The organism is Streptomyces polygonati (assembly GCF_042650325.1).
Taxonomy (GTDB): Bacteria; Actinomycetota; Actinomycetes; order Streptomycetales; family Streptomycetaceae; genus Actinacidiphila; species Actinacidiphila polygonati.
The window spans coordinates 139,813-194,714 of sequence record NZ_JBHSBB010000014.1 but is presented as its reverse complement, the minus strand read 5'-3'; the positions used below and the strand labels follow the sequence as shown (position 1 = coordinate 194,714).

Here is a 54,902-nt window from a genome sequence, read left to right as displayed (position 1 = left end):
CCTGGCCCTGACCAGCGGTTCGCTCGCCGCGCTGCACATCGCGGCCCGACACCCCGCGCACAGCACCGAGTTGGCCGTGCTGGTGGCCGCCAATCTCGCCGCGACCGTGCTGCGCTTCCTGCTCTTCCGGGCCTGGCTCTTCCCCGAGCGGACCGCTGCCGCCCACGACCGGACCGACCCCGACGACGTCAGGAGTGCGCGATGACCGCGCCGAGCGACACGCCCCCACCGCGCTACGCCCCGGCCGGGGTCGTCCGCACCCCGGTCCCCGGCGCCGCGCCCCCGCCGGGCGCCCCGCGCCCGAGCCGTCACGCGAGCCGGGATACGAGCCGTTATCCGAGCCCGCGCGCGAGCCTGGCCCGGCTGCGGCGCGGCCGTCCGGAGGACCCCGCCTGGGCCCGCCCGGCCCTGCTCGCGCTGCTGTTGGGCACCCTGGTGCTCTACCTGTACGACCTCGGCGCCTCCGGGTACGCCAACTCCTTCTACTCGGCCGCGGTGCAGGCCGGCAGCGAGAGCTGGAAGGCCTTCTTCTTCGGCTCCTCCGACGCAGGCAACGCGATCACCGTCGACAAGCCGCCCGCCGCGCTGTGGCCGATGGCGCTGTCGGTGCGGATGTTCGGCCTCGGGTCCTGGCAGATCCTGGTGCCCGAGGCGCTGATGGGCGTCGCCGCTGTCGGGGTGCTCCACGCGGCGGTACGGCGTACGTTCGGCGCGGGCGCGGGTCTGCTGGCCGGCGCGGTGCTCGCGCTGACCCCGGTGGCCGCGCTGATGTTCCGCTTCAACAACCCGGACGCGCTGCTGGCGCTGCTCATGGTGACCGCTGTGTCCTGCGTGCTGCGCGCCCTGGAGGACGCCCGCACCAAGTGGCTGCTGTGGGCCGGCGCGGTGTTCGGCCTGGCCTTCCTCACCAAGACCCTCCAGGCGTGGCTGATCCTGCCCCCGCTCGCCCTGGTCTACGGGGTCTGCGCGCCCACCTCCCTCGGCCGGCGCCTGCGCCAGCTCCTCTACGGCGGGGGCGCGATGCTGCTGGCCGGCGGCTGGTGGGTGGCGATCGTCCAGCTGTGGCCGAAGTCGTCCCGCCCGTACATCGGCGGCTCGCAGGACAACAGCTTCCTGGGGCTGACCTTCGGCTACAACGGTTTCGGCCGGATCACCGGCGACGAGAGCGGCAGTGTGGGCGGCGGCGCCCCGGGCAGCGGCGGGCGATGGGGCACCACCGGCGTCGGGCGGCTGTTCGGCAGCGACATGGGCGGTCAGATCGCCTGGCTGCTGCCCGCGGCGTTCCTCTTCCTGCTGGCGGGGCTGTGGATCACCCGCCGGGCCCGGCGCGACGATCCGGGGCGGGCCGCCTTCCTGGTGTGGGGCGGCGCGCTGCTGATCACCTTCGCGACCTTCAGCTTCATGTCCGGGATCTTCCACCAGTACTACAACATCGCTCTCGCGCCCTACATCGCGGCGCTGGTGGGGATGGGCGCGGCGCTGCTGTGGCGCGGCCGTACCCGTATCGCGGCGGCGGCGACGCTGGCCGCCGCCGTACTCGGCACGGCGGTCTGGGCGTGGGTGCTGCTGGACCGCTCGCCGGGCTGGCACCCGTGGGTGCGGGTGGCGGTGGTGGCGGCCGGGGTGGTCGCCGCGGCCGGGCTGCTGGTGGCGGCCGTGCCGGGCCTGACGCCGGCCGGGCGGGCGGGGACGCGCTTCGGTGCGCGGACCGGTGCCCGGGTCGGCGCCGTCGCGGCGGTGGTCGGCCTGGGCGCGGCGCTCGGCGGACCGCTCGCGTACACCCTCGACACGGTGACGACACCGCACGCCGGCTCCATCGTGACGGCGGGGCCGGCGGTCCAGGCCGGCTTCGGCGGGCCGGGCGGACCGGGCGGCGGTGGCGGCCGGATGTTCGGCGGCCGGGGCGGGGCGCCCGCCGGGGGCTTCCCGGGCGGGCGGGGCCAGGGGCCGGGTCAGGGTACCGGCGGGTTCGGGGGGTTCGGCGGACCCGGTGGCACGGCGGGTGGCACCGGCGGCAGCTCACCCCGGTTCGTCCGCCCGGGCCAGGGCGGCGGCGCCCCCGGCGGCGGTGGCGGCGGCATGAGCGGCCTGCTCAACGGCACGGCGGTCAGCCCCGCGATGAAGTCCCTGCTCAGCGCCGACGCCGGGCGGTACACCTGGGTGGCGGCGGCCATCGGCTCGCAGAACCAGGCCAGCTACCAGCTCGCCACCGGCAAGCCCGTGATGTCCATCGGCGGCTTCAACGGCAGCGACCCGTCGCCGACCCTCGCCCAGTTCCAGGGCTACGTGTCCGCCGGCCGGATCCACTACTTCCTCGGTGGCGGCACGGGTCGCGGCGCGGGCGGTGGCGCCGCTGGCGGGACGGGCGGCAGCGACACCGCCGCGCAGATCACCAGCTGGGTCGAAGCGCATTTCACCGCGAAGACGGTCGGCACCACCACCGTCTACGACCTGACGGCGCCCGCGTCCTCGCCGTCCACCACGTCCGGGACCGCCACCGCCACCGCGAGCTGACCGCGACCTGACGGCGCAAGGGTCCCGGGCCGAACACCGGCCCGGGACCCCGCTTCGTAAGACCCCTGAACACCTAGGCGAGCCGCGCAGGGAAACCGCCGGTGGCCACCGGCCCCCACCGCTCGGGGGTGATCCGGATCAGCGACTTGCCCTGGCGGACCATCGCCTCGCGGTACTCCGCCCAGTCCGGGTGCTCGCCGGAGATGTTGCGGAAGTACTCGACCAGCGGTTCGACCGACTCGGGGGAGTCGATCACCTCGGCGGAGCCGTCGACCTGGACCCAGGGGCCGCCGAAGTCGTCGGACAGGATGATGACGCTGACCCGGGGGTCGCGCTTGGCGTTGCGGGTTTTGGCCCGCTCGGGATAGGTGGACACGACGATGCGTCCGGAGTCGTCCACCCCGCAGGTGAGCGGGGAGCCCTGGGGGCGGCCGTCCGCGCGGGTGGTGAGCAGGATCGCGTGGTGCCGCGGCCGGACGAAGTCCAGCAGCTCTTCCAGCGTGACATCGGTGTTCGTGGCGATGTTGGGAGCCATGCGGGCACTGTACGACGCGCGGGTGGTCCTACCGACGAGCAGGTGGGCCCGGTCGCCAGGCGCGTCGGAACCGCACGTCGCGGGGTCACGGCGAGCCGGGGTCACGGAGAGCCGGCCGTAGACGCGGGAGCCCGCCCGCTTCCGGTCGAAGGATGCGGGCGGGCTTCCTGCGCACCGCTCAGGCGGAAGCCGCGGTGAGGGCCGCGATCTCCTCGGGGGTCAGCTTCAGCTCGGCCGCCGCGAGCAGCGCTGGCACCTGCTCCACCGTACGGGCGCTGGCGATCGGCGCGACCACGGTCGGCTGGGCGCCGAGCCAGGCCAGCGCGACCGAGGCGAGCTCGGCGTCGTGCGCGGCGGCCACCTCGTCCAGGGCGGTGAGCACCTTCGGGCCGCGCTCCTGGGTGAGATAGACGCCGGCGCGTGCGGACCTGACGCTCTCCACGGCCGGGCCGCCCGGGCGGTACTTACCGGTGAGGAAGCCGAGCGCCAGCCCGAAGTACGGCGCCGCCGACAGGCCGCGGGCGGCGGCCAGGTCCGCCAGCGGGCCTTCGTACTGCTCCCGCTCGACCAGGTTGTAGTGCGGCTGGATGATCTCGTAGCGGGCCAGGCCCTCGCGCTCGGAGAAGTCCAGCGAAGCGGCCAGCCGCTCGGGGGAGATGTTGGACGCCCCGATGGTGCGGACCTTGCCCTGCTTCACCAGGGCGTCCAGCGCCGTGATGATCTCCTCGACCGGGACCTCGGGGTCGTCGAAGTGCGTGTAGTAAAGGTCGATGTGGTCCGCGCCGAGGCGGCGCAGGGACGCTTCCGCGCCCTTGGTGATGGTCTCGGCCTTCAGCCCCTTGAAGTCGGCGTGCCCGCCGACCTTGGTGGCCACCACGATGTCGTCGCGCCGGCCGCGGCTGTCGAGCCACTTGCCGATGATCGTCTCGGACCCGCCGCCGTTCCCGTAGAGGTCGGCGGAGTCCACGAAATCGCCGCCCCCTGCCGCGTACGCGTCAAGCACCGCGAACGACTGCGCCTCGTCGGCGGACATGCCGAAGACGTTGCCGCCCAGGGAGAGAGGGAAGACATCCAGTTCGGAGTTGCCAATACGTGCCATGACCACTCGCAACCGGTGGGGGGTGCACGGTATTCCGCCGACACGCTAGGGTCAGGCCCCATGTCGAATCCCACGCCGCAGCCGGACAACAACTACGACCCCGCGGGCAACACCCAGATGTTCCGCGCCTTCGTCGACGAGCAGCCGCCGCCCGCCCAGATTCAGCAGGCCCAGACCCGCAGCCGGGCCGGGCTGATCATCGGTGTGGTCATCGCCCTGGTGGTGATTGTCGGAGTGGTCGCTCTCGCGATGAAGTAACGCGGCCGGATCGGGCCGGCGACCACTCCCCTCACGTCCTCAGGCTTCGGCGGTCAGGCCGTCCCGCAGCTGGGCCAGGGTGCGGGTCAGCAACCGGGAGACGTGCATCTGCGAGATGCCGACCTCCTCGCCGATCTGCGACTGCGTCATGTTCGCGAAGAAGCGCAGCATGATGATCTGGCGCTCGCGCGGCGGCAGTTGGGCCAGCAGCGGCTTGAGCGACTCGCGGTACTCGACGCCCTCCAGGGCGGTGTCCTCATAGCCGAGGCGATCCGCGAGGGTGCCTTCGCTGCCGTCGTCCTCCGGGGGCGGGGAGTCCAGCGAGCTGGCGGTGTACGCGTTGCCGACCGCCAGGCCGTCGACCACGTCCTCCTCGGACACCCCGAGGCAGGTGGCCAGTTCGGCCACGGTCGGGGAGCGGTCGAGCCGCTGCGACAGCTCGTCGCTGGCCTTGGTCAGCGCCAGCCGCAGCTCCTGGAGCCGGCGGGGAACGCGCACCGACCACGAGGTGTCCCGGAAGAATCGCTTCACCTCACCGACGATGGTGGGCATCGCGAAGGTCGGGAACTCCACCCCGCGCTCGCAGTCGAACCGGTCGATCGCCTTGATCAGGCCGATGGTGCCGACCTGGACGATGTCCTCCATCGGCTCGTTGCGACTGCGGAAACGAGCTGCCGCGTACCGCACCAGCGGCAGATTCAGCTCGATCAGCGTGTCACGTACGTAGGTGCGTTCCGGGCTGTCCATCGGCAGTTCCGCGAGGCGCAGGAACAGCGAACGGGACAGCGTACGGGTGTCGATGGCCTCGGTGTGAAGAGACTCGTGCGGTGCGTCTGCGTCATGACGTTCGTGACGGAGCACCTTGGGACTGCCCACCTGTACGGACATGCCACCCCCTTGAGGTCGCGGACGGGTGTCGCGAGCGACGGTTGTTTCCTCCACTGGAATACCGGAGGCTCGCTCGCGACAAACGCGGTATCCGCAGAATGTCACATGTCGGCAACACGCTGTAGCGCCAAGTCGACATATCTGTGCAGGTGGCTTAATCCTCAAAGGTTACGCTTCGAGCTGGTTTGCGGACCGCAGCCGGGCGAAGCTGCGGGAAAGCAGCCGGGAGACGTGCATCTGGGAAACTCCCAGCTCAGCGCTGATCTGCGACTGGGTGAGGTTGCCGAAGTAGCGCAGCAGCAGAATGCGCCGCTCCCGCTCGGGAAGTTGGACCAGCAAGTGGCGTACCAGGTCCCGGTGTTCGACTCCGTTGAGAGCCGGATCCTCGTAGCCGAGCCGGTCGAGCAGGCCGGGAGCCCCGTCGCCCTCCTGGGCCGCTTCCAGGCTGGTGGCGTGATAGGCCCGGCCCGCCTCCAGGCAGGCCAGCACCTCGTCCTCGGAGAGCCTGAGCCGCTCGGCGATCTCGGCGGTGGTCGGGGAGCGGCCGTGCAGCACCGTCAGGTCCTCGATGGCGCCGCTGACCTGGACCCACAGCTCGTGCAGCCGGCGCGGTACGTGGACGGTGCGCACATTGTCCCTGAAGTAACGTTTGATCTCCCCCACCACGGTCGGCATCGCGAACGTGGGGAACTGCACCCCGCGCTCCGGGTCGAACCGGTCGATCGCGTTGATCAGGCCGATGGTGCCGACCTGGACCACGTCCTCCATCGGCTCGTTGCGGCTGCGGAAGCGCGCCGCGGCGTACCGCACCAGCGGCAGATTCACCTCGATCAGCGCGGCCCGTACCCGGGTGTGCTCGGGGGTTCCGGCCTCCAGCTTGCTGAACTGCTCGAACAGCACCTGGGTGAGCGCCCGGGCGTCCGCCGCGTTGGTGCTGGGCGTTCGCGTCCGGCCGCGGGGATACGTTGTTGACGCCGTACGGGCCGACATCGGCACTCCACACCCCTTATCGGTCCACACATCCGTCAAAAGCGGTCATAGCATCACAATTCATGTGCGCTTTGCGCAAGCACCGCATATTGCCGTGTTGTAGGACCCAGGGGCGCCGGGACCGCCCGCCCGGCCATGACGAAGCCCTCCGGCGGGGTGCGCGGAGGGCGGTGGGGGCGGCTGGGAGCGGGACCGGGGTGGGCGTGGCGTGGGTGTGGTGCGGGTGTGGCGTGGCGGGGCCGAGGAGGGCTGTGGGGCCGCTGTACGCGGTCCCGCGTCAGATCTCGTAGTCCGCGATCACCCAGGTGGCGAACTCGGTCCAGGGGGCCACCGCGGCCTGATGCGCCGGGTGCTCCACATAGCGCCGCAGGGCGTCCGTGTCCTCGACCGAGGAGTTGATGGCGAAGTCGTAGGCGATCGGCCGGTCGGAGACATTCCAGCCGCACTCCCAGGAGACGACCTCCGGTACCAGCGCCCCGAGTTCGGCGAACGCCTTGCCGCCGGCCACCACCCGCGGTTCGTCCCGGGCCACGCCCTCGTTGAGCTTGAACAGCACCAGATGCCGGATCATGGAACCCTCGACTCTTCCGTGCCGCTCAGTGGTTGGCCAGGTCGTGCATGAACTTCCCGACACTCTTGGCGGCGTTCGATATGCCTTCGAACCCTACCTGGACAAGATCCGCGGCCCGGGCCGGCTGGTCGATGATCGTGTAGAGCACGAAGATCACCAATATGTACATGGTGATCTTCTTCGCCTGCGCCATGCTCCTTGCCCTCCCCAGCCGCGGGTCCGCACCGGTCACAAGTGTGCAATCCATGGAGTCTATCCACCGATCGGCGTACGCAGACGGGCGCCACCCACATCATCGTTCAATACGACGAGCTGCCTTCGCAGGTGGGGACCACGTGCGCGGACCCCACGCGAAAGGCGCCCGCCTCCTCACCTGGAGGAGACGGGCGCCTTGCTGTTCGGAGCGGTAGCGGTGGGATTTGAACCCACGGAGGAGTTGCCCCCTCACACGCTTTCGAGGCGTGCTCCTTAGGCCGCTCGGACACGCTACCGAGAGGAATCCTAGCCCACCCGGAGGCGTGCTCAGAAATCGTTTGGCCGGAAGAATCCGCTGAGCAGGGTGGAGGCGGGGGCCGGGAGGACTCCGCAGATCACCTCGGGGCGGTGGTTGAGGCGGCGGTCGCGGACCAGGTCCCACAGGGAGCCGGCCGCGCCCGCCTTGGGGTCGGGGGCCGCGTAGACGACGCGGTCCAGGCGGGACAGCACGATCGCGCCCGCGCACATCGTGCAGGGTTCGAGGGTCACCGCGAGCGTGCAGCCGGTCAGTCGCCACCGGCCGAGCCGGTCGGCGGCGCGGCGGATGGCGAGCACCTCCGCGTGGGCGGTGGGGTCACCGGTGGCCTCGCGCTCGTTGTGCGCGCGGGCCAGCACCGAGCCGTCGGGGCCCAGCACGACCGCGCCCACCGGGACGTCACCGGTGAGCGGGGCGTGCTCGGCCTCCGCGAGGGCGAGCCGCATCGCGGGCACCCAGCGGTCGCGTACGGGGTCCGGGGTGTCGGCTGGGGTCAGCGGACCGCCTCCAGTACGTCACCGCAGCCCAGCGAGTCGGCGATCTCACCGAGTGCCTCGCCGGTCAGGGCCCCGTCGCCGCTGAGCGCCAGCAGCTCCTTGCCGTTCATTCCCAGGTCGGCCAGCAGCTCGGTGTCACCGAGGGGGCCGACCGGTACGTGGTCTTCGGAGTGGTCGGCGACCGAGGCGTCGTCATCGTCGCCGTCCTCGGTGCCGTCGAGATCGACCAGATCGTCGAGGTCCTCCGGGTCGCGGCCGAGCACCTCGTCGGTGAGCAGGATCTCCCCGTACGAGCTGCGGGCGGCAGCCGCCGCGTCGGACACATAGATTCTGGGGTCCTCTTCACCGTCGATCCGGATGACGCCGAACCAGGCGTCCTCCTGCTCGATGAAGACCAGAACCGTTTCCTCCTCGTCGCCGGCCGCGCGGGCCAGATCGCTCAGATCGGCGAGGGTTTCCACATCGTCGAGATCAGGTTCGCTCGCTTGCCAACCGTCCTCGGTGCGCGCGAGCAGTGCGGCGAAGTACACCGTGACTCTCCCACAGGTCTCAGGCCGTCCGGACCGGGTAGGACCGCTCGGCCGTTCTTGATGGCCTCTTCATGGTCCCACCCACTCGGCATCGTGGCAGAAACCGGGGCGTCAGGAGAGGTCTTCCGCACCGCGACGTGCCAGGTCTTCGTCAGATCCAGGTAAATCCTGGATCGAGACGGGCCGTTGTGGCACCGGAATGATCGTCCACCGTCACCAGCGGAAGGTCCGCATCCGCATCTGTTGGCGCATGCGGGCCGCCCGGGCGCGTCGCGGCTGCACCCGCTCCCGCAGCGCCTTGGCCTCGTTCAGTTCGCGCAGGAAGACGGCCCGTCTGCGGCGCCGCTCCAGGTTTCGCTCGTCCTCGCGCTGAACCTCTTCGCTTTCGGGCATGTCCGGCATACACCTCACCGTCCTGGCCGTTCGGGTCGCCCGGGAGGCGCACCCGGACGTGCCGGTCCACTTCCCCCCAACGGGCGGTTTATCCGGCGCCGGGCGCAGAAGGGCGCTGGGTCGAACACCTGGACGCTCCGGCGCGGGCGCCGGATACAGTCGTGCCCATGCGTCTCCACGTTGTCGACCACCCGCTGGTCGCGCACAAGCTCACCACCCTGCGCGACGAGCGCACCGACTCCCCGACCTTCCGCCGGCTGGCCGACGAGCTGGTCACCCTGCTCGCCTACGAGGCCACCCGGGACGTGCGGACCGAGCGGGTCGACATCCGTACGCCGGTCGCGCCGACCGCCGGGGTGCGGCTGTCCTATCCGCGCCCGCTGGTGGTGCCGATCCTGCGGGCCGGGCTCGGCATGCTCGACGGCATGGTGCGGCTGCTGCCGACCGCCGAGGTCGGCTTCCTGGGCATGGTGCGCGACGAGCAGACCCTGGAGGCGAAGACGTATGCCACCCGCATGCCGGACGACCTGTCCGGGCGGCAGGTGTACGTGGTGGATCCGATGCTGGCCACCGGCGGCACCCTGGTGACGGCGATCAAGCTGCTGATCGAGCGCGGCGCCGACGACGTGACCGCGCTGTGCCTGCTGGCCGCCCCGGAAGGTGTGCAGGTCATGGAGCGGGAGCTGACGGGACAGCCGGTCACCGTGGTCACCGCGGCGGTGGACGAGCGGCTCAATGAGCACGGCTTCATCGTTCCGGGCCTCGGGGACGCGGGCGACCGGCTGTACGGGACGGTCGGATAGCCGGGACGGTCGGACAGCGCGTTACGCGGCTTTACGTACGGCCGTACGGCCGGTCAGTGGACCGGCTTGACCGCGGTCTTGCCGGTGTTCTTGTCGGTGGCCTTGCCCTCGCCCTTGATCTCGCCCTTGCTCTTGCCGTCGGAGGTCGCCGCGGCCGGTGCGCACACCGGCTTCGGCGGCGGCGGATTGGCCGCGACCACCCGTGCCTTGGCGGCGTCAGCCGGGGTGGCCAGCGCCGAGAAGCCGTCGCCGATCAGCAGATCGACCGTCTTGTCCTTACGGGCCGGGTCGATCTTGATCGTCGAGCCCGCCACCTGCGTGCCGGCCTCGCGGGCCGCCGCCTCGCCCGCCGGGCCCGCGACCAGCAGCGCGGTCTGGGTGACCCGCTGGTCGTAGCCGGTGGGCGCGTTGCCGAACTTGGCCACCTTGAAGCCGCGGCCGGCCAGTTGGTCGGCGGTGGTCTTGGCCAGGCCGCCACGTGAGGTGGCGTTGAGGACGTTCAAGGTGATCGCGGTCGGCTGCGGCATCGGCGCGAGCTTGCCGGTGTGCGTCGGTACGGGAGCCGGTTTGCAGCTCGGCCGGTTCAGTGGCGCGGCCTGCGCCTGAGTGCTGCCGTTCTCGCCATGGAAGACATGGAAGAGCTGCAGCGCCCCCCAGCCGAACAGGCCGAGGACGACCACCGAGGCGACCACCGCCGCCACGATACGGCCGCGACGTCTGGGCCGGCGCATCCTCGGATACGCGTTACCGGTGACCCGGTACTTCCCACCCATCCCGGAGGGGGTCAGCATGCTCATGAGCGCAGCGTAAGCGGATTGTCAGTCCATCTCCAGGACCCGGGCATGCAGCACCTGCCGCTGCTGGAGCGCGGCACGAACCGCGCGGTGCAGACCGTCCTCCAGGTAGAGGTCGCCCTGCCATTTGACGACGTGGGCGAAGAGATCCCCGTAGAAGGTGGAATCCTCGGCCAGCAGGGTTTCCAGGTCGAGCTGCCCTTTGGTGGTCACCAACTGGTCGAGCCGCACGGGACGCGGGGCGACGTCCGCCCACTCGCGCGTGCTGACCCGGCCGTGGTCCGGGTACGGCCGCCCGTTTCCGATGCGCTTGAAGATCACACGGAAAGCCTACCGGCCAAGGTTGTCCGGGCGCAGCAGTAGGGCGGCTTGTGCCGCAACGTGCCCGGCTTTCCCTCCCGCACCACTCGCCCGCACCACTCGCGTGACCGCGCCCGCACCCACCTCCGTAGGGCGGCTGCCGGTCCGGGCCCGGGGCGCCGCCGGGGCACCCCCTCGCCCCTCCTGAATCGCCGATCCGCCGCCCTGCCCCCACTGTGGAAGCTACGGACAGCCGAAGAGGTACGGCCAGCGGAAGCCGGCAGCGCGAGGAGGAGGGAGACCGATGCCGCCCATCGACCCTCCGCCGGGTCCGGCCGGCGGTCCGCCGTTCGGCGGCTGGCTGTGGGAGGCGCTGCTGCACGGCACCCAGGCCGGGGTCGCCGTCCTCGACCCGGACCTGCGCTACCGGTATGTCAACCCGGCCCTGGCCAGGATCAACGGTGTCCCGGCCGAGGAGCACATCGGCCGGACGATCGCCGAGGTCGTACCCGGTGTGGAGGCCCGGGAAGAGGTCCTCCGGGAAGTGCTGGCCGACGGGGTGCCCAGGGAAGTGGTCTCCACCGGGCAGACCCGGGCCGACTCGCCGCACTCGCAGCGCTACTGGCAGGGCAGCTACCACCGGCTGGTGGACGCGGAAGGCACGGTGGTGGGCATCGGCGCGCTGGTCCTGGAGGTCAGCGCCGACCGCGAGATCCAGCGCGAGCTGGAGCGGACCCGGGAGCGGCTGCTGCTGCTGGACGCCGCCGCGGTCCGGATCGGCTCGACCCTGGAGATGGACCGGACCTGCCAGGAGCTGGCGGATCTGCTGGTCGAGGTGATGGCCGACGCGATCGGCGTGGACGTCCTCGCCTCGGGCCTGGGGGAGGGCCAGTCGTCGCCGCCGCCCGGGACCCTGCGGCTGCGCCGGACCGCGCTGGCCGGCCGGCCCGAGCTGTGGGCGTACGCGGATGCCTTCATGCAGCCGGGCGAGTATGTCGACTACCGGCTCGGCTCGCCGGTGCCGCGCTGCCTGGAGACGGGACTGCCGGTGGTGCTGAACCTGCTGCCGGACGAGGAGCTGAGCCAGACCACGCCGAAGGCGGAGCAGGTCGCCTCCTATCGGGCCGCCCACATCCACTCGGGGCTGATCGTGCCGCTGTCCGCCCGGGGCGATCAGCTCGGCACGGTCACGCTGATCAGGGCCGGGAGCTCGCCGGGCTTCGACGACGAGGATGTGGCGGTCGCCCGCGCGCTCGCCGACCGGGCCGCGATCAGCCTGGACAACGCCCGCCGCTACAGCCGCGAGCACGGCATAGCCGTCGAGCTCCAGCGCGCGCTGCTGGCCGCGCCCGGCGACCCGCACCCGCGGATCGACGTGGCCACCCGCTATCTGCCGGCCGGCGAGACGGACCTGGTGGGCGGCGACTGGTTCGACGTGCTGGCGCTGCCGGGCGGGATGACCCTGCTGGCCATGGGCGATGTGATGGGGCACGGGGTGGAGGCCGCGGTCGAGATGAGCCACTTCCGCTCGATGCTGCGGGTGGTCTCGGGGATGGCCGACCGGCCCGGCGACATGCTGCGGCGGATGGACGAGGTGCTGTCCGCGGCCGGCACCGACCGGCCCGGGACCTGCCTGCTGGGCCTGGCCGACCCGCGGCGCGGCGGCGCCTGGTTCGCCAGCGCCGGGCACCTGCCGCCGGCCGTCATCGAGCCGTCCGGCCACATCAGGCTGCTGGACGTGCCCCCGGGACCGCCGCTGGGGGCGGACCTGAACGGCGAGTACGAGACGGTGTACGTGCCCTGGCGCCCCGCCGACATCCTGCTGCTGTACACCGACGGCCTGGTGGAGCGCCGCACCGAGGACATCGACACCTCGCTGTCCCGGCTGGCCGGCCTGAGCATGGCGCACGCGACGGGTCCGCTGGACGCGCTGCTGGCCCGGATCGTGCACCGCCTCGCGCCGGCCGCGGCCGAGGACGACGTGGCGCTGCTGGCGGCCAGGGCCCGGTCGTAGTCCTCGGGGACGGACTCACGATTCCGGTCGGCGGGCGCGGCTTGTAGCCTCGAAGACGGCGTCGCCGGTCCACCGAGCCGAGGAGTGCGAGATGACCGAACGCAAGCCGCCCGGTATCCCCTTCGAGTCCTGGGTGGACAAGCAGATCCGCGAGGCGGAGGCGCGCGGCGAGTTCGCCGAGCTGCCGGGCCGGGGCAGGCCGCTGCCGTCGCTGGACACGCCGTACGACGAGCTGTGGTGGATCAAGGGCAAGATGCAGCGGGAAGGCCTCTCGGTGCTGCCGCCGACGCTGGTCCTGCGCAAGGAGGCGGAGGACGCGCTGGCCGAGGTCGCCGCCGCCGGCTCCGAGCGGCAGGTGCGCGTCATCCTCACCCGGGTCAACGAGAAGATCGAGGCCGCGATCAGGCGCCCCCCGCAGGGGCCGCCGCTCAATCTGCGGCCCTTCGACATCGAGCGGGCGGTCGCGGAGTGGCGGGAAGCGCGGCGCGCGGCGGAGCGGGACGGGCCGCGTGACGGGCACCCCGACGGCGGGCGGGAAGAGGACCGGGGCGTGAAGCGGCTCGGGAAGCGGGACGGGAAGCGTCTCGGGAGGTGGCTCCGGAAGCAGCATGGGCGGGACGGGAGGCGGAGCGATCGTGCGGTTTGAGGCGGTGCCGATGCCGCCCGCCGTGGAGGCCCGGCCGCGCGATTCCCGCGGTTATCCGGTGCCGGCCATCACCCCCTGGGAGGGGGGGCAGCCGCAGTTCGCGCTGACCGACTACGCCCGCAGCGCCGACTGCGCCCGGGAGCGGCGGTGTTCGGTGTGCGACGTGCTGATGCCGCGCGGTCCGGTGTGGCGGGTGGTGGGCGCGGCGGAGAGCGCGCAGATCGGCGCGGCGCGGGCGGCGGGGCGGCCGTACCGCAATATGGCGCCGACCCTGGAGGGCCCGGGGCACCGGGCGTGCATGCTCTACGCCTCGATGGTCTGCCCGTATCTGGCCCGGCCCAACGCCCGGCGCGGCCTGGGCGCCGCCGCCCCGGACGACCTGACGGCGCATGTGGTCCGGGGCGCGGCGCGCGGTGCTTCGGGGGCGGTGGTCGGATACGCGGACTACGAGTTCGCGGTCACCGCCACCCAGGTGCTGTTCCGTTTCCTGGACGTGGTGGAGTTCCTGCCGCACGACACCGGCGACGCCCATCTGGAGGAGCTGCGGGCGGAGTTGGCCGCGCGCTGAGGCCCCCGCGCTGAGGCCCCGGCGCGGGCTCAGGACGCGCGGTAGGCGGGCAGGCCCTGGTAGCCGGACACCTTGACCGGCGCGTGCGAGCCGTCGGCCGGGAGCGTCACGATGCCGGCCGGGGTGCGGGCGGCGATCGTCGTGCCGTTCGGCGACCAGGCGGGCTCGGTGTAGTCGGTGGCGGCGCCGGGGGTGAGGTCCTTGACGACCGGGCCGCTCTGGGTGTCGCGCTCCAGGAAGAGGTGGTCGTGGCCGCCGACCGAGCGGACGAAGACGATGCCGTCCCCGGCCGGGTCGGCCGCGGGCTCGGAGCCGGCCGCGATGGCGCTGCCCTGCTGCCGCACGTTGTCGTCGCGGATGTAGACCTGTCCGTCGGCCGTGTTGGCGTACACCGCGTCGCCGTACTTCCCGCCGCCGCTCGGCCATACGTTGCCGGTCTGCGGCAGCGGCCCGATGCCCGGACCGCCCTCGGCGTTCAGGCGGAGCACCCGCGGGGTGCCGTGCACGGAGCCGGAGGGGATGCCGTACAGCTTGGAGACACCCGCCGCGGTGCGGACGGCGAAGAGGAGATTGCTGAGCGCGGGCATCTGGTACTCGGCGTCGTAGGGCCGCACCTGCCAGGCCGGGTGCGACCAGTTCTGATCGCCCGGGTTCTCGGCGACGACGACCCGGCCGCCGCCGTCGGGGCCGGCCGTCACGAGGTCGCCGTCGCCGTCGATGAAGGCGGCCTTCTTGCCGTCGGGGGACCAGGCCAGGTCGCGGACGGGGGTGCCGAAGTCGACGCGGGTGCCGTTCATCACCACGAAGCGGGTGCCGTCGCTGATGGTCAGGCCGTTGGCGGAGGTGCCGTTGAGCACCGGGGCCGAGGAGGCGGCGGGGCGGGCGTCGGCGGCTGTCGTGGAGCCGCCGGTCTTCGAGCCGCCGGTCTTCGAGCCGCCGGTCTTCGAGCTGTCGCCCTTGCCCGGGCCGCCGGAGCCGGTGGCCGGCGCCGAACCGGGCTTCGCCGTACCGCTGTCGACGGCCGAGGGGCCGGCGGAGCCGTCGGCCGCCGGGGTGTTGGGGTCGCAGGCGGACAGCAGCAGGCAGGCGCCCGCGGTGAGACCCGCGGTCAGCGCGATCGCGATGGCCGTACTGCGGCGGTTACGGAAGCGGCGGCTTCGCTCGGGCATGACATATCCCCCTGGAACGGTGACGTCGGCGTTCGCGCCGACCGTGTTGGGACGAGGGTGCCAAGCCAACGTCGCCAGCCGGTGCGGGCGTTGTCACGGCCGCGCAACAAGGGCGAGTACGTGCTTCCCGGGCGCTACAGCACCCCGCCGACGACCGCGCCCGCCGCCTGCGCGAGGGACCGGCGGGCGCCGGCTCCGTCCAGATAGCCGCCGACCATCGCGCCGTCGCGCAGCAGGAAAAGGGCCCCGGCGGCGGCCTCCGGGTCGGAGTGGCCGCAGCCCGCGGCCAGTTCCAGCAGGGCGGCGCGGAACCACGCGCGGTGTCCGTCGATCAGCGCCCGTACCGGGTGGGCGGCGTCCGGATACTCGGCGGCGGCGTTGATGAACGGGCAACCGCGGAAGCCCGGGCCGCAGACCTCCTCGGCCAGGCCGTCCAGCAGCAGGCCGAGGGTCTTGCGGGGGTCGTCGGCGACGGAGGTGGCGGCGGTGGCCAGCCGGCCGCGGACGGCCTCGTCGCGGCCGCGCAGATAGGCGACGACCAGGTCGTCCTTGGTGGGGAAATGGCGGTAGAAGGTGGCCTTGGTGACGTGGGCCTCGGCGATCAGCCGGTCCACGCCGATCGAGCGGATGCCCTCGGCGTAGAAGAGAACCGAGGCCGTTTCCAGTAGCCGCTCGCGCGGCTGCGGCCTACGGTTCTCGTGGTGCTGCGCCGTCGGGTCGACGGCTGTCTCTCCGCTCATAACTCAAACGTAACAGGACGTTCTGTCTCCCTGATTGACACCCAGGTTTTCGGCCCGCATTCTTGGGACAGAACGGTCTGTCTGCTAGCGGTCGGACCGCGCCAACAAGGAGAACCACATGTCAGAGCAACCGACTGAGCAACCGACTGAACAGCCGACCGGGCAACCGACGGTGCCGCCGGCGACCATCGTCCTCATCCACGGCCTGTGGATGTCCCCGCACAGCTGGCAGCCGTGGATCGACCGCTTCACCGCCGAGGGGCACACCGTGCACGCCCCGGCCTGGCCGGGTGTCTCCGAGCTGGACCAGCCGCTGGACCACGACCGGGCCCCGGCCGACATCGGCGTCACCGAACTGGTCGACCACTACGACGCCTTCATCCGGTCGCTGCCCGAGTCCCCGGTCGTCATCGGGCACTCCTTCGGCGGGCTGATCACGCAGCTGCTGCTCGACCGCGGCCTGTGCACCGTCGGCGTCGCGCTGCACCCCGCCCCGCCGCGCGGTGTGCTGCGGCTGCCGCTGGCCACGCTGCGGTCCTCCTTCCCGGTGCTGAGCAACCCGGCGAACCGCAAGCGGGCCGTCGCACTCAACGACAGCCAGTTCCACTACTCCTTCGCCAACACCGTCTCCGCCGAGCAGGCCGCGCAGGAGCGGGCCCGCTTCGCCGTCCCCGGCCCCGGCCGCCCCCTGTTCGAGGCCGCGCTGGCGAACTTCACGCCGAAGGGCCGCTCCTCCACCGAGGTCGAGTACGACAACGCCGACCGCGCGCCGCTGTTGCTGATCTCCGGCACCGAGGACCATGTCGTCCCGGCAGCGGTCGTGCACGAGAACTTCACCCGGTTCGGCAAGTCGAAGGCGCTGACCGAGTACAAGGCGTATCTGGGCCGCGACCACGGCACCGCCTTCCACCAGGGCTGGGAGGACGTCGCCGACTACGCGCTGTCGTGGGCGCTGGCCCACCGGGCTCCGGCGGAGCCGGTCGTCGCCGAGGAGCCGGTCGTCCCGGCGGGACCGGCGGCACCGGTGGACCCGGTCGGTGCGGCCGACCCGGAGGTTCCCGCCGCTCCGGAGACCGCTCCGGAGGCCGCCCCGAAGAGTGCCCCCGAGGCCGCCGCGGAGCCGGAGGGCCCGGCCGACCCGCCCGCTCCGCCCGCGCCTCCCGCTCCGGCCGGTGAGTGACGCGTCCGCGCGCCCTCACCCGCCCCGAGCCCTGCCCTGACATCCGCCCCGACCTCCCTGAGCGGGTGAACGCGGCCGGCGAAGGGTGACGGATGAGGGCCGGGAGCGTGCCCTCGGCGGGGTCGGTGACGTTGTATCGAGCATGAATATTCGCCGTATCCTCACCACCGCCGCGGCCGGCTCCTTCCTGGTGGCCGCCGCCGGGTCCGCCGCACAGGCCGCCGACCTCGGCTCCACCCTGGCCAGCACCGCGCTGACCGCCCAGACCGCCGGCCAGCAGGCCGGCACGGCCACTGCCGGGGTGATGAACCAGACCGGTGTCGCCAAGAAGGTCAGCGCCGTCAAGGACGCCGTACAGGCCGGCGCGGACGCGGTGAGCGCGGGCAATCAGCTGGTCAACGGCTGATCACCGACCGGTCGCCGGCTGATCACCGACCGGTCGCCGACCGGCGTCCGTGCCCGTACGCCGAAAGGGGCGCCCCCGGCGGGAGCGCCCCTTTCCGTATGCCGTGCTCAGCCCCGCAGGCTGCTGACCGGGACGAGGAAGTGGGCCGCGCTGCCCAGCACTTCCGGGTCACCGGCGAAGTCCCGCAGCGTCTGCTCGCCGACCACGGTGCCGGGGGCCGCCTCCGGCCAGGGGCGGCTGGCGAGGATGACGTACACCGCCTTGCGCGCGCGGGCCGCCGCGGTCCACTGGTCCGGCACCGGGCAGGCCGCGTGCAGATACGGCATGGTCAGCACCGCCTTGCCGCCTTCGACGAGGACGGTCACGGCGGCCTTCGAGGCGCGGGACACATCGAGGATCGCGCCGCCGACCGGCAGCCCGATCTCCTCGGCGGCGGCCAGCACCGCTTCCTCCCCGGCGACCGGCCCGTCCACGCCGTCGCCGAGCGAATAGGCCATCAGAAACGGCATGTCGGCGCCGTCCTCACTGTATTCACCGGCCCATGGGATCACCGCGAGGGTGCCCAGGCGGCTCTGGAGGGAGGACTTGGCGGACGCGGCAGCGGTATTGGTCTGGCTCATGCGCCGGACCCTAACGGGCGACCGGGCCCGGCAGCCGCGGATATCACCTCAGCGGAGGACCGCGGCGCACCGGATTCCCCCGTTCGTGGGGTTCTTGCCGCAGCCGCGTTTCCCAACGGCGCGGTGGTGCAGGGCGGTCGGCGCCCGTCACCCCCTCGGCTGATTCTGACGCGCTGTCACTGATTCAGCTCAACTTGCGTGACTATTGCTGATCCCGGTCCGTTGCGCAGAGCGTCAAAAGCCGCAGGTAGTGCGGCTGGTTTTTCGTCTCAAGGAGATCTTGATGTCGCGTATCGCGAAGGCTGCGGCTGTCACCGCTGCCGCGGGTGCCGTTCTTGCCACCGGTGCTGGAATCGCCTCGGCGGATGCCGGTGCCGCGGGTGCCGCTGTCGGTTCTCCGGGTGTGCTGTCCGGCAATCTCATCCAGGTGCCCGTGCACATCCCGGTGAACCTCTGCGGGAACACCATCGACGTGATCGGCCTGCTGAACCCGGCGTTCGGCAACACCTGCGAGAACATCTCCGCCCACCTCGGCGCCCCGGCCGCCTGGTAGTCCGCGTCAGCGAGCGGCCTCCCGCCCCGCCGGGGTGCGGGGGCCGTCTCGCCCGCAGGGCCGGTTTCCCTGCTTCGCACCGGTTGCCCTAGTTCTCCTCGTAGAGATAGAACGGCCGGTGGTCGAAGACCGCCGACGGGTGCAGGCTCCACGGTGGCATCGGCTCTTCGGCGCTGATCACCCGTCCGTGCTCGGGGTCCTTCGCGCCCAGCGGCCGGTCCGGGAGGTAGGAGGACTTCGGGTGCATCCGCTGCCAGCGCGTCCAGATCAGGTCGATGAAGGCGTGATGCAGCCAGAAGACCGGGTCATTGGGGGATGAGGCACCGGTCATGTGCCCGCCCACCCATTGGTGCACCCGGTTGTGCAGATAGCCGCCCGCGGAGTCGCTGACCGTCCAGCCCTCGATCTTGTTGCGGAACCCCTGAGTCTTCGGCGCGGAGTTCCACGGCGCGGTGTCGTACTGCGCCATGGACAGCGCCCCCTGCAGTTCCTCCTTGGTGGGCAGCTTGATCGGCCGGTCGGGCCGGCCCATGTTCCGGGTGAGGTATTTCTCCTTGGTGACGCCGTAGGTGATCGGCCAGTCGCCGTTGCCGTACGCGAACGGGCCGGTCATCACCTGGCCGTCGCTGTCGCGCCCGTCGCCGCCCATGAAGTCGGCGGCCCACAGCGCCGCCGACTTCGAGTTGTCGCGGGTCCAGTCCCAGTACGGAATGGTGACGGTGGGGTCGATCGTCCGCAGTTCCTGTTCGAAGGTGATGAGGAACTGCCGGTGCCAGGGGAAGAAGGTCGGCGCCATGTGCGCGACCCGCAGACCGCTCTCACCGTCCGCCGCGAAATACTTGCTGTGCAGCTTCACATATTTGTCGTAGCCGCCATTCCGCTTGACCTCGATGACGGCCTGGACGAATCGCGCACGCTGGACGCTGGTCAGATTTCGCTGATTCCTGCGGATGTACACGGGTGCGGACCCCTCGGCGTCGTCAGTGGTGGTGGCCTGAGTTCATGGCGGAGTCGTCCGCCATCGCGTCGTCCAGGGACAGCTCGGCCCGCCCGATGGCGTCGACGGCTCCCCGGGCGGTGGCGATCGGGGTCAGGAACGGCTGGAAGTGGTTGGCGACGCTGATCCAGCTGCCGTCCACCCGCCGCATCAGCCGCAGCGGCCGGCCGTCGATGAAGAGGTCGAGGCCGATCTCCGCGTCGGAGGCGAAGCCCTGGATACGGCGGTCGCGGTACACCTCGTCGAACAGCGGGGCACCGCCGCCCTCGTCGTCCTGCCGGGACGGGTCCGGCAGGACGGATGCGCCGGTCACCGTGCCGTGGCCGCCGGCCGCGAGCATCGGCCGCAGCGCCGCGGCGGTCCCCGACACGGCGGCCGCGGAGATCAGGCCGGTCCTGAGCACTCTTCTGCGCGTCACCATGGCCCGGCTCCTTTCACCCGCTTGTGTTGACCGATCAGCGTTTACCGCGCAACGCGGCACATCATGCCGCCGCAGCGGCGGGAGACAGCGGAATGCCGGTACGACCGGTGGTAAATTCATCCGCCCGAGTGATATCGCGGACGTCTGCACCGCCCTTTGGCGGGTGGTCGGAAAGCTGCGGCAAGCTGGCTGGGCACATAATCAGCCGGAATCCTTATCGGACGACACGCATACGGTCCCATCAATGCGCGTGTCAATTCGGCGTACGTTATGACTGGCCGTCAGAAGGCGCGCAGGCGCGCCACCGCTCGCGAGTGAGGAGTGACATGGGGGACCGACGCCACTGGTTGACGAGGACGGGCTTCGCGGCGGCGGTGGGCGCGCTGGTGCTCGCGGGTCTGACGACGTCCGCGCTGGGCGAGGAAGTGCTTCCGGCGGGGATGCCGGCCCGGTCCGGCGCCCCGACCGCGGGAGCCTCCGCGTCCCCCGCGCCTTCCGCCGGCCTGCCCGGTACGTCCCCGGACCCGTCGGCGCCGACGGCCGTGCCGGACGGTGCCCGCCTGTCCGTACCGCCCCTGATGGGCGCCTTCACCGACTCCGGCCCGGACGGCATCCACAGCCTCGCCGCGCTGGAGACCTGGCTCGGCGGCACCGAGCTGCGCGTCGGCCACACCTATCTGCCGGGCGACCACTGGGACGCCATCGAGGGCGACGGTCCGCTGCTCCAGCCGTGGGCGGACTGGAAGCGGGCCGGCCGCGACCGGCTGTTCGTGCTCAATGTGCCGATGCAGGAGGACAACGAGGCGCATGTGTCCGACCGCGAGGTGCGCGACCGGATCAGGGCCGGGGCGAGCGGCGCGTACGACGCGCACTTCACCGCGCTGGCCCGGCGGCTGGTCCGGCTCGGGGTGCCCGACACGGTCCTCGTCCTCGGCTGGGAGATGAACGGCACCACCTACACCCACCGCTGCGCGCCCGATCCGGCCGGCTGGAAGACGTACTGGAACCGTATCGTCACCGCCATGCGCGCCGTCCCCGGCCAGCACTTCCGGTTCGACTTCGCGCCCAACCGCGGGCAGGACGCGATCGGCTGGACCGCGTGCTACCCCGGGGACAAGACGGTGGACATCATCGGCATGGACTCCTACGACCAGCCGTCCGGTGAGTCCTTCTACGACCAGGTGATCGAGCCGTTCGGCCTCCAGGCGCAGGTGACCTTCGCGGCCGAGCACCACAAGCCGATCTCCTACCCGGAGTGGGGGCTGTTCCGGCGGGGTGACGACCCCGACTGGATGAGCCTGATGGTCGCCTGGATGGCCGAGCACCAGCCGCTCTACGAGACGATCACCGACTACTGCCCGCACGGCGTGTGGCAGTGCGCGGACAACCCCAAGTCCTCGGCGGTGTACCGGGCGCTGATGTTCGCCCGGACGGCGGTCGCGGACCCGGTGCCGGCTCAGCCGGCCGGGCCCACCGCGCCCACCGCGCCCGGCACCGCCACCCCGGCGCCGACGGACCTGCCCACGGCCGTACCGGTGCCGCCGGTGCCGACGACCGAGCCGCAGCAGTCCGGGGCGGTCGGCTCCCCGGCCGAGACCTGTGTGCCGATGCCGCTGAGCGAGGCGCTGCGGCAGAGCTACGACAGCGGTCAGGTCTGCCTCCGCCTCCAGCCGAAGAAGAAGGAGAAGTCCCCCTGACCCGGCCCGCCGGGCGGCGCGGGCCGGGTCAGGGGGAGACCGGTCCCCGGCGCGGGCGGGCGGCCGGGAGGCGGTCGCGCCAGCTCCGCACGGAGCGCAAGCGGTCCCGCCAGTCGCGCAGCCGCGGGGAGGCACCCGCCGCCGTCCGGCCCCGCGCCAGGCCGTAGCGGAGCAGCAGCAGCGGCGCCGCCGGGCCGCCCGCCAGCAGCAGCCGCTGATTGGCGCGCGGGTCGGGGCGCCAGTGGGACTTGTACGGCTCCGCGCCGCGCAGCAGACTCAGCGCGGTGCGCCCGCCGCCGGCTGCCTGCCGTACGCCGTGCCGCATCAGCAGCGTGGTGAGATCCAGTTTGGTCCGGCGCAGACCCGGCTCGGCGCCGTACAGATAGCCGCCGGCCAGGCCCGGTCCGAGCACGGTCAGATTGGCGGCGACGACCTCGCCGTCCAGGCCGAACTCGGTGATCACCGCGTCGCCCGAGGCCACCATCAGCTGCGTCGCCCGGGTCAGGTGCTCGGCGAAGCGCGGGCGTTCGTGCTCCGGGTTCACTCCCCGGTCGCGCCACTGGAGAAGGTGCAGCCGCAGCATGTTCGCCACCGCGGCCGGCGCCTCGGCGGCCGGTACGTCGCGTTCCACCACCCCGGCCGCCTCCAGCTTCCGCAGCGAGGAGCGGATGCGCTGCCCGCGCGAGCTGCCGACCCGGGCGATCAGGCCGTCCATCGGCAGTCCGGGCAACTCCAGGCACATCGAGTCCGGCAAGCGCCGCTTGGGGCCGCGCCAGCGGTCGTACAGCGCTTCGGCGGCGGCCCCCGCCCGTACCTCGCGCAGATCGACCACCGCGCCGCGGGCCGCCCGGCGCACCCCGGCCGCGAGCGCGGCGGTCACCTCGCCGCCGGCGTCCGCCAGGGCGTCGACCAGGACATCGGTGTAGTCGGTGATCGTCCCGCCGAGCGGCAGCAGCACCGGATACGGCCGGTGGGCCAGCGTGAGCGGCGCCGCCCCGGCCAACTCGGGGCCGCGCCAGACCAGGACCAGCCGCAGGCGGCCGGGGACGCCGTAGGAACGCCACCAGGAGTACAGCCAGGCGTGCGTCTGGAAGGGCGTGGCCGCCGGGCAGCGGTGGTGCAGCCGGGTCCAGACGGGGCCGAGGGCGGCGAACGTGCCGGGGTCGCGGCAGACGCTGGTCAGCAGGGCCGCGTCACCGACGGCCGGGGGTTCGCCGGCCGGGCCGGGTCTCGGGGCGGTGGCCGGCGGGGCCGTCACACCGCCGCCCGGGCCTGCTCGTTGTGCTGCTCGCGCCGGTCGTCGTGGGCGGGAGCGGGGACGGCGGGCGCCGGGCGGTCGCGCTCGTCGCGCGGGCGGACCAGCAGGACGAGGGCGCCGAGCAGGCCGCCCGCGCTCGCGCCGACCGCGGCGGCGAGCGCTACGGAGGGCGAGGAGGGAGCGGAGGGGGCGACCGCCGGGGAGAAGACCAGCAGGCGCACACCGGTGGCGGCGGCGTTGCGGTCGGCGGTGCCGGTCAGCGAGGTGGCCACCGCGTTGGCGATCGCGGCGGCGGCCGGGCCGTGGTCGGCGGTGCCGGTGACGGAGATCATCGGGGCGTCCGGTGAGGTGGCGGCCCGCACGTGTTTCCGCAGTTCGGCCTCGCCGGTCCCGGCCGCCGTCCGCGCTCCGGCCAGTACGGCGGAACCGGTGACGATCCGGCCGTAGGCCTGCGCGAAACCGAGGGCGGTCGCGGAGTCCCCGGCATGCTGCGGTACGACCATGACATAGCTGGTGGCCGCGTACTGCGGTGTGGCCGCCAGGCCGTACCCGAGCCCGCCGACCAGCCCGATCCCCACCCCCAGCGGCAGCGCCACCCACTGCGGCACCCCCCACCGCCGACTCGGACGCCCGGGGCGCTGCGGCTCGCGATTGTCGTCCATGCGGTCTCTCATTTCTCGGCGGGACGGGGCAGGGCCTCGGCGCGGGCGGCCTGGGGGGCCGGCGCGGCGCCGGCGGTGTGCGCGGGCGCGCCGGGTTCGGCGGTCGGGGCGCCCGGCAGCGGTAGCGCCCCGGCCGCCGCGGTGGCCTGGCCCGGTACGGCCGCCGCGCCGCCGGACTGGGCCGTCGCCGTGATGTCCCTGTACAGGGACATGACCTGCTCGGCGGTGCGGGAGATGTGGTAGCGGTCGACGGCCGGGGGCACCGGCAGGCGGCGCGGGCCGGTGGACAGTTCCTCGGTCAGCGTGGTCCGGAGGTCGGACAGCCTGATCCGGCGGGCACCGGGCGCGTCGGCGGGCGGCAGGTCCTCCACGGCCGGACAGGACACATACCGCGCGGGCAGTCCGGCGGCCAGCGCCTCGATCACGGCCAGGCCGAAGGTCTCCTCGGCGCTGAGCGAGACGAAGAGGTCCATCGCGGCGAGCAGGCCGGCGAGTTCGGCCCCGGTGTCCGCCCGGTCGGCCAGCCGGACGCGGTCGGCGACGCCGAGATCCTGGATGAGCCGGAGCAGCGGGACGCGTTCGGGGCCGTCCCCGACCAGCAGCAGGTGGGCGCCGGGCAGGGCCGCCACCGTGCGGACGAGGACGTCGAAGTTCTTGCCCCGGACCTGCCGCCCGACGCCGCCGACGACATACGCGTCCTCGGGGAGATTGAGGCGGGCGCGGGTGGCGGCGCGGGCTTCGGGGCGGTGGCGGAAGGCGGCCGGGTCGATGCCGTTGGGGGCGAGGCGGATACGCGCGGCGGGCACGCCCCAGTTGCCCAGGCGGCGTTCGACCGTGGCGGACACGGCCAGCGTGCCGGCGCCGAGGCGTTCGGTGGACCGGTAGAGGGCGCGGGTGCCGAAGGACAGCGGCCGGCCCTCGATCTGGGTGGCGCCCAGCGAGTGCTCGGTGGCGACCACGGCCCGGACACCGGCCAGCCGGGCGGCGATCCTGCCGTAGACGCACGCCCGGTAGAGATGGGTGTGCACCACGTCGAAGCCGCGCGAGCGGATGAACGAGGTCAGCCGGGGCAGCACGGACAGGTCGCGGTTGCCGGACATGCCCAGGTGGGTGACCGGGACGCCGTCCTCCATCAGCCCGACGGCGACCGGGCCCGGGTGGGTGAGGGTCACCACCTCGCTGTGCACCGGGAGCTGGCGCAGCAGCAGGCGCAACTGCTGCTCGGCGCCGCCGATGCCGAGCCCGGTGATGACGTGCAGAACTTTCATGGGTGCCCTCCGGGGCGTTCGGTCAGCGGATCGGACCGGTCCTCGGCCGGCCGGTCGGGTCGTTTCCCGTGTTCGGCCGGCTCCGGGTCCAGCGGGTGCGGTCCGTACGGCCGTGGTTCGTCGTCCCGCCATGCCTCCAGGTCCGGCCCGCTCGCGGGCCGCCGGTCGGGCCGCGGCTCCCCCGCCGGCCGCCGCCGGTCCGGCCGCGGCGGCCTGTCCTCCGGTCGCCGGCGGCCGTCCCGCGGTCTCGCGTGGCCTTCGGGCGGGCGCCCGGCCGCGGCGAGCGCGGCGGCCTCGGCCTCCCGCAGATCGGTGAGGCGGCGGCTGCGCACCCCGTGCAGCAGACGCTTGGCGTGCAGGCGGGGGGCCGTTTCGCGGTTGCCGATGTGGGTGCGGGGAAGGGCGAGGACGGAGGTGAGCGGGCCGGGCGTGATCGCGCAGCCGTAGATGTAGCCGGCCCGGCGGACGGCCGCCACCGAGCGGGCGTCCAGCACGCCGTACGGATAGCAGAAGCCGATCGGCGGGGCACCGGTGATCTCGGCCAGCAGGCTGCGGCTCTCGGTGACTTCGGTGGCCAGGGTGGCGTCGTCCACTGCGGTCAGGTCGCGGTGCATCAGGCCGTGCGAGCCGATCTCCATCCCGGCGCCGATCGCCTCGCGGATGCCGTCCGCGTCGAGCAGCGGTTTGCGCGGGCCTTCCGGGTCCCAGTCGTTGCCGCCGCCGAGCCGGCCGGGCAGCACGAACACCGTCGCCGTATGGCCGTGTTGGCGCAGGGCGGGGACGGCGAGCTGGAGGAAGTCGGCGTAACCGTCGTCGAAGGTCAGCCCGACGAGGCCGTGGTCGCGCCCGGCCGCGCGGGCGGCGAGGAGTTCGCGCATGCTGACGCCGGTCAGGCCGTGCCGGTTGAGCCAGCGCAGCTGCGCCGCGAGCCGGTCGGGGCCGACGGTGATCAGATAGGGGTCGTCCCGGGTGTCGCCGACGGAGTGGTACATCAGCGCCCAGGGAGCGCGCCGAGTGGCGCGGCGGTTACGGGGAGCGAGCAGATCAGCGGTCATCGGCGAGCCTTCCGTGTCACGGTGGCGAGCAGATACGGCAGTTCCGGTACGCGTACGGCGACGGCCGCGGCGGTGAACGCGGCTGGTACGACCACGCCGCAGACAACGGCCGCGGACAACGCACCCGGCATCCGGGTGGCCGTCAGCCAGCCTGACACGGTCGCGACAAGCGCGGAGAGCAAAGTACGAGTCAGGCCAGGGACGATCGCGCGGGCGCGGACCGCGATGCTGTGGGCGCCCAGCCCGCGCAGCAGCAGCCAGGCCGTGACGGTGATCCCGGCCGCGTTGCCCGCCGCGATCCCGTACGCGCCCCACCGGCCGACCGCGAGGGCGTCGGCGACCGCCGTGACCAGCAGCCCGACCGCCATCGACGCGGCCGGATACCAAGTGGGCCTGGCTGTCGAGAAGTACGGCCGCACCAGCGCGCCGACCAGGCTCTGGCCCAGCAGTCCGAGCGCGTACACCCGCATCACGGCGGCGGTGGCGGCGGTGTCGGAGGACGTGAACTCGCCACGCTGGAAGAGGACTTCGATGATCTGCGGGGCGCACGCGATCACGTAGGCGGTGCCGATGAGCACCACGACGCAGGCGAGGGTGAGATCGCGTTCGACGCGCCGCCGGGCCCTGTCCCGGTCGCCCTCGGCGAGGGCACGCGAGACCGCGGGGAAGGTCACCGTACAGATGACGACGGACAGCGTCATCGGCAACTGCGCCACTTTCTGTGCGTAGTTGAGATGGGAGATGGCTCCGGCGGGGAGCGGAGCGGCGAAGTGGCGTTCGACCAGCACCTGGGCCTGACGGCTGACGGTGAAGAGGACGACCGGCGCGAGCAGGGCCAGTCCGAGAGCGCGACGCGGGGCGTGGGGAGCGTCGCGCGGCTTCTTGAGGCTGCCCATCTCGCGCAGCGCCGCCGGGAGTTGGACCACGACCATCAGGCAGCCGCCGACCGCGACACCGGCCGCGGCGGACTCGACGCCGTAGCGGGTGTGCAGGGCGGAGAAGGTGGCGATGATGCCGAGGTTGTAGGCCAGGTAGATGGCGGCCGGCGGGACGAAGCGGCGGTGCGCCCGCAGGGCGGCGGACAAGTAGCCCGCGAGGCCGAAGGTGAAGACGGTCACCGCGGTCAGCCGCGTACACGCCACCGCGGCGGACGGGTCGGCGAGTCCGGGCGCGAGCGCCGCCACGACCCAGGGGGCTCCTGCCATCAGCGCGGCCGTGAGCGCGGCCAGCAGCGCCAGCAGACGTGGCAGCGTGCCCCTGACCAGCCCGGACACCCCGCCACCGCGAGCCAGCGCGCCGCTGAAGGCCGGCACCATCAGCAGCGCCATCGCGTCCTCGATCAGCACGGTCGCCGCCACCTCCGGCACCGTCCACGCCACCAGGAACGCGTCCGACTCCGGCCCCGCGCCGAAGAGATGGGCGATGCCCTGATCCCTGACCAGCCCGAACACCGACCCGGCCACACTCAGCCCGACGGTGACCCCGGCGGCCCGGGCGAACCCGTGGGAGGCCTGGCCGGTGTCGGGCGCGGGAGCGGGGGGAGGCGCGGTCGCCGGACCGGGGGCGTTCGGCGGAGCAGGCAGAGCAAGCGGAGCAGGCAGGGCAGGCGGACCTGGCAGCCCCAGCCCGCTCGGCGGGTCCGGCGCGGGGACCGCGGGCCGCGTCTTCGGGTCGGTCATCGCGCCGCGCCGTTCGAGGGGTTGAGGGCCCACCAGGCGGCCAGGCCCAGCAAGGTGGCGGTCAGGACCGTGCAGGGGCCGCCGATGTCGGCGTAGAGGAAGTCCACGCAGGTCCACAGGAGAAGGCCGATGGCGGCCAGACCGGTGGCCGAAGGGCCGCCGCGCAGCAGGCGGGCGGTGCCGGTGCCGAGCAGGGCGGCCCAGGAGCCGGTGAGCAGGGCGCAGCCGAGCAGGCCCTGTTCGCTGAGGGCCAGCAGATACATGTTGTGCGGGGAGAGCAGCGGCTCGCGCCGGAAGGCCTGCCCCGCGCCCGCCGTGTCGCTGGCCGAGGACAGCGCGAGGGAGGCGTGGCCGTCCCGCTCGTCGGGGAAGCGTTTCAGGCCGACCCCGGTGACCGGACGCTCGCGCCACATGGACAGCGCGGCGGCCCAGAGCGTGTAGCGGTCGGTGACGGACGGGTCCGGCGCGTCGGTGACCCGGGTGATGCTGGCGAGTCGCTGGCCGATCAGCTGCGAACCGGTCCCGACCCCGCCGACCAGCAGCACCGCGCACGCCGCCAGCACCCCGAGGATCCGCACCGCCTGCCGCCGCCCCGCCAGCACCGTCATCGCCGCGCAGGCCACCGCCGTCGCGATCCACGTCCCCCGGCTGAAGGACACCGCGAGCGGTACGGCCAGCGCGCCCGCGCAGGCCAGCGCGGCCAGCCGCAGCCGGGGCGGGCCCGGCGCCAGCGCGCGCCCGACCGCGATCACCAGCCCGTACGCCACCACCGTCGCCATCCCCATGACGTCGGAGGGCCCGAAGGTGCCGACCGCCCGGATGTCCTCACCCATGTACGAGGCGCCGGTCGCGGTCGCGTACTGCCACACCCCGACCGCTCCCTGCACCAGCGCGAGCGCGACGATGCTGCCGGCCACCACCGCGAAGTCCCGCCGGTCGCGCAGCAGCAGCACGATCGAGGCGGGCACCAGGACGAACACCTGGGCGTAGCGCACGAATCCGGTCAGCCCGGCGCCCGGGTCGAGCGACGTCGCGGCGGACAGCGCGAATCCCAGCACCGGCGCGCCGAGCACGATCGCCGCCACCGGGCTCAACACCCGCCGCCGGGAGCGGACCAGCCGTACCGCGCAGGTCAGTACGAGCACGGCGGAGGCGGCGTCGGCCGGTGTGACCTTCCCCGACCTGCTGACATCACCATTGGTGACCGGCACGGCCAGCAGCAGCACGGTGGCCAGGGCGGGCAACAGCGGTGCCAGCCAGCGCAACTGACGGAGAGTCAGCTGGTCACCGGGCCGCGTCCTCCCGAAGAGTCTCCCGGCCGAGGTCAGGGTCATCAGCTGCCGCCGAACCGGAACACCGAGAAGGCGGTGCGCAGCAGCAGCGCCACGTCCGACCACAGTGACCAGCTGTCGATGTAGTGGTTGTCGAAGCGGGCCCGGTCGGCGATCGAGGTGTCACCGCGCAGCCCGTGCACCTGGGCCAGCCCGGTGATACCGGCCGGCATCCGGTGCCGGTCGCGGTAGCCGGGGTGCTCGGTGCCGAACCGCTCGACGAAATGCGGCCGTTCGGGCCGGGGACCGACCAGGCTCATATCGCCGCGCAGTACGTTCCACAGCTGCGGCAGCTCGTCGAGCGAGGTCCGCCGCAGCAGCCGGCCGACCCGGGTCATCTGCCCGTCGTGGGCGATGTTCCAGCGGGTCGCGGACTCGTGCTCCCCGCTGGGCCGCAGGGTGCGGAACTTCAGGATGGTGAACGGCCGTCCGCCCAGGCCGATCCGCTGCTGCCGGAAGATCACCCCGGGCCCGTCGCCGAGCCGTACGGCGAGGGCGCAGCCGGCCAGCACGGGTGACAGGCAGAGCAGCGCGGTGCCGGACACCGCGGCGTCCAGCGCGCGCTTGGCCCACCGGCCCGGCAGCCCCGGCATCCGCTCCGGGTCCGAGTCCACCGGATGGGCGGCGAATCCCCACAGATGGCCGGACGGCACGGGGCCGCGTGCGGGGCCCAGCTGCCAGACCTGGCAGCCGTGCGCGGCCAGCAGCCGCAGGGCCGCGGTGGTGGGCGGGTCCGACGGGATCGGGGCGGCCACGACCGCGTGCCGCACCGAGTTCTGGATCAGGGCGCGGGTGATCTCGCCCTGCCCGGCGAGCACCGGCAGGGGCGGCTCGGGCAGCGGGGCGGCCGGGTCGCGGACCGGCGGGGCGACCGGCTCGGCCGCCGGGCCGGGGGCGATGACACCGACCGGGCGCAGGCCGTACTCCGGGTGGGCGCGCAAGGTGGCGGCGATCCGTGCCGAGGCGGTGTCGACGCCGACGACCAGGGTGGACCGGGGGTGCCGGCGGGCGTCGGCCCGGCGCCGGCGGTAGGTCAGGGCGCGCAGTCCGCAGGCGACCGCCACGGTCGCCGCGACCGCGCCCACCAGCGCGTCCCGGCTCGTCCCCGCGCCCAGCAGCGCGACGGCGAATCCCCAGGCGAGCATCGCCCGCGCGCCGATCGAGGGCACCTCCAGCAGGGCCCGGGGGTCGAAACCGGGCCGGTACAGGCCCGCCTGGCGGCACGCGACCAGCAGCACCCCGAGGGCGAGCGCCCCGCAGCGCACGGCTCCGGCCCCCGACCCCGCTCCCGCCCCCGCGACGCCCGTCCCGGCCAGTACGGCCACGCAGTCCGCGGCGACGAGGGACCGGGTGGTGCGCCGGGGCGAGTCGGGGCGGGCGGGGCGCTGCCGGGGCGCGGCGGTGGGCGCGCCGGGCTCGGCGGGGGCACCGCGCTGCGGCGGAGTGGTGGCGGGGGCGTCGGGGGTGCCGGTGCCGGGCTGCGGGACCTGGCGGGTCGTGGCGCCGGTCGTGGCGCCGGTCATATCGTCGTCGAGGTCCTGATCGAGGCCCTGATCGAGGCCATGGCCGGAGCCGTGCGCGTAGCCAGGGCCGTAGTCATGGCCCTGCCCTGGTCCGGACTCGGCGGGGGCCCCGGCCGCTTCGGCGTCCGGAAGCGGTTCCGAGGCCGGCGGCTGCGGGCCCGGGCCGGTGGCGCGGCGGGTGGAGCGCGTCATCGCACCGCCCTCTCCGCGGGGCGCGGGCGGGGGAGGGCGAGCAGGTCGCGGTAGAGGACGGCGATGTCGGCGGTGGTCCTGCGCACCTCGTGCCGGGCGCGGACATGGCCGAGGGCGCGGGACGCGACGGCGCCGCGCAGCCCCGGGTCGGTGAGCAGCCGCAGCAGCGCGTCCGCCAGTGCCCGAGGGTCCTCGACGGGGACGACGCATTGCTCCGTGTCGCCGGGCGGCAGGCTCTCGCGGGCCCCGGCCACATCGGTGAGGACCACCGCCCTGCCGCAGGCCATCGCCTCCAGCGGGGCGAGCGCCATGCCCTCCCAGCGGGACGGCTGGACCACCAGGTCCGCCGCCTGATACCAGGGGCGCGGGTCGGCGGCGGCGCCGGCCAGGATGACGCCGGGAGGCGCGTCGAGGAGCAGGCGGCGACGGTCGGGGCCCTCGCCGACCAGGGCGAGTCGCGCGCCGGGCAGCCGCGCGGTCACCCGCGGCCAGGCCCGCAGCAGCAGATCCTGGCCTTTCTGCGGGCAGAGCCGCCCGACGCACACCACCAGCGGGGCGCCGGGCAGGAGGAGGCTCAGCGCCGGCAGCGTCGCCCGGACCGATGCGCGGTCGGCGGCGGGGCCGAAGCGGTCGGTGTCCACACCGTTGGGCACCACCGCCCAGCGCCCCGGGACGCGCTGGCGCTCCCCGCAGGCACGTTCCGCCTCGCTGACGCACAGCACCCGGTCCGCCCAGCGGGCGGCGTACCGCTCCCAGCGCACCGCGGTCGCGGCCAGCGGGCCGGTCGCGGCCTCGAAGGACCAGGCGTGCGGCTGGAAGACGGTGGGCACGCGGCCCCGGGCGGCGAGCCGGCCGGCCAGTCCGGCCTTGGCGCTGTGCAGATGGAGCAGGTCGGGGCGGGTGGCGCGCAGGACGCGGGCGGCGTCGGCGACCTCGCGGGCCAGACCGGGGCCGGGGGAGCGGCGCGCTGGCCACCGTACGGCCTCGGCGCCCGCCTCGGTGACCGCGCGGGCGAGCGGGACGGGGGCGCCGGGACGGCCGGCCGGGCCCGGTGGGGAGGCGACCACCACCCGGGCGCCGGCGCGCACCTGGGCACGGACCAGGTCCAGGACGACGCGGGCGACGCCGCCGTCGACCGGCTGCGTCATATGGAGCACCGTCAGCCCGGCCAGTTCGTACTGGTGTTGCGGCATCGCGCGCCGTTCTCTCTCTCGGCCACCCGGAGAAGCCGAAGTCCGGTCAAGTCCCGCTGCCGCGCGATCGGGCGGCGATCGGCGGCTGCGTGCGGTCAACGAATCCCATGCCGATCAGGTAATCGCCACGGCTCAGGAATGCACGCTGGCAGACCGGACGGCGGGAATCACGGAAGGCGCGCGGGCCGTTGACCAGGCCGAATTCTTATGACGATCACAAGTTCGAGGATGACCGGACGTCAACACGCGTACGCGCGTCTCACCCTTTCCCCCGCGTCAGCCACACGCCGCGCCGCCCGTCTCCATTCGGGTGAACGATCATTACCAACCGGCTTTCGCGCTGTTGGGCAGGGCGCCCCTGGTACCGGGGGCAGCCTCTCGTCAAAGGACCAACCGTGATCAAGAAGATCCTCGCCACGGCCGCGGTCGCGGCCTCCCTCGCGGGCGTCTCCGCGGCCGTCGCCCCGCAGGCGATGGCCATCGGTGACTCCGCCGGGACCACCACCGCCAATGGCAACGGCTCGGAGCAGGCCTACGGCAACACCTACACCGGCGGCTACATGAGCCCGTCGTTCGCGCTGATCCAGGGCTCGCTCAACAAGCCGTGCATCGCGCTGCCGGCCAAGGCCAACCTCGGCTCGCTCATCGGCCTGATCCCGATCAGCGTCCAGGACATCAATGTGCTGTCCTCGCCGCAGAACCAGCAGTGCACGGAGAACTCCACCCAGGCCAAGGGTGACGAGGCGCTGTCGCACCTGCTGGACAACATCCCGATCCTGTCCGGCAACGGCACCGCGAACCGCTGACGCGGACGGTCTTCGGCCGGTCCGGATGATCCGGCCGGTCCGGCCTCACCGCGGCGCGGTCCTTCGCGGCCCCGGACACCGGCAGTTCGCGGGTGGACCGGGGCCGTGGCTTTTTCCGGCACCGAATTCGGGCGGAGCGCCCGTTCTTTTTCCGGCGGCCGATTTTCCTCCCGCTCGGTTCGGGTTCATCCGGGTCCATTCGGGTGGATAGTACGTATCCGGCCGGGCCGGGGAGTTGCTTCCGGTGACCGGTGGTCGTTAGCCGGTCGTAACCGCGTTCAGGGCACGGAAATACGTGTCCGACCACCGCGATGGCCGTGGTGGTGCCAGACGTCGCTTACGGAAAAGGAGCCAACCGTGAAGTTCTCGAAGGTCGCGGCCGCCGCCGCCGGCACGCTGCTCGCGATGGGCGTGGCCGCTCCCGCGTTCGCCGACTCGGGCGCCGGCGGTGTCGCCGCCGGCTCCCCGGGCGTGGTGTCCGGCAACGTCATCCAGGTGCCGGTACACGTGCCGGTCAACCTGTGCGGCAACACGATCGACATCATCGCCCTGCTCAACCCGGCGTTCGGCAACGCGTGCGTGAACGCCAGCTCGTGACATCCGCCTGTCAGGCCGTGAGGTCCTGAACAGGTACCGCCCCGGAGCGCCGACCGCGCCCGGGGCGGTGCGTCTCCATGGCCGCGGAGCCACCGCGCGCCGCGGAAATGACGCGAACGACTGCGAAAGATGCGGAGAAGAAGAGTCGATGCGACAGATCCTGAGCCGGAGCCTGCTCACCGTCGCTGCCGCGGGCAGCGTCCTCGCCGCGGCGGGGGGTTACGCGAGCGCGGACGCCGGCGCGGAGGGCGCCGCGTCCGGCTCGCCCGGCGTGCTGTCCGGCAACAACGTCCAGGTGCCCGTACACGTACCGGTGAACGCCTGCGGCAACACCGTGGACGTGGTGGGCGTGGCCAACCCCGCCTTCGGCAACCACTGCGCCAATGAATCGCACAGTGCCGGTTCCGGCACAGGGTCCGGCGTCGCCGGCGCGGGTGCGGCCGGAGTGGCCAAGGGGTCGCCCGGCGTGCTCTCGGGGAATTCGGTGGCCGTTCCGGTGCAGGCGCCGGTGAACGCGTGCGGAAACACCGTGGACGCGGTGGGCGTGCTGAATCCGGCGATGGGGAATTCCTGCGCCAACGACGACCGGACCTCCTCGGTCGCGACTCCGCGCACGCCCGTCGCTCCGCCGCCCCCGCGGCACGCCACGCCGCCGCCCCACACCGGGACGCCCCGGATCCCGGCCCAGGCCGGGCCGAGGACACCGCGTATGGCCGACACCGGCGTCGGCGGCCGGGAGCTCGGTACGGCCGGCGCTGCCAGCGCGGCCCTGCTGCTGGGCGGCGCGATGCTCTACCGCCGGAGCAGGCGCCCGGCATACGTGGGGCGTACGCGGTAAGCGGGTCCGAAACCCGGCAGCGATATCCGGCGATGAACGGCGAGGAGCGGGCGGGACATGCGGTCTTCAGAAAATCATTCCGCGAATCGCAGCCACGCTTCCTCACTTTCGGGTGATTGTCCCCCGGGCGGTTTACTCGTCGTTTCCGTTGCTCTCCGTGGTCGTTGTGCATGCGAAAGACCGCCGAGGCACTTCGGCGTCAGCTACTGAAAGGGTGGCCAGTGAAGTACTCGAAGGTTGCAGCGGCCGTGACCGGTTCCGTGATGGCGGTCGGCGTGGCCTCCCCCGCGTTCGCCGCCAGCTCCCCCGCCCCCAGCTCCCTCGCCGACAACATGACGACGATGCCCACGAGCATCAACGGCGGTGTCGACCAGGCCCTGGCCCAGCAGCCGCTGCAGAAGGCCGTGGACGACGGCAAGGTGGGCGACCTGCTGGGCAGCGTCACCGGCGCCGCCCAGAAGCTGCGTGGGCAGACCTCGGCGGACTCCCTGCTCGGTCAGACGACCGGCGCCGCCCAGGCCGGCCTGCTGTCGACGCTGACCGGTGCCGTGCCCGGCGCGTCGCTGCTCGGCGGCCTCCCGCTCGGCGCCCTCGGCGGCTTGGGCCACTGAGCCACCCGGCTCCGGCCACTCGTCGGAGTGAAAGGCCGGAACCAAACCTCGCGTGAGCGGTTGATCAGATCGCTCCAGACCTTCCGAAAACCGTGCATCCAAGCACCAAGCACCATAAAAAAGGACAACCATGATCAAGAAGATGCTCGCCGGTGCTGCGCTCGCCGCCTCCGTCGCCGCGATCGGTGCCACCGCCGCCCCGCAGGCGATGGCCCTCGGCAACGACAGGGACACCACCACGGTGAACGGCAACGGCTCCGAGCAGGCCTACGGCAACACCCGCACCGGTGGCGTCCAGAGCCCGCAGATCGGCCTGGTCCAGGGCACCCTGAACAAGCCCTGCATCGGTCTGCCGCTCAAGGCGAACGTCGGCTCGCTGATCGGCCTCATCCCGATCACCGTCCAGGACGTCAATGTGCTGGCCAACCCGCAGAACCAGCAGTGCGCCGAGAACTCCACCCAGGCCAAGGGCGACGAGCCGCTGTCCCACATCCTCAGCAACATCCCGGTCCTGTCCGGCAACGGTGCGGCCAACGGCTGATCCCAGCCCTGACCCCCGCCTCATCGCGGGCCGCCGGCCTTCCCCCCCGCCGGCGGCCCGTTCGGCGTATCCGGCCCCGGACCGGCCGGGTGCGCCGTTACGCTGCCGCGATGGCCAAGACGACATATTTCACGGCGACGAGTATCGACGGCTTCATCGCGGACGAGCGGAACTCACTGGACTGGCTCCTCGCCGCCGACGAAGGCGGCGAAGGCGGCGACCGCTTCGGCCCCTTCTTCGCCGGGGTGGGGGCGTTCGCGATGGGGGCGACCACCTATGAGTGGGTGCTGGCGCACGACAGCATGCTGGAGCACCCGGAGAAGTGGCACGGCTACTACGGACAGACGCCCTGCTGGGTCTTCACCCACCGCGATCTCCCCGCCATCCCGGGCGCCGATCTCACCTTTGTCCGCGGCGAGGTGCGCCCCGTGCACGAGGCGATGGCCGCGGCGGCGGGCGACCGGGCGATCTGGCTGGTCGGCGGCGGCGAACTCGTCGGCGCCTTCGCCGACGAGGGACTGCTGGACGAACTCGTGCTCGGCGTCGCCCCGGTGAGCCTCGGCGCCGGAGCCCCGCTCCTCCCCCGCCGGCTGGCCGCGGACCCGGCCCCGGACGGCGCCCTCCCGGACAGCCCCGTCCCGGACAGCCCCGCGTCGGACGCCCCCGCTCCGGATCGACCCGCCTCGGACCGGCTGGAATTGACCGATGTCGAGCGGGTCGGGGGCTTCGCCTATCTCACCTACACGGTGCGCCGCCGCTGAGCGGAACCAGGACTGACCTGCGGCTGCCCGCCCAGCCCTCCGGGCAGGTATGTTGCCTAGGGCAAGCAAAGACCCTGGAGGAAGAGTCCCCATGAGCGCCCAAGCAGATGCCGCCTCGACCGGCACCGCGGCACCACCGGCGGCGTACTCGCACCGGCAGATAATGGTCATCCTGTCGGGGCTGCTGCTGGGCATGTTCCTGGCCGCGCTGGACCAGACGGTGGTCTCGACGGCCATCTACAAGATCGGCGAGAGTCTCAACGGCCTCACCGCGCAGGCCTGGGTGACGACCTCGTTCCTGATCACCTCGACCATCGCGACCCCGCTGTACGGCAAGCTCTCCGACCAGTACGGCCGCAAGCCGTTCTTCCTCTTCGCGATCGCGGTCTTCATCGTCGGCTCGGCGCTGTGCATGCTGTCGACGTCGATGTACATGCTGGCCGGGTTCCGCGCCTTCCAGGGCATAGGCGCGGGCGGTCTGTTCTCGCTGGCCTTCGCGATCGTCGGCGACATCATTCCGCCCCGGGAGAGAGCCAAGTACCAGGGCTACTTCATGGCGGTCTTCGCCACCTCCAGCGTGCTCGGACCGGTGGTCGGCGGCGCGCTGGCCGGCCAGGACCAGCTGCTGGGCATCGACGGCTGGCGCTGGATCTTCCTGATCAACGTACCGATCGGCGTCGTCGCCCTGATCGTGGTCGGCCGGGTGCTGCATGTGAAGCACGACGCCCGCAAGCACCGGGTCGACTACGCGGGCGCCGTCGCGCTCATCGTCGCGCTGGTGCCGCTGCTGATCATCGCCGAGCAGGGCCGCGAGTGGGGCTGGGCGAGCGGGACCGCATTCGGCTGCTACATCCTCGGCGCGATCGGCATCGTGAGCTTCCTGTTCGCCGAGCGCCGGGCCGGTGACGAGGCGCTGCTGCCGATGCGGCTGTTCCGCAACGGGGTGTTCGCCCTCGGCTCCGCCCAGTCGGCGATCATCGGTATCGGCATGTTCGGCGGCATCACGCTGCTGCCGCTCTACCTCCAGCTGGTCAAGGGCAATTCGCCGACCAAGGCCGGTCTGCTGACGCTGCCGCTGGTGCTCGGCATCATGATCCTGTCGATGGTCTCCGGCCAGATAACCTCCAGGACCGGCCGCTACAAGATCTTCCCGATCATCGGCTCGGTCCTGCTGGTGGTCGGCATGCTCATGCTGTGGCAGATGACCGCGGACAGCGGCCTGGTCTACGTCGACGCCGCCATGTTCGTGGTCGGCGCCGGCCTCGGCTTCAATATGCAGACCATCGTGCTGGCCATGCAGAACGCGGTGCCGCCCCGGGACATCGGCGTGGCCACCTCCTCGACCACCTTCTTCCGGCAGATGGGCGGCACGCTCGGGGTCGCGGTCTTCCTGGCCATCGTCTACTCGCTGGTCGGCGGCAAGATCGGCTCGGCCTTCGCCGCCGCCCGCGGCACCGCGGCCTTCCAGGCGGCGGCCAAGGCGCACCCGGACCAGCTGAAGACGCTCACCTCGGCGTCCTCGGGCGGCACCGGGACGCTCAACGACACGTCCTTCCTCAACCACATCGACCCGGTGCTCGGCCACCCGTTCAAGGTCGGCTTCACCGAGGCCATCAACGTCGCCTTCCTGGTCGGCGCGGCCGTCCTGGTGATCGCCTGTGTGCTGGCCTGCCTGATCAAGGAGGTGCCGCTGCGCACCACCGCCGCGGCCTTCGCCGAGAAGCCGGGCGGCCAGCCGGGCCCCGCGGCGGACGACACCACCGCCCCGGCCTCGTAGCCGATCCGTCGCCGAGCGGGCAGAGCAGCAGAGAAGCGGCGGAGCGGTGGGTTTCGACCCGATCCCGGGCGACGGCGGCCGGGTGGTCGTGGCGGGCGTGGACGGCTCCGACTCGTCCTGGCGCGCCACCGCCTACGCGGTGGGCCTCGCCCGGCGTCAGGACGCGCTGCTCGTCCTGGTCCACGTCCTGCCCGCGCACCCGACGGCGGCGCTGGCGGGTGTGGCGTGGATGCTCGCCGACGGCGATCTGGCGGTGGCCGACCAGCTCCGCCGCCGTATCGCGGCCGGCCTGGCCGCCAGTACCGAGGTCAGCTCGCTGCGCTGGCAGTTCCATGTCCTACGCGCCCCTGACGTGGTGGCCGGCCTCGCCCGTACGGCCGACGAACTGCGCGCCGACTCGGTCGTCATCGGCGCCTCGCGGGGCCTGCGCCACCGGCTGTTCGGCTCGGCCGGCGTCCGGCTGGTCAAGGGTGGGCGATGGCCGGTGATCGTGGTGCCGTGAGCCGGGCCGGCGGTGGCGAGCCGTTTCCGCGGGTACGTCACCGCGGGCCCCGGTCAGGACGGCTGCTGGACGAAGTCCTTGGTGCGGATGGTGGCGAAGGAGACCACGCCCGCCGCGAGGGCGATGATCCCGCCCACCAGCAGGATCTCGTTCAGGCCCGAGGTGAAGGCGGAGGCGGTCAGTTCCTTCACGGGGGCGCGGACCTTCGCCGGCAGGCTGCCGAGGGTCCGGGTGACCGTGCCGGACTGGATGGCGGTGGAGATCTGCGGACCCCGGTGGCTGAGACCGGGGATCGAGCCGATGTGGTCGGTCACAAAGGACTTGATCTTGCTGGAGAAGAGCGTGCCCAGCAGGGCGATACCGGTGGCGATGCCGATCTGGCGGAAGGTGGAGTTGATGCCGGACGCCATGCCCGCGTGGGCCGGCTGGACGACGCCGACCGCGGTCGAGGCGAGGGGCGGGTTGACCAGGCCCAGCCCGGCGCCGGACATGATCATGCCGGGGATGAGATGGGTCCAGTGGCTCGACGCGTCCAGGCCCCGCATCCACAGCAGTCCGCCGCCGACCAGCAGCAGTCCCGGCCCGATCAGGAACCGCACCGGCATCCTGGACGAGAGCCGGCCGGAGACGGTGGACATCACCAGGATCCCGGCGGAGATCACCAGCAGCCGCACGCCGGTGCCCAGCGCGCTGAAACCCAGCACGTCCTGGAGGTAGAGCACCAGATAGAGCAGCAGCGACAGCAGTGACGCGCTGAGGCCGAAGGCCGCGACCAGGCCGCCGGTGAAGGTGGGTTTGCGGAAGAGGGACAGGTCGAACATCGGCTGCCGACCGCGCGCCTCCACCACCACGAAGGCCGCGATGAGCACCGCGGACGCGGTGAGGCAGCCGATGACGACGCCGCTGTCGAAGGACTTCTGGCTGGACTCGATCAGCGCGAAGACGAGGGCGGACAGCCCGGCGGTGAACAGCACGAAGCCGGGCCAGTCGGGCCGCCGCGCCTGCGGATGGCGGGTTTCGGCGACCTTGAGCAGGGTGATCACGACGGCGACCACCCCGATGGGCAGATTGACGAAGAAGATCCACCGCCAGGACAGACCGGTGGTGAGGACACCGCCGAGCAGGGGTCCGATGGAGACCGCGAGCCCGATGATCGTGCCCCAGACGGCGAAGGCCGTGCCCCGGTCCTTGCCGCGGAAGGCTTCCGCGAGCAGTGCCAGCGACACCGAGAACATCACGGAGCCGCCGATTCCCTGCAGCCCCCGGGACAGTTGCAGCATCAGGATGTCCTCCGACAGCCCGCAGAGCAGCGAGGCCACCGTGAAGATCACCAGACCGATCACATAGAGCAGCCTGCGGCCGTACATGTCGGCGAGGCTGCCGGCGGTGAGCAGCAGGGCGGCCAGCGTCAGCGCGTAGGCGTCCACGACCCACTGGAGGTCGGAGAAGCTCGCGTTGAGCACGTCCTGGATGTCGGGCAGCGCCACATTGACGATGGTGATGTCGAGCAGCAGCATGAACGTCCCGAGGCAGACCGCGGTCAGCGTCCACCACTTGTTCGCCTCGGGCGGGGCATGCCCGGTGCGGTGCCGGCCTGCCGGGGCGGGCGGCGGGTCCGCCGGGTGGGAGCCGTGCGGTACGGGCGCGTCGGGCTCGCGGTCGGACATCTGGACGACTCCTATTTCTCGGCCCGACAGCGGAGGCGGGACGGCCGGATTCCTGAGGGAACCGGACCGGATTCCGCGCGCCGAGCGTTTTTCGCGTCAACGCGGCGGACCGAAGCGCGTGGCTTCCGCATCCGTCCTGCCGACTATCTCCTGCCGGAACTCCGGACGGTCCGATCCCGCACGGCGCAGTCGGGGGAAACCTGGCGGGATGGGGGCGGAGGCATAAGGTGTGCGCGGTATTGCGTGACGTTGCTCGGTGGAAAACCGGAGGGTGTCCGTGGCGGCTGGCACGAGGGACGACGAGCGGGTCGGTGATCCGGCCGCGGAACTGGCCGGGGAGCTGCGGCGGGCCGGCCTGGGCGAGGTGGAGACGGGCGTCCGGCGGCGGGCCGAGTACGGGGCCGACGCGTCGAACTACCGGGTGGTCCCGCAAGTGGTGGTCTTTCCGCGCGAGACAGCCGAGGTGCTGGCCGCACTGGACGTCTGCCGGCGCCGCGGGGTGCCGCTCACCGCGCGGGGCGCGGGGACCTCGATCGCCGGCAACGCGGTGGGCGAAGGGGTGGTGCTGGACTTCTCCCGGCACATGAACCGGGTGCTGGGCGTCGACCCCGAGGCGCGGACGGCGGTCGCGCAGCCCGGGGCCGTGCTGGACACGATCACGGCGGCCGCCGCGCCCTACGGCCTGCGGTTCGGGCCCGATCCCTCGACCCACGCGCGGGCCACCCTCGGCGGCTCGCTGGGGAACAACGCCTGCGGGGCGCGGGCGTTGGCGTACGGCCGCAGTTCGGACAACACGGTGGAGCTGGACGTGGTGACCGGCAGCGGGGTGCGGTTCACCGCCCGGCGGCTGGGCCGGGCGGGGCTGCTGGGCGGCGGGGCGGGGCCGGAGCGCGAGCTGCTGGCCGGCCTCGGCGCGGTGGTGAGCGACCGACTGGCCCTGATCCGGACCGAGTTCGGCCGCTTCACCCGTCAGGTCTCCGGCTACTCCATGGAGCACCTGCTGCCGGAAAACGGCGCCGACCTGGCGAAATTCCTGGTCGGCAGCGAAGGCACCCTCGCGCTGCTGCTCCAGGCGACCGTACGGCTGGTCGAGGCGCCCCGGCACACCGCGACCGCCGTGCTGGGCTACCCCGACATGGCCGCCGGGGCCGACGCCGTGCCCGCGCTGCTGCCGCACCGGCCCATCGCGCTGGAGGGCATGAACTCCCGGCTGGTGGACGTCCTGCGGCGGCGCCGTGGCGAAGGGGCCGTGCCGGCCGGGCTGCCCCGGGGCGACGGCTGGATCTTCGCCGAGACGGCCGGCGGCAGCGAGGCCGAAGCGGTCGCTGCGGCCCGGCTGCTGGCCGCCGACGCGGGCTGCCTGGACGCCGCGGTGGTCACCGGCGACGCGGCCCGCGCGCTGTGGCGGATCCGCGAGGACGGCGCCGGGCTCGGCGGCCGCACCCCGGCCGGCGAACCGGCCTGGCCCGGCTGGGAGGACTCCGCGGTGCCGCCCGGGCAGCTGGGCCCCTACATGCGCGAACTCGGCTCGCTGATGCGGGACTTCGGTCTCGACGGGCTGATGTACGGCCATTTCGGCGACGGTTGCCTGCATATGCGGATCGACTTCCCGCTGGCCGAACGCCCCGCCGTCTTCCGGGACTTCGTGCGGGACGCGGCTGTGCTGGCCGGCCGCTACGGCGGCTCGGTGTCCGGCGAGCACGGCGACGGGCGGGCCCGCGGCGCCCTGCTCGGCCATATGTACTCCCCCCAGGCGCTGGAGACGCTCGCCGCCGTCAAGCACGTCTTCGACCCCGGGGACGTCCTCAACCCCGGAGTCATCGTGCGGCCCCGCCCGGTGGAGGCCGACCTGCGGCTGCCCGCCGCGAAGGCCTCCCTGGGCCCGCTCGCCTTCGCCTACCCGCACGACCGGGGCGACTTCGCCACCGCCGTGCACCGCTGTGTCGGCGTCGGCAAGTGCCGCGCGGACGGGACGGGTTCGGGGACGGTGATGTGCCCGTCGTTCCTGGCGACACGGGACGAGAAGGACTCCACCCGGGGACGGGCCCGGGCGCTTCAGGAGTTGGCCAACGGCACGCTGATGACCGGTGGTTGGAGCTCGCCGGAGATCGCCGAGTCACTGGACCTGTGCCTGTCCTGCAAGGGCTGCGCGAGCGACTGCCCGGCCGGGGTGGACATGGCCACCTACAAGGCGGAGGCGCTGCACCAGCGTTACCGCCGGCGGCTCCGGCCCGCCGCGCACTACGCGCTGGGCTGGCTGCCGCGCTGGGCCCGGCTGGTCGCGCGGACCCCCCGGCTCGTCAACACGCTGCTGGCGATCCGCCCGCTGGCGGCGCTGGCCAAGCGGGGCGGCGGCCTCGACGCCCGCCGGCCGCTGCCGCGTTTCGCCGCGCGGACCTTCCGGCAGTGGTTCGCCGAGCGGACCGCCGCGAGCGCGGCCGGGCAGCCGGTGCTGCTGTGGGTGGACACCTTCACCGACCACTTCTCCCCCGAGGTCGGGCAGGCCGCCGTCCGGGTGCTGGAGCAGGCGGGCTACGACGTACAGGTCACCGGGCGGGCGGTCTGCTGCGGCCTGACCTGGATCTCCACCGGCCAACTGGACGCGGCCAAGCGGAGGTTGACAGAAACCCTGGACGCGCTGGGGCCGGCGCTGGCGGCGGGCTGGCCGATCGTCGGCCTGGAGCCCTCCTGCACGGCGGTGCTGCGCGGCGAGCTGACCGGGCTGCTGCCGGACGACCCCCGCTCGGCCCGGGCGGCGGCGGCCACCCGCACGCTGGCGGAACTCCTCACCGCCACTCCCGGCTGGACCCCGCCGGACCTCACCGGCGTCCACGGCGTCGCCCAACCGCACTGCCACCAGCACGCGGTGCTCGGCTGGGACGCGGACGCGTCCCTGCTGCGGGCGGGCGGCGCGGAGCTGACCAGGGTCGGCGGCTGCTGCGGCCTGGCCGGCAACTTCGGTGTGGAAAAGGGCCATTACGACGTCTCCGTGGCGGTCGCCGAGACGGCTCTGCTGCCGGCCGTGCGGTCCGCCGCCCCGGACGCGGTGATCCTGGCCGACGGTTACTCGTGCCGCACCCAACTGGCCCATCTCGCGCCGTCGCCGGGCATCCATCTGGCGCAGCTCCTGGCGGAGCGGGGCCCGGCGGCGCCGACGGAGTAGCGGACCCGGGCGGGATGGCCGGCCTGCCGTCGGTGGGCCGGGCGCCGCCTGCCGCCTGCCGTACGGGGGCGGGGACGGGCCCGGCCCGGGCCGCCCGTCGTGGGTGGCGCGGGCCCGACCGGCCGGGGTCGGTGCGGGCGCCGCAGGGGGCGCCGCTCGGGCTGCCGGCGCCCGTCCGGGGCGCCGAACGGTGGGCCGGGACCTCCGGCCCTGACGGGCGACCCCGGCCCGGTCCGCGCGGCTCCCCGGAACCCGGGCGCGTAATCTGCTCACACGGGAACGGACGGCCCGGATCGCCGCCCCACCCCGGTCTTCCGGGGCCGGCGCGAGCCGGTGCCGGCGCGAGCCGGCGCCGGATGTGCCGGACCGGGGCCGGGTGCTCCCGGCCGCCGCGTTCCGCCGAGCGTCACCGCTGTGAGGGAGAAGCCGTCGTGTCCGTCCGTATCGCCGTGCTGGACGACTACCAGCGGGTCGCCCCGACCATGGCCGACTGGTCCGGGCCGCTGCCCGACACCGCCGTCACCTTCTTCGACCGGCACATCGCCGACGAGGCCGAACTGATCGCCGCGCTGGACCCGTTCGAGGTGATCGTGGCCATGCGCGAGCGCACCGCCTTCCCGCGCGCGGTGCTGGAGAAGCTGCCCCGGCTACGGCTGCTGGTCACCACCGGTATGCGCAACGCCGCCATCGACTTCGCCGCGGCGGCCGACCTCGGCGTCACCGTCTGCGGCACCCGCACCTACGAACCGGGCACCGCCGAACTCACCTGGGCGCTGATCCTCGGCCTGTTCCGCGACGTGGCCGCCGACGACGCCCGGATGCGGACCGGCGGCTGGCAGGCGACCGTCGCCGGTGACCTGGACGGCGAGATCCTCGGCGTGGTCGGCATGGGCCGCCTCGGCGCCCGGGTGGCCCGGATCGGCGCCGCCTTCGGCATGGACGTCGTCGCCTGGAGCCCCAGCCTCACCGCCGAGCGCGCCGCCGAACACGGCGCCCGGCTGGTCGGCAAGGCCGACCTCTTCGCCACCGCCAAGGTCGTCACCGTGCATGTGGCGCTCAACGACGGCTCCCGCGGCCTCATCGGCGCCCCCGAACTCGGCGCCATGCGCGACGACGCCTACCTCGTCAACACCTCCCGCTTCCCGCTGATCGACGCCGAGGCGCTGCGTACCGCCCTCACCACCACCGAGCGGCCGGCCGGCCTCGCCCTCGACGTATACGAGATCGAGCCGCTGCCGGCCGACCACTGGCTGCGTACCGCCCCCCGCACCCTGCTGTCCCCCCACATGGGCTACGTCACCGCCAACACCTACCGCCTCTTCTACGGCGACGCCGTCGACGACATCGCGGCCTACCTCGCGGACCCGTCGGCGCCGCTGCGCCCGCTCGGCTGACCGGGTGCGGCGCGGGCGCTCGGCCGTCCGGACGCGTTGGCCGCGACCCGGGGCCCCTCGGCCGCGTAGCGTGCGTACCGCCCGCGGTCGGGTTCGGGGACATACGGGGTTCGGCGGTGTTCGGCGTGGTTCGGAGGAGTGAGGACGCTTGGTGACGCACGTGTGGAAGGAGCTGGACGCCGCGGTGGCGGGCCGGCTGGCCGGGGCGTCGGAGGGTGAGCGGGCGGTGTTCGCCGCCGGGGTCGCGCAGCGGCTGTTCCAGGCGCACGAGGCGCTGCCCGCCGCCGAACAGCGGGGATTCACCCTGGACCTGCGGCCGTTGCTGGCCGCGGTCTGGTCCGGGGTGCTCGGTGACGCGACCGCCTTCGCCACCATCAAGCAGGGCCTCGGGGCCTTCTATCTGAGCGACTACTGCCACAACGACGGCCAGGACGGCCCGGACGACGCCGACGAGCCGGCCGCCGCGGCCGTACTCCACGCCGCCAACGCGTACATGCACGGATGCAGTGACTTCGCGGTCTTCGCCAGCGGCCGGGCGGTCGAGGCGGTCAACGAACTCGCCCGGGACTCCGAGGACCACGCCGACGATCCGGACGAACTCCTCGCCGAGGAACTCCGCCGCCAGCTCCGGGACCTCGACCTCATCGCCGGGCACGCCGCAACCCTGCGCCGCGCCCGCTTCGGCCTCGACCGCGCGACGAGCGCGGATCTGCGGACGGCGCTGCACCTGCCGCTGTCCCGCGCGGACGATCTCACCTAGGCCGGGGGCGGCGGACATGGAGACCGAGCAGGAGGACGGCACCGCCCGGTTCCTCCGGCTGCTGCGGGCGCTGCCCGCGCCGCCGGACGCGGAGGCGCTCTTCGGCCCCGACGGCGCCGGGCCGCTGCGGAGCCGGAATCTGACCCGGTATCTCGGCCTGATGCGGGAGATCGGTCCGAAGGTGCTGCTGGTCGCCGAGGCGCCGGGCTACCGGGGGATGACCATCAGCGGTGTGCCCTCCATGAGCGTCCGCCAACTCACCGCGAAACCGGGGCTGATCACCGGCCGTCCGCAGGGCGACGGCTTCGAGGTCCCTCCCGACCCGGCCTTCGGCTGGGAGGCGTCGGCGGCGGCGGTGTGGGGGGCGCTCGCCTCCTGGCAGGGGCCCAAGCCACTGCTGTGGGGAATCTACCCGCACCATCCGCACGCGCCGGGCGACCCGCACACCAACCGTACGCCGCGCGCCTCGGAGGTGACCGCGGGCGCCCCGGTCGCGCTGGCGCTGGCGGCGGCCTACGGCATCACCTCGCTCGTCGCCGTCGGCCGCAAGGCGCAGGGCGCGCTGGCCGCGAGCGGCGTCACCGCCCCGGCGGTACGCCACCCGGCCCAGGGCGGCGCCCGGATCTTCGCCGCCCAACTCGCCGCGCTGAACGCGGAACAGGAGCAGGACTGACGGCAAGTGCCCTGGTACGCCGGGGGCGTACCAGGGCACTCGGGGTCGAACGCGGCGGATCAGCGGTGGTTCAGTGCCGCGTCGCGTTCCGTATCAGGTGCCGAAGACCTGGAACTCCCAGAGCGAGTAGCCGTACTGGGTGGACCGGGCCGTGCCGTACAGCCGTACGTAGCGGCCGGAACCGGTCACCGGCAGCGTCTGGACGCCGCCCGTGGCGGTGGTGGTGGAGTAGACGGTGGTCCAGTTCGTACCGTCCGCCGAGGTCTGGATCTGGAAGGCCTTGCCGTAGGCGGTCTCCCAGTTCAGCACCACCTGGCTGATGGTGTGGGTGGCGCCCAGGTCGACCTGGAGCCACTGCGGGTCGGTGAAGGCGCTCGACCAGCGGGTGCCGGTGTTGCCGTCCACCGCGGCGCTGGCGGGGGTGCCGACGTTCTCGGTCGAGGAAGCGGTGGCCGTCTTGCCCTGGGACAGCAGGGTGGCCGTGCCGCCGCCGCCACCGCCGCCACCACCGGTCGACGGCGTTCCGTAGAGGGCGAGTTCATAGAGCGAGTCGCCGTACTGCGAGGCTCTGGCGGTCGCCAGCACCCGGACATAGCGTCCAGTGGCGTTCAGCGCGGTGTCCTGGATGTCCGCCGGGCTGTTGTTGTTGGTGTAGACGGTGGTCCAGTTGGTGCCGTCCGGCGATGTCTGTAGCTGATAGGCCGATGCTGAGGCCGCCTCCCAGGTGAGGGTGGCGTGGTTGATGTTGTAGGACTGACCGAGGTCGACCTGGAGCCACTGCGGGTCGGAGAAGGCGCTCGACCAGCGGGTGGTGATGTTGCCGTCGGTGGCGTTGGACGCCGGGAAGGTGGCGCTCTCCACCGAGGAGGACGTGGTGGGCTTGCCCTGGGCGATGTTGGTGCCCGAGATGGCGCCCGGCGCCTTGTTGTAGACGGCCACGTAGTCGATGTTCATCTGGCCGCCGGAGACGGTCGCGGCGTTGGGGCCGCCACCGAACGCGGCGGGGAAGCCGCCGCCGATGGCCAGGTCGAAGATGATGTAGTAGCTGTGGTCAACGGCGTTGGCCCAGGCGGTGGCGTCCACCTGGTTGGAGTTCAGGGTGAAGAAGTTGGCGCCGTCGAGGTACCAGCGGATCTGCTCGGGCGAGGTCGACCGGTCGACCTCCACCGCGTAGGTGTGGTAGCCGGTCTGGCAGCCGGCGCAGGCCCGCTCGCCGCTGCCGACACCGCTGGTCTCGTTGCACGGACCGCCGCTGCCGACACCGCAGTGCAGCGTGCCGAACACCGAACTGCGGCCGTTGATGTCCTCAAGGATGTCCACCTCGCCGGAGCCGGGCCACGGCACGCCGACCCGCAGCGGCGAGCCGAGCATCCAGAACGCGGGCCAGTATCCGGCCCCGTTGGCGGTGGTCACGTTGGGCTGCTGGATCGACGCCTGGATCCGCACGACGCCGCCGGGCTGCGCGCCGAAGCCGTCGGCCTGCGTCTCGACGCGGCCCGAGGTCCAGTTGGCGTTCGGGTCGGTGCCGGTGTGCAGGGCCTTGAGCACCAGGTGGCCGTTGCCGTCCTGGTAGACGTTGGCCGTGCTGTTGGTCATCGTCTCGATCTCACCGGTGCCGAACGTCCAGCCGGCCCCGGCGTCGTAGCGCCATGTGTCCGTGTTCAGACCGGTGTTGGCGGCCCCGTTGAAGTCGTCGCTCCAGGTCGTGCTGAAGCCGGCCGGCGCCGCGGGCACGGCGTTCGGCTGCACGGCGGCGGGCTTCGCCTGCGCGGCGGCGGCGTGCTGGGCCGCCGGCTGGGCGGCTGTTGCCCTTGAAGCGGACCCGGAAGCGGACCCGGACGTGGACGCGGTGGCGGCGGGCGTACCGGCCAAGGTGACCGCCGCGACAGCGGTCACGGCCATCAGCCCGATCGTGAACCGTCGGTCGAGCCTGCGGCGCAACGCGTGCAACCGCGTGCCTCTGATCGACATGCCTACTCCTTCTCCTCTGTGGGGGGCGGCGCGTCCGGGTCTGGCCACGACCCGGCGGGCGCTGTAGTGGGGGGTGGAGGTGAGAGCGCTCTCAGGAGAGTCTTCCTCCGGTCCGAGCGCTGTCAAGAGAACCGGCAACGTTTACGGAACATCGGGGGGCCTGGGTTGTCTTGCTTGTGTGGTAACGGGGCCGCCGTCCGACCGGGCGGCCGCCGCGTCGGCCCGGGGGCGCCGCGGGGCTGACCAGGCCTGAACGCGAGGGCGTTGGCCGGCGGCGCGCGCGGCGCGCTCCCGTCGCGGCCAACGGGGCCGGGCCGACCGTTCCGCCGACCGCCGCCAGACGACGGACCCGGCGGTCAGCCAGGTCGCTCACGCCGGGCGAAGCGCGCCGCCGACCGCTCGCGGGCCGGATCGAGCGTGCTGGGAAGGGAACGGGGGCCGGCGCTCATCGCAGGGGAACCGGCCCGGCCGAGGGTCGCCCGAGCGCCGGGGAGTACGGAGGGGCCGGAGGAGCGCCGTGCGTGTCGACCACGGGCGGATCGTCCGGGAAGCGTGGACCGAAGGCGTGCGGAGCCGTTTTCCCGGAGGGCCGAAGGCGGGCTGTGCCGTACCCGGGACGAGCCGCCGCAGGGGGAGACAGCGGCGGGCTGCCGCGATGCGGGGGACTGCCCGGGCCTCCGGGATTCGCTGAGGGGCCGCCGCGCGCTATTTCCTGCCGCGGGTCCACTGGATGGCGAAATCGTAATCGCGGGAGATGACCTCCTGGATGCCGGCGCCGCCTTCGGGGGTGAACCAGCGGACCTCGCGCTCAATGATGAGTTCGCCCTTTTCCCGGGTGATCAGGGCGATAGCGCAGGCGTTCGAGTCGGGCGGAGAGTCGTCGAGGTGGAGCTCGAAGCTTTCGCCGCTGTCGGAGGTCAGGGTCACTTTCGCGTCGAGGCCGCGGAAGTCGCCGGAGCCCCCGTAGATGTAGACGAAGAGCAGCAGTTTGGAGAAACGGGCCTGCTCGCTCAGGTTGATCGTGAGGTTCTCGCCGGCCAGGCCGCCGGTGCGGTCGTCGGCGTCCAGGGCCACGAACGGGGGGCGGTCGAGGGCGCCGAACGCGTTGCCGAGGGCCTGGACGACCGCTGTGCCGCCGTCGCTGAAGCTGATCAGGCAGCCCAGGTCGAGATCCACGTCCTTGGTGGCGGCCGTCTGCAATGACGCCCGGACCTTTCCGAGCAGCCCGTGCGCCTGGCGTGCCTGGCTCTGGGCGGCGGCCCGCGCCGAACTCCACTTCAGATTGACCCGGACCAGGCCGGAGGTCACGCCGTGCTTGTCCAGGGAGACGGTGGGTGAGGATTTGGTCAGGATGACCGGGCCGGGCTCTGACATGGTGGGGCCTTTCATCGGTCGGGGGCCGGTGCCCCGGGTCTCCCCGGGACCGGTCGGCCCGGACGCCTCCAGTCTCCGCCCTTTCGTGGCGGACCGGACATGCGTGACGCGTCAGGTTCGCGTGGTGATCCGGGGATGGATGCCGGGCGACCGGTGGCCATCTGTCAAACGATCAAGGGGACGGCCGGGTCACCACCGATCGAGTGGCTCGCGAAGGAGTGAAGCTGCCCGCGTCGCGCATCCAACAGCCCGTTCGGCACGTTGACCATGGCGCAGGTGCCCTGGGGAATCCGCGACCGCGTCCGCGCAGGAGCTCGGCGCGGGGCGTCGGTCACCGTGCCGTCGGTCACCATCCGCCGCACGGGAAAGACAGGAAACAGAGGAAAGAAGAGCATGACGCCGCTCACCTCCCCCCCGGCCTCCACCGCGCCGATCCTGCCGCCTCCCGATCCGTATCCGGCGGTGGTCCGTGCGCACTCCTGGCAGGGCTACCACTGCGAGTCCCGCCTGGTGCGTAGCGCCACCCCGCGGCTGGCGCCGCTGCTGATGATCGGGGGCGCCTTCCAGCGCAAGGAGATGTGGGGGCGGTTCGAACGGGAATTCCTCGCCCATATGGATGTCCTCACCGTGGACCCGCCCGGCTGGGGCGCCGGCGATGTGCTGCCCGACCATCACGGCGTGGCCCTGCTCGCCGACGCCGTGCGGCACATGCTCGACGAGCGCGGGATCGAGCGGGTCAATCTCCTCGGCGGCTCCTACGGGACCGCGATCGCCTACCGCATGGCCCAGTGCTACCCCGAGCGGGTGGTCCGGATGGCCCTGGTCGGCACCATGACGTCGATCCCCGAACACGCGCGCGCGGCCATGCGCCGCACGCTGGAGCACCTGGCCGAGCGGCGGATGGAGGAGTACGCGCGGGCGGCTGTGGAGATCCTGATGAACGGCGAGCGGCTCGGCGATGTCGTGGCCGGCGCGAAGGTGCGCCGCTTCCTGCTGCGCCGGCTGGCCCGTCTGCCGGAGGCGGAAGCGGAGCAGACCTACGCCAACACCCGGCGCCTGCTCAACCAGGAGATGATCGACACCAGCCGGCCGCCGGTGGCCCCCGCTCTGGTGGCGACCGGGGAGTACGACTCCTTCACCACCCCCGAGCTGTGCCGCGACATGGCCGCGGCCTGCCGCGAGAGCTGGTTCACCGAAGTCCGCGCCGCGGACCACATGCTCTTCCTGGAGCGCACCACCGAACTCGCCGACCTCACCACCCGTTTCTTCGCCGCCGAGTCCCTGGCCGACCTCCCGTACTGCCATCCGGTCGAGCAGATCCGGCCGATCCCGCTTCCCTGATGCCGCGGGACGCGGAGCACGGAGCGCGGGGCCGGCCGGGATCCCTCGCGTACGGCGGTCCCGGCCGTGGCCCGGCCGGGACCGCGTGTGCGCCCGCGGGGCGGCTACTTCTTGAAGGCGTAGTCCATCAGCTTCTTGGCGTCGGCGGTGCGGGTGGCCTCGGAGGTGGAGGCCAGCACGGTGCCGATGACCGTCTTGCTGCCACGGGTGGCGGCGAAGACCAGGCAGTAGCCGGCCTGCGGACCGGACCCGGTCTTGACGCCGATGGTGCCGGAGTAACTGCCGAGCAGCAGATTGGTGTTCTTCCAGGACATGTAGCGGTAGGCGCCGGTCTTGGTGGTGACCTTCTGCTGGGTCGACTTGGTCTTGACGATCACCCGGAAGGCGGAGAACTTCATCGCGTTGCTGGCGAGTTTCGTCAGGTCGCGCGGGGTCGAGTAGTTCGCACCCTTCCCTATTCCGTCGAACGAGTCGAAGTGCGTGTTCTTCAGACCCAGGCTCTTGGCGGTGGAGTTCATCGAGCCGATGAAGGACTTCACCCGCGCCGCCTGGGTGGAGCCGGTGCCGAACTTGTCGGCCAGCGCGAACGCGGCGTCGCATCCCGACGGGAGCATCAGGCCGTAGAGCAGCTGGCGGACGGTGGGCCTGTCACCGACGATCAAGTGGGCCGACGAGGCGTTGTTCCTGACGATGTAGTCGCTGTACGCCTTCTGGACGGTGACTTTCGCGTCCAGGTTGAGCTTCTTGCTGGCCAGCACCACCCGGGCGGTCATGATCTTGGTGGTGGAACCGGTGGAACGGCGGGTGTCGGCGGCCTTGGTGTACAGGCTCAGTCCGCTGCTGTTGTTCATCACATAGCCGCCCTTGGCGACGACGGCGGGCGCGGGCGGCGCGGCGGCCTGCGCCGGGGCGGCCAGCGCTCCCACGGTCAGCAGCGCTCCGGCGGTGACCAGCACGACGGACATCCGGCGGACGCCTCTGATCTCGGTTCTCAAGTCAACTGCTCCATAACCCTCGTTGTGCGGCCGCGGAGGAACGCCGCTCACTGATGGGACGCGGTTCGGCGCGAAGGGACGCGCGTGCCAGGGCATTTTCACCGACATCTCGCGGTCCGCTCCCCGGTGTGTTCATCGGTCCGCTCATCGATCCGGCCAAGTGCCGTTGCCCTGTGCTCAGTTCATGTTACTTTCCGTCGCCGTGCGCGGGGGATGAATCGGGTCGAGCCGGTGGTCGCCCCGCTGGGACCGCGCCGAGCCGGCCCGGAAGTGACGCCGGTCACCTTCCTTCCGGACGGCCTGGACGGCCTGGACGGCCTGGACCGCCTGGGCGGCCTGGGCGACCTGGGCGACTTTCGGGGGGACGCTGTCCCACGAGACCACCGCCCGCCGCCTTCCGGGCGGCCCGGGACGGTGTCACCTCGGACCCGGATCCCTGCCGCTGACCAGCGGAAGGGGGGCGGCGGCCGGCCGCCGGGGGGCGGTCGGACCGCCGCGGAAACCTACCGTGGTCGCGATAGACATGGTCATTTCGGGCAGGTATAGTTCCTGGCGTAGCCGAGTATGAAGGGAGAGGAGTAGGCGCCATCGGTGTCACGGATGGTGTTGAAACCCCCTCGGGGCCCTGGTGCCGTGCGGCACCAGGGCCCTCGACGCGTCCCACATGAGGTAGAAGTGCCCCCTGAAAACCCCCCGCACCCCACCACCGACCGGCTTGACGACGACGACTACCCCGCCTACACGATGGGCCGCGCCGCGGAGATGATCGGCACCACGCCGGGCTTCCTGCGGGCCATCGGCGAAGCGCGGCTCATCACCCCGCTCCGGTCCGACGGCGGCCACCGCCGCTACTCCCGTTACCAGCTCCGCATCGCCGCCCGCGCCCGCGAGCTGGTCGACAGCGGCACCCCGATCGAGGCCGCCTGCCGCATCGTGATCCTGGAGGACCAGCTGGACGAGGCCCGCAAGCTCAACGAGGAGATGCGCCGCCAGCGGGGCGGCGCCGAGGAGTCCGCCGCATCGTGACTCCCCTGGCGCCCGCCGAATACCTATCGCGACCGGTACAGAAATCATCGCCATCGGCGGTGAGGGTTTATGGCACGGCGGGCGGAGTGAAATCACTTGTCGCGCCCAGCCGGTTGCTTCGTGCTACGGTTGGCCGCAGTTGCAGTTGTGGTTCCCAAAGACTTCAAGTGCTCCGGTCGGTGCCAATCCGGCAGGCGCACTTCTGTATTTCCGGTGCTATCCGGACGGGGTAATCATCGCGGCGACGCGGGGCTCGCACAGTGCGAGCCCTCTGTACTGCCCCGAAGGAGATATGACATGGCTACTGGCACCGTGAAGTGGTTCAACGCGGAAAAGGGCTTCGGTTTCATCGAGCAGGACGGCGGCGGCGCCGACGTCTTCGCCCACTACTCGAACATCGCCGCCTCTGGCTTCCGTGAGCTGCAGGAGGGCCAGAAGGTTTCCTTCGACGTCACCCAGGGCCAGAAGGGCCCGCAGGCCGAGAACATCGTTCCCGCCTGACGTCGAACCGCACGACCGCAACTGGGTCCGCACCTTCGGGTGCGGACCCAGTTCCGTGTTTTTACGCATCGCGCGGCCCCGGGGGCATCCCCGACGTCCGATGTGTCCCAGATTTTTTCTCCGGCTCGTTCCTGCAATTCCTGGCGCTGTTCTTTCGCTGCCGAGAATTCCTCGATACGCGCCGCATCGAGGAAGGTTCCGCATGAACCGCACCGCTCGCACGAATGACCGATATTCCCGCGGCCGTAATGACCGCTCCGGCGCTCCGGCCCGCTCCGGTGCCCCGGCGCGTTCGGGCGCGCCGTCCCGCTCCGGCGCTCCCAGCCGCTCCGGTGGCTACCAGCGACGGCCGGCCGGACGGCAGGGCGAGTTCGCCCTGCCGGTCACCATCACGCCCGCCCTGCCCCCGGTGACGGCGTTCGCCGACCTGGACATGCCGGTGGAGCTGCTGACCACCCTGACCAGCCTGGGAGTGATCGAGCCCTTCCCGATCCAGGGCGCCACGCTGCCGAACTCGCTGGCCGGCCGGGACGTCCTCGGCCGCGGCCGGACCGGATCGGGCAAGACGCTGGCCTTCGGCCTGGCGCTGCTCGCCCGGACCGCCGGGCAGCGCGCCGAACCGCGCCGCCCGCTCGGCCTGGTGCTGGTGCCCACCCGGGAGCTGGCCCAGCAGGTCACCGACGCGCTCACCCCGTACGCCCGGCAGCTGCGGCTGCGGCTGACCACCGTGGTCGGCGGTATGTCGATCGGCCGCCAGGCCAGCGCGCTGCGCGGCGGGGTCGAAGTGGTCATCGCCACACCCGGCCGGCTCAAGGACCTCATCGAGCGCGGCGACTGCCGGCTGGACCAGGTCGAGATCACCGTGCTGGACGAGGCCGACCAGATGGCCGACATGGGCTTCATGCCGCAGGTCACCGAGCTGCTGGACCAGGTGCGCCCGAACGGGCAGCGGATGCTGTTCTCGGCCACCCTGGACCGCAACGTCGACCTGCTGGTCCGGCGCTACCTGCACGACCCGGTCGTCCACTCGGTCGACCCGGCGGCGGGCGCCGTCACCACCATGGAGCACCACGTGCTCCATGTGCACGGCGCCGACAAGCACGCCACCACCACGGAGATCGCCGCGCGCGACGGCCGGGTGCTGATGTTCCTGGACACCAAGCACGCGGTGGACCGGCTCACCAAGGACCTGCTGAACAGCGGGGTACGCGCCGCGGCGCTGCACGGCGGCAAGTCGCAGCCGCAGCGGACCCGGACCCTGGCCCAGTTCAAGACCGGCCACGTCACGGTGCTGGTGGCCACGAATGTCGCCGCCCGCGGCATCCACGTGGACGACCTGGACCTGGTGGTCAACATCGACCCGCCGAGCGACCACAAGGACTATCTGCACCGCGGCGGCCGTACCGCCAGGGCCGGCGAGTCCGGCAGCGTCGTCACGCTGGTCCTGCCGCACCAGCAGCGCGACATGACCCGCCTGATGGCCGACGCCGGGATCACCCCGCAGATCACCCAGGTCCGCTCCGGTGAGGCCGGTCTGAGCCGGATCACCGGCGCGCAGGCGCCCTCGGGCATCCCGGTGACCATCTCCGCCCCGGTGGCTGAGCGCGGCGAGCGCGGTGCCTCCTCGGGCCGCAGGCGCCGCAACCGCCCGGCGCAGCCGCGCCGTGCGCACGCCGCGCCCCGCTCCTAGCGGGACCGGCCGGCAAACGGCTGACAACGCACCACCCGGCCGCCCCCGGCCCGCCGCGG

The 54,902-nt window shown here is 72.6% G+C and carries 54 protein-coding genes, 1 tRNA gene and 2 pseudogenes (1 of these 57 running past the window's edge); 27 read left to right on the top strand and 30 right to left on the bottom strand.

All coding sequences use genetic code 11. The features are described 5' to 3' along the window. Nucleotides 1–205: the 3' end of a glycosyltransferase gene (locus tag ACFO3J_RS21495; protein WP_386431494.1), read on the top strand. It extends 1,217 nt beyond the left edge of the window; the window shows 205 of its 1,422 coding nt (coding positions 1,218–1,422); its start codon lies off the left edge, out of view; the stop codon is at nt 203–205. Beyond that, a complete protein-coding gene (locus ACFO3J_RS21490) occupies nt 202–2,514 on the top strand; it encodes a glycosyltransferase family 39 protein (RefSeq protein ID WP_386431492.1) in 2,313 nt (770 codons plus the stop codon). The genes ACFO3J_RS21495 and ACFO3J_RS21490 overlap by 4 nt, the downstream gene beginning before the upstream one ends. A gap of 73 nt (nt 2,515–2,587) precedes the next feature. Here the strand turns inward: ACFO3J_RS21490 and ACFO3J_RS21485 are convergent, their stop codons facing one another. Together ACFO3J_RS21485 and ACFO3J_RS21480 are read right to left on the bottom strand one after the other, a co-directional pair. Continuing rightward, nucleotides 2,588–3,049 (bottom strand): PPOX class F420-dependent oxidoreductase, encoded by a 462-nt coding sequence (locus tag ACFO3J_RS21485; RefSeq protein ID WP_386431489.1) that lies wholly within the window; start codon nt 3,047–3,049, stop codon nt 2,588–2,590. A gap of 178 nt (nt 3,050–3,227) precedes the next feature. Beyond that, nucleotides 3,228–4,148, bottom strand: coding sequence for an aldo/keto reductase (locus tag ACFO3J_RS21480; protein ID WP_386431486.1), 921 nt, complete (start codon nt 4,146–4,148; stop codon nt 3,228–3,230). 60 nt (nt 4,149–4,208) lie between these two features. On the opposite strand from ACFO3J_RS21480, the gene ACFO3J_RS21475 reads away from it, so the two are divergent. Beyond that, nucleotides 4,209–4,406: a hypothetical protein gene (locus tag ACFO3J_RS21475; protein WP_386431483.1), complete on the top strand. Its 198-nt coding sequence runs from the start codon at nt 4,209–4,211 to the stop codon at nt 4,404–4,406. Between the two features lie 39 nt (nt 4,407–4,445). On the opposite strand, the gene ACFO3J_RS21470 is transcribed toward ACFO3J_RS21475, so the two are convergent. From ACFO3J_RS21470 to ACFO3J_RS21435, 8 genes are all read right to left on the bottom strand, one after another. Further along, nucleotides 4,446–5,294, bottom strand: a complete 849-nt coding sequence (locus tag ACFO3J_RS21470; RefSeq protein WP_386431480.1) for an RNA polymerase sigma factor SigF — start codon at nt 5,292–5,294, stop codon at nt 4,446–4,448. 168 nt (nt 5,295–5,462) lie between these two features. Then, nucleotides 5,463–6,290, bottom strand: coding sequence for an RNA polymerase sigma factor SigF (locus tag ACFO3J_RS21465; protein WP_386431477.1), 828 nt, complete (start codon nt 6,288–6,290; stop codon nt 5,463–5,465). Nucleotides 6,291–6,561: 271 nt separating this feature from the next. Continuing rightward, nucleotides 6,562–6,855, bottom strand: coding sequence for a Dabb family protein (locus tag ACFO3J_RS21460; RefSeq protein ID WP_386431474.1), 294 nt, complete (start codon nt 6,853–6,855; stop codon nt 6,562–6,564). A 25-nt stretch (nt 6,856–6,880) separates the two neighbouring features. Continuing rightward, the gene (locus ACFO3J_RS21455) at nt 6,881–7,102 is read right to left on the bottom strand and encodes a hypothetical protein (protein WP_386433093.1); all 222 of its coding nucleotides are present in this window, start codon (nt 7,100–7,102) and stop codon (nt 6,881–6,883) included. Nucleotides 7,103–7,259: 157 nt separating this feature from the next. Further along, nucleotides 7,260–7,346, bottom strand: a tRNA-Ser gene (locus ACFO3J_RS21450). Between the two features lie 31 nt (nt 7,347–7,377). Continuing rightward, nucleotides 7,378–7,863, bottom strand: a complete 486-nt coding sequence (locus ACFO3J_RS21445; protein WP_386433009.1) for a nucleoside deaminase — start codon at nt 7,861–7,863, stop codon at nt 7,378–7,380. Continuing rightward, nucleotides 7,860–8,393 (bottom strand): tRNA adenosine deaminase-associated protein, encoded by a 534-nt coding sequence (locus tag ACFO3J_RS21440; RefSeq protein ID WP_386431471.1) that lies wholly within the window; start codon nt 8,391–8,393, stop codon nt 7,860–7,862. The genes ACFO3J_RS21445 and ACFO3J_RS21440 overlap by 4 nt, the downstream gene beginning before the upstream one ends. Before the next feature lie 213 nt (nt 8,394–8,606). Beyond that, nucleotides 8,607–8,804, bottom strand: coding sequence for a hypothetical protein (locus ACFO3J_RS21435; RefSeq protein WP_386431468.1), 198 nt, complete (start codon nt 8,802–8,804; stop codon nt 8,607–8,609). A gap of 149 nt (nt 8,805–8,953) precedes the next feature. On the opposite strand from ACFO3J_RS21435, the gene upp reads away from it, so the two are divergent. Further along, nucleotides 8,954–9,589: a uracil phosphoribosyltransferase gene (upp, locus tag ACFO3J_RS21430; protein WP_386431465.1), complete on the top strand. Its 636-nt coding sequence runs from the start codon at nt 8,954–8,956 to the stop codon at nt 9,587–9,589. Between the two features lie 53 nt (nt 9,590–9,642). Here upp and ACFO3J_RS21425 read toward each other — a convergent pair whose 3' ends face one another. Continuing rightward, nucleotides 9,643–10,386 carry a LytR C-terminal domain-containing protein gene (locus tag ACFO3J_RS21425; RefSeq protein WP_386431463.1) on the bottom strand — a complete coding sequence of 248 codons (744 nt, stop codon included), beginning with the start codon at nt 10,384–10,386 and terminating at the stop codon, nt 9,643–9,645. Nucleotides 10,387–10,407: 21 nt separating this feature from the next. Next, entirely contained in the window at nt 10,408–10,704 is a 297-nt protein-coding gene (locus tag ACFO3J_RS21420; protein WP_093712089.1) for a type II toxin-antitoxin system VapB family antitoxin, read from the bottom strand. A gap of 283 nt (nt 10,705–10,987) precedes the next feature. Between ACFO3J_RS21420 and ACFO3J_RS21415 the strand changes: the two genes are divergently transcribed. The 3 genes and pseudogenes from ACFO3J_RS21415 (at nt 10,988) to ACFO3J_RS21405 (ending at nt 13,911) form a co-directional block, all read left to right on the top strand. Beyond that, nucleotides 10,988–12,697, top strand: coding sequence for a SpoIIE family protein phosphatase (locus tag ACFO3J_RS21415; protein WP_386431460.1), 1,710 nt, complete (start codon nt 10,988–10,990; stop codon nt 12,695–12,697). Between the two features lie 91 nt (nt 12,698–12,788). Then, a pseudogene (locus tag ACFO3J_RS21410) lies at nt 12,789–13,190 on the top strand (DnaJ family domain-containing protein); the annotation flags it as partial. Nucleotides 13,191–13,332: 142 nt separating this feature from the next. Continuing rightward, a complete protein-coding gene (locus ACFO3J_RS21405) occupies nt 13,333–13,911 on the top strand; it encodes a hypothetical protein (RefSeq protein WP_386431457.1) in 579 nt (192 codons plus the stop codon). A 29-nt stretch (nt 13,912–13,940) separates the two neighbouring features. On the opposite strand, the gene ACFO3J_RS21400 is transcribed toward ACFO3J_RS21405, so the two are convergent. Beyond that, complete coding sequence (locus ACFO3J_RS21400; protein ID WP_386431454.1) at nt 13,941–15,080, bottom strand: hypothetical protein; 1,140 nt, start codon at nt 15,078–15,080, stop codon at nt 13,941–13,943. A 134-nt stretch (nt 15,081–15,214) separates the two neighbouring features. Next, nucleotides 15,215–15,820 carry a TetR/AcrR family transcriptional regulator gene (locus ACFO3J_RS21395; protein ID WP_386431452.1) on the bottom strand — a complete coding sequence of 202 codons (606 nt, stop codon included), beginning with the start codon at nt 15,818–15,820 and terminating at the stop codon, nt 15,215–15,217. 118 nt (nt 15,821–15,938) lie between these two features. On the opposite strand from ACFO3J_RS21395, the gene ACFO3J_RS21390 reads away from it, so the two are divergent. Both ACFO3J_RS21390 and ACFO3J_RS21385 read left to right on the top strand, forming a co-directional pair. After that, nucleotides 15,939–17,000 (top strand): alpha/beta fold hydrolase, encoded by a 1,062-nt coding sequence (locus ACFO3J_RS21390; protein ID WP_386431449.1) that lies wholly within the window; start codon nt 15,939–15,941, stop codon nt 16,998–17,000. A 142-nt stretch (nt 17,001–17,142) separates the two neighbouring features. Next, the gene (locus ACFO3J_RS21385) at nt 17,143–17,406 is read left to right on the top strand and encodes a hypothetical protein (RefSeq protein ID WP_386431446.1); all 264 of its coding nucleotides are present in this window, start codon (nt 17,143–17,145) and stop codon (nt 17,404–17,406) included. Nucleotides 17,407–17,513: 107 nt separating this feature from the next. On the opposite strand, the gene ACFO3J_RS21380 is transcribed toward ACFO3J_RS21385, so the two are convergent. Continuing rightward, nucleotides 17,514–18,026 (bottom strand): DUF5949 family protein, encoded by a 513-nt coding sequence (locus ACFO3J_RS21380; protein ID WP_386431443.1) that lies wholly within the window; start codon nt 18,024–18,026, stop codon nt 17,514–17,516. A gap of 283 nt (nt 18,027–18,309) precedes the next feature. On the opposite strand from ACFO3J_RS21380, the gene ACFO3J_RS21375 reads away from it, so the two are divergent. Continuing rightward, nucleotides 18,310–18,579 carry a chaplin gene (locus ACFO3J_RS21375; protein ID WP_386431440.1) on the top strand — a complete coding sequence of 90 codons (270 nt, stop codon included), beginning with the start codon at nt 18,310–18,312 and terminating at the stop codon, nt 18,577–18,579. Nucleotides 18,580–18,667: 88 nt separating this feature from the next. On the opposite strand, the gene ACFO3J_RS21370 is transcribed toward ACFO3J_RS21375, so the two are convergent. Both ACFO3J_RS21370 and ACFO3J_RS21365 read right to left on the bottom strand, forming a co-directional pair. Then, nucleotides 18,668–19,537, bottom strand: a complete 870-nt coding sequence (locus ACFO3J_RS21370; RefSeq protein WP_386431437.1) for a tyrosinase family protein — start codon at nt 19,535–19,537, stop codon at nt 18,668–18,670. 22 nt (nt 19,538–19,559) lie between these two features. Further along, complete coding sequence (locus ACFO3J_RS21365) at nt 19,560–19,997, bottom strand: tyrosinase family oxidase copper chaperone (RefSeq protein ID WP_386431434.1); 438 nt, start codon at nt 19,995–19,997, stop codon at nt 19,560–19,562. Between the two features lie 326 nt (nt 19,998–20,323). On the opposite strand from ACFO3J_RS21365, the gene ACFO3J_RS21360 reads away from it, so the two are divergent. Then, nucleotides 20,324–21,694 carry a glycoside hydrolase family 26 protein gene (locus ACFO3J_RS21360; protein WP_386431431.1) on the top strand — a complete coding sequence of 457 codons (1,371 nt, stop codon included), beginning with the start codon at nt 20,324–20,326 and terminating at the stop codon, nt 21,692–21,694. Nucleotides 21,695–21,722: 28 nt separating this feature from the next. Here the strand turns inward: ACFO3J_RS21360 and ACFO3J_RS21355 are convergent, their stop codons facing one another. From ACFO3J_RS21355 to ACFO3J_RS21320, 8 genes and pseudogenes are all read right to left on the bottom strand, one after another. Then, nucleotides 21,723–22,880 carry a GNAT family N-acetyltransferase gene (locus tag ACFO3J_RS21355; protein WP_386433006.1) on the bottom strand — a complete coding sequence of 386 codons (1,158 nt, stop codon included), beginning with the start codon at nt 22,878–22,880 and terminating at the stop codon, nt 21,723–21,725. A gap of 68 nt (nt 22,881–22,948) precedes the next feature. Further along, complete coding sequence (locus ACFO3J_RS21350) at nt 22,949–23,614, bottom strand: lipopolysaccharide biosynthesis protein (protein WP_386431428.1); 666 nt, start codon at nt 23,612–23,614, stop codon at nt 22,949–22,951. A gap of 8 nt (nt 23,615–23,622) precedes the next feature. Further along, nucleotides 23,623–24,882 carry a glycosyltransferase gene (locus ACFO3J_RS21345; protein WP_386431425.1) on the bottom strand — a complete coding sequence of 420 codons (1,260 nt, stop codon included), beginning with the start codon at nt 24,880–24,882 and terminating at the stop codon, nt 23,623–23,625. A gap of 302 nt (nt 24,883–25,184) precedes the next feature. Then, nucleotides 25,185–25,937: pseudogene (locus ACFO3J_RS21340) on the bottom strand (polysaccharide deacetylase family protein); the annotation flags it as partial. Next, nucleotides 25,934–27,400: a murein biosynthesis integral membrane protein MurJ gene (murJ, locus tag ACFO3J_RS21335; protein ID WP_386431422.1), complete on the bottom strand. Its 1,467-nt coding sequence runs from the start codon at nt 27,398–27,400 to the stop codon at nt 25,934–25,936. The gene murJ and the pseudogene ACFO3J_RS21340, both read right to left, overlap by 4 nt. 212 nt (nt 27,401–27,612) lie before the next feature. Continuing rightward, nucleotides 27,613–28,881 (bottom strand): O-antigen ligase family protein, encoded by a 1,269-nt coding sequence (locus ACFO3J_RS21330; protein WP_386431419.1) that lies wholly within the window; start codon nt 28,879–28,881, stop codon nt 27,613–27,615. 68 nt (nt 28,882–28,949) lie between these two features. Next, entirely contained in the window at nt 28,950–30,662 is a 1,713-nt protein-coding gene (locus tag ACFO3J_RS21325) for a sugar transferase (RefSeq protein WP_386431416.1), read from the bottom strand. Continuing rightward, a complete protein-coding gene (locus tag ACFO3J_RS21320; RefSeq protein WP_386431414.1) occupies nt 30,659–31,855 on the bottom strand; it encodes a glycosyltransferase in 1,197 nt (398 codons plus the stop codon). Before ACFO3J_RS21320 ends, ACFO3J_RS21325 begins: the two co-directional genes overlap by 4 nt. A 395-nt stretch (nt 31,856–32,250) precedes the next feature. On the opposite strand from ACFO3J_RS21320, the gene ACFO3J_RS21315 reads away from it, so the two are divergent. The 8 genes from ACFO3J_RS21315 to ACFO3J_RS21280 all read left to right on the top strand — a co-directional run bounded on the left by ACFO3J_RS21315 (nt 32,251) and on the right by ACFO3J_RS21280 (nt 38,288). Further along, nucleotides 32,251–32,661, top strand: a complete 411-nt coding sequence (locus ACFO3J_RS21315) for a rodlin (protein WP_386431411.1) — start codon at nt 32,251–32,253, stop codon at nt 32,659–32,661. Between the two features lie 357 nt (nt 32,662–33,018). After that, nucleotides 33,019–33,258, top strand: coding sequence for a chaplin (locus ACFO3J_RS21310; protein WP_386431408.1), 240 nt, complete (start codon nt 33,019–33,021; stop codon nt 33,256–33,258). Between the two features lie 148 nt (nt 33,259–33,406). Next, entirely contained in the window at nt 33,407–34,096 is a 690-nt protein-coding gene (locus ACFO3J_RS21305) for a chaplin (RefSeq protein ID WP_386431406.1), read from the top strand. 248 nt (nt 34,097–34,344) lie between these two features. Beyond that, a complete protein-coding gene (locus ACFO3J_RS21300; RefSeq protein ID WP_386431403.1) occupies nt 34,345–34,707 on the top strand; it encodes a hypothetical protein in 363 nt (120 codons plus the stop codon). 130 nt (nt 34,708–34,837) lie between these two features. Continuing rightward, the gene (locus ACFO3J_RS21295) at nt 34,838–35,248 is read left to right on the top strand and encodes a rodlin (protein ID WP_386431401.1); all 411 of its coding nucleotides are present in this window, start codon (nt 34,838–34,840) and stop codon (nt 35,246–35,248) included. Nucleotides 35,249–35,358: 110 nt separating this feature from the next. Beyond that, a complete protein-coding gene (locus tag ACFO3J_RS21290; RefSeq protein ID WP_386431398.1) occupies nt 35,359–36,009 on the top strand; it encodes a dihydrofolate reductase family protein in 651 nt (216 codons plus the stop codon). Nucleotides 36,010–36,100: 91 nt separating this feature from the next. After that, complete coding sequence (locus ACFO3J_RS21285) at nt 36,101–37,786, top strand: MDR family MFS transporter (RefSeq protein ID WP_386431395.1); 1,686 nt, start codon at nt 36,101–36,103, stop codon at nt 37,784–37,786. A gap of 46 nt (nt 37,787–37,832) precedes the next feature. After that, the gene (locus tag ACFO3J_RS21280) at nt 37,833–38,288 is read left to right on the top strand and encodes a universal stress protein (RefSeq protein ID WP_386431392.1); all 456 of its coding nucleotides are present in this window, start codon (nt 37,833–37,835) and stop codon (nt 38,286–38,288) included. 53 nt (nt 38,289–38,341) lie between these two features. Here ACFO3J_RS21280 and ACFO3J_RS21275 read toward each other — a convergent pair whose 3' ends face one another. Beyond that, entirely contained in the window at nt 38,342–39,955 is a 1,614-nt protein-coding gene (locus tag ACFO3J_RS21275; protein ID WP_386431389.1) for an MFS transporter, read from the bottom strand. Nucleotides 39,956–40,232: 277 nt separating this feature from the next. Here ACFO3J_RS21275 and ACFO3J_RS21270 point away from each other — a divergent pair, with 277 nt between their 5' ends. From ACFO3J_RS21270 to ACFO3J_RS21255, 4 genes are all read left to right on the top strand, one after another. Continuing rightward, nucleotides 40,233–43,118, top strand: coding sequence for an FAD-binding and (Fe-S)-binding domain-containing protein (locus ACFO3J_RS21270; RefSeq protein WP_386431386.1), 2,886 nt, complete (start codon nt 40,233–40,235; stop codon nt 43,116–43,118). Between the two features lie 431 nt (nt 43,119–43,549). Continuing rightward, nucleotides 43,550–44,512, top strand: a complete 963-nt coding sequence (locus tag ACFO3J_RS21265; protein WP_386431384.1) for a D-2-hydroxyacid dehydrogenase family protein — start codon at nt 43,550–43,552, stop codon at nt 44,510–44,512. A 148-nt stretch (nt 44,513–44,660) separates the two neighbouring features. Beyond that, entirely contained in the window at nt 44,661–45,272 is a 612-nt protein-coding gene (locus tag ACFO3J_RS21260) for a hypothetical protein (protein ID WP_386431381.1), read from the top strand. A 16-nt stretch (nt 45,273–45,288) separates the two neighbouring features. Continuing rightward, on the top strand, nt 45,289–45,945 hold the full coding sequence (locus tag ACFO3J_RS21255) for a hypothetical protein (RefSeq protein WP_386431378.1): 657 nt from the start codon (nt 45,289–45,291) through the stop codon (nt 45,943–45,945). A 93-nt stretch (nt 45,946–46,038) separates the two neighbouring features. On the opposite strand, the gene ACFO3J_RS21250 is transcribed toward ACFO3J_RS21255, so the two are convergent. The 3 genes from ACFO3J_RS21250 to ACFO3J_RS21240 all read right to left on the bottom strand — a co-directional run bounded on the left by ACFO3J_RS21250 (nt 46,039) and on the right by ACFO3J_RS21240 (nt 49,685). Further along, complete coding sequence (locus ACFO3J_RS21250) at nt 46,039–47,916, bottom strand: galactose-binding domain-containing protein (protein WP_386431375.1); 1,878 nt, start codon at nt 47,914–47,916, stop codon at nt 46,039–46,041. Nucleotides 47,917–48,621: 705 nt separating this feature from the next. Beyond that, entirely contained in the window at nt 48,622–49,290 is a 669-nt protein-coding gene (locus ACFO3J_RS21245; protein WP_386431373.1) for a hypothetical protein, read from the bottom strand. A gap of 164 nt (nt 49,291–49,454) precedes the next feature. Beyond that, the gene (locus ACFO3J_RS21240) at nt 49,455–49,685 is read right to left on the bottom strand and encodes a hypothetical protein (RefSeq protein ID WP_386431370.1); all 231 of its coding nucleotides are present in this window, start codon (nt 49,683–49,685) and stop codon (nt 49,455–49,457) included. On the opposite strand from ACFO3J_RS21240, the gene ACFO3J_RS21235 reads away from it, so the two are divergent. After that, entirely contained in the window at nt 49,684–50,631 is a 948-nt protein-coding gene (locus ACFO3J_RS21235; protein ID WP_386431368.1) for an alpha/beta fold hydrolase, read from the top strand. The genes ACFO3J_RS21240 and ACFO3J_RS21235 overlap by 2 nt on opposite strands. 104 nt (nt 50,632–50,735) lie before the next feature. Here ACFO3J_RS21235 and ACFO3J_RS21230 read toward each other — a convergent pair whose 3' ends face one another. After that, nucleotides 50,736–51,596 (bottom strand): D-alanyl-D-alanine carboxypeptidase family protein, encoded by an 861-nt coding sequence (locus ACFO3J_RS21230; RefSeq protein ID WP_386433003.1) that lies wholly within the window; start codon nt 51,594–51,596, stop codon nt 50,736–50,738. A 705-nt stretch (nt 51,597–52,301) separates the two neighbouring features. Here ACFO3J_RS21230 and ACFO3J_RS21225 point away from each other — a divergent pair. From ACFO3J_RS21225 to ACFO3J_RS21215, 3 genes are all read left to right on the top strand, one after another. Then, nucleotides 52,302–52,652: a MerR family transcriptional regulator gene (locus ACFO3J_RS21225; RefSeq protein WP_386431365.1), complete on the top strand. Its 351-nt coding sequence runs from the start codon at nt 52,302–52,304 to the stop codon at nt 52,650–52,652. A 297-nt stretch (nt 52,653–52,949) separates the two neighbouring features. After that, nucleotides 52,950–53,153 carry a cold-shock protein gene (locus tag ACFO3J_RS21220; protein ID WP_033176667.1) on the top strand — a complete coding sequence of 68 codons (204 nt, stop codon included), beginning with the start codon at nt 52,950–52,952 and terminating at the stop codon, nt 53,151–53,153. Between the two features lie 202 nt (nt 53,154–53,355). Further along, nucleotides 53,356–54,843, top strand: coding sequence for a DEAD/DEAH box helicase (locus ACFO3J_RS21215; RefSeq protein ID WP_386431362.1), 1,488 nt, complete (start codon nt 53,356–53,358; stop codon nt 54,841–54,843). Nucleotides 54,844–54,902 lie beyond the last annotated feature (59 nt).

What these genes read in the sequence shown, in the direction of transcription:
- ACFO3J_RS21490 (WP_386431492.1), top strand. Translation starts at nt 202, where the DNA reads ATGACCGCGCCGAGCGACACGCCCCCACCGCGCTACGCCCCGGCCGGG.
- ACFO3J_RS21485 (WP_386431489.1), bottom strand. Translation starts at nt 3,049, where the DNA reads ATGGCTCCCAACATCGCCACGAACACCGATGTCACGCTGGAAGAGCTG.
- ACFO3J_RS21480 (WP_386431486.1), bottom strand. Translation starts at nt 4,148, where the DNA reads ATGGCACGTATTGGCAACTCCGAACTGGATGTCTTCCCTCTCTCCCTG.
- ACFO3J_RS21475 (WP_386431483.1), top strand. Translation starts at nt 4,209, where the DNA reads ATGTCGAATCCCACGCCGCAGCCGGACAACAACTACGACCCCGCGGGC.
- ACFO3J_RS21470 (WP_386431480.1), bottom strand. Translation starts at nt 5,294, where the DNA reads ATGTCCGTACAGGTGGGCAGTCCCAAGGTGCTCCGTCACGAACGTCAT.
- ACFO3J_RS21460 (WP_386431474.1), bottom strand. Translation starts at nt 6,855, where the DNA reads ATGATCCGGCATCTGGTGCTGTTCAAGCTCAACGAGGGCGTGGCCCGG.
- ACFO3J_RS21455 (WP_386433093.1), bottom strand. Translation starts at nt 7,102, where the DNA reads ATGGATTGCACACTTGTGACCGGTGCGGACCCGCGGCTGGGGAGGGCA.
- upp (WP_386431465.1), top strand. Translation starts at nt 8,954, where the DNA reads ATGCGTCTCCACGTTGTCGACCACCCGCTGGTCGCGCACAAGCTCACC.
- ACFO3J_RS21425 (WP_386431463.1), bottom strand. Translation starts at nt 10,386, where the DNA reads ATGAGCATGCTGACCCCCTCCGGGATGGGTGGGAAGTACCGGGTCACC.
- ACFO3J_RS21415 (WP_386431460.1), top strand. Translation starts at nt 10,988, where the DNA reads ATGCCGCCCATCGACCCTCCGCCGGGTCCGGCCGGCGGTCCGCCGTTC.
- ACFO3J_RS21400 (WP_386431454.1), bottom strand. Translation starts at nt 15,080, where the DNA reads ATGCCCGAGCGAAGCCGCCGCTTCCGTAACCGCCGCAGTACGGCCATC.
- ACFO3J_RS21395 (WP_386431452.1), bottom strand. Translation starts at nt 15,820, where the DNA reads ATGAGCGGAGAGACAGCCGTCGACCCGACGGCGCAGCACCACGAGAAC.
- ACFO3J_RS21390 (WP_386431449.1), top strand. Translation starts at nt 15,939, where the DNA reads ATGTCAGAGCAACCGACTGAGCAACCGACTGAACAGCCGACCGGGCAA.
- ACFO3J_RS21385 (WP_386431446.1), top strand. Translation starts at nt 17,143, where the DNA reads ATGAATATTCGCCGTATCCTCACCACCGCCGCGGCCGGCTCCTTCCTG.
- ACFO3J_RS21380 (WP_386431443.1), bottom strand. Translation starts at nt 18,026, where the DNA reads ATGAGCCAGACCAATACCGCTGCCGCGTCCGCCAAGTCCTCCCTCCAG.
- ACFO3J_RS21375 (WP_386431440.1), top strand. Translation starts at nt 18,310, where the DNA reads ATGTCGCGTATCGCGAAGGCTGCGGCTGTCACCGCTGCCGCGGGTGCC.
- ACFO3J_RS21365 (WP_386431434.1), bottom strand. Translation starts at nt 19,997, where the DNA reads ATGGTGACGCGCAGAAGAGTGCTCAGGACCGGCCTGATCTCCGCGGCC.
- ACFO3J_RS21360 (WP_386431431.1), top strand. Translation starts at nt 20,324, where the DNA reads ATGGGGGACCGACGCCACTGGTTGACGAGGACGGGCTTCGCGGCGGCG.
- ACFO3J_RS21350 (WP_386431428.1), bottom strand. Translation starts at nt 23,614, where the DNA reads ATGGACGACAATCGCGAGCCGCAGCGCCCCGGGCGTCCGAGTCGGCGG.
- ACFO3J_RS21345 (WP_386431425.1), bottom strand. Translation starts at nt 24,882, where the DNA reads ATGAAAGTTCTGCACGTCATCACCGGGCTCGGCATCGGCGGCGCCGAG.
- ACFO3J_RS21325 (WP_386431416.1), bottom strand. Translation starts at nt 30,662, where the DNA reads ATGACGCGCTCCACCCGCCGCGCCACCGGCCCGGGCCCGCAGCCGCCG.
- ACFO3J_RS21320 (WP_386431414.1), bottom strand. Translation starts at nt 31,855, where the DNA reads ATGCCGCAACACCAGTACGAACTGGCCGGGCTGACGGTGCTCCATATG.
- ACFO3J_RS21305 (WP_386431406.1), top strand. Translation starts at nt 33,407, where the DNA reads ATGCGACAGATCCTGAGCCGGAGCCTGCTCACCGTCGCTGCCGCGGGC.
- ACFO3J_RS21295 (WP_386431401.1), top strand. Translation starts at nt 34,838, where the DNA reads ATGATCAAGAAGATGCTCGCCGGTGCTGCGCTCGCCGCCTCCGTCGCC.
- ACFO3J_RS21290 (WP_386431398.1), top strand. Translation starts at nt 35,359, where the DNA reads ATGGCCAAGACGACATATTTCACGGCGACGAGTATCGACGGCTTCATC.
- ACFO3J_RS21285 (WP_386431395.1), top strand. Translation starts at nt 36,101, where the DNA reads ATGAGCGCCCAAGCAGATGCCGCCTCGACCGGCACCGCGGCACCACCG.
- ACFO3J_RS21275 (WP_386431389.1), bottom strand. Translation starts at nt 39,955, where the DNA reads ATGTCCGACCGCGAGCCCGACGCGCCCGTACCGCACGGCTCCCACCCG.
- ACFO3J_RS21255 (WP_386431378.1), top strand. Translation starts at nt 45,289, where the DNA reads ATGGAGACCGAGCAGGAGGACGGCACCGCCCGGTTCCTCCGGCTGCTG.
- ACFO3J_RS21250 (WP_386431375.1), bottom strand. Translation starts at nt 47,916, where the DNA reads ATGTCGATCAGAGGCACGCGGTTGCACGCGTTGCGCCGCAGGCTCGAC.
- ACFO3J_RS21245 (WP_386431373.1), bottom strand. Translation starts at nt 49,290, where the DNA reads ATGTCAGAGCCCGGCCCGGTCATCCTGACCAAATCCTCACCCACCGTC.
- ACFO3J_RS21235 (WP_386431368.1), top strand. Translation starts at nt 49,684, where the DNA reads ATGACGCCGCTCACCTCCCCCCCGGCCTCCACCGCGCCGATCCTGCCG.
- ACFO3J_RS21240 (WP_386431370.1), bottom strand. Translation starts at nt 49,685, where the DNA reads ATGCTCTTCTTTCCTCTGTTTCCTGTCTTTCCCGTGCGGCGGATGGTG.
- ACFO3J_RS21230 (WP_386433003.1), bottom strand. Translation starts at nt 51,596, where the DNA reads ATGTCCGTCGTGCTGGTCACCGCCGGAGCGCTGCTGACCGTGGGAGCG.
- ACFO3J_RS21220 (WP_033176667.1), top strand. Translation starts at nt 52,950, where the DNA reads ATGGCTACTGGCACCGTGAAGTGGTTCAACGCGGAAAAGGGCTTCGGT.
- ACFO3J_RS21215 (WP_386431362.1), top strand. Translation starts at nt 53,356, where the DNA reads ATGAACCGCACCGCTCGCACGAATGACCGATATTCCCGCGGCCGTAAT.